The sequence below is a fragment of the Oceaniglobus indicus genome, from assembly GCF_002751875.1.
Classification (GTDB): domain Bacteria; phylum Pseudomonadota; class Alphaproteobacteria; order Rhodobacterales; family Rhodobacteraceae; genus Oceaniglobus; species Oceaniglobus indicus.
Genome location: NZ_NMZM01000008.1, coordinates 1 through 56,006 on the forward strand (window position 1 = coordinate 1; position 56,006 = coordinate 56,006).

General features: G+C 63.5%; 54 protein-coding genes, 2 tRNA genes, 1 pseudogene and 2 riboswitches. Of the genes and pseudogenes, 21 read left to right on the forward strand and 36 right to left on the reverse strand.

The genetic code is table 11. The annotated features are described in order from the left end of the window. Positions 1–220: 220 nt before the first annotated feature. The 6 genes from CFP68_RS12925 to CFP68_RS12950 are packed head-to-tail and all read right to left on the reverse strand — an operon-like array spanning position 221 to position 5,713. Positions 221–850 (reverse strand): TenA family protein, encoded by a 630-nt coding sequence (locus CFP68_RS12925; RefSeq protein WP_158234171.1) that lies wholly within the window; start codon positions 848–850, stop codon positions 221–223. Then, positions 850–1,755 (reverse strand): PfkB family carbohydrate kinase, encoded by a 906-nt coding sequence (locus tag CFP68_RS12930; protein ID WP_099827366.1) that lies wholly within the window; start codon positions 1,753–1,755, stop codon positions 850–852. The genes CFP68_RS12925 and CFP68_RS12930 overlap by 1 nt, the downstream gene beginning before the upstream one ends. Beyond that, positions 1,752–2,942 (reverse strand): PfkB family carbohydrate kinase, encoded by a 1,191-nt coding sequence (locus tag CFP68_RS12935; protein WP_099827367.1) that lies wholly within the window; start codon positions 2,940–2,942, stop codon positions 1,752–1,754. The genes CFP68_RS12930 and CFP68_RS12935 overlap by 4 nt, the downstream gene beginning before the upstream one ends. Next, the gene (locus CFP68_RS12940; protein WP_099827368.1) at positions 2,939–3,709 is read right to left on the reverse strand and encodes an ATP-binding cassette domain-containing protein; all 771 of its coding nucleotides are present in this window, start codon (positions 3,707–3,709) and stop codon (positions 2,939–2,941) included. Before CFP68_RS12940 ends, CFP68_RS12935 begins: the two co-directional genes overlap by 4 nt. Further along, positions 3,706–4,722: an ABC transporter permease gene (locus CFP68_RS12945; RefSeq protein WP_158234172.1), complete on the reverse strand. Its 1,017-nt coding sequence runs from the start codon at positions 4,720–4,722 to the stop codon at positions 3,706–3,708. The genes CFP68_RS12940 and CFP68_RS12945 overlap by 4 nt, the downstream gene beginning before the upstream one ends. 58 nt (positions 4,723–4,780) lie before the next feature. Beyond that, positions 4,781–5,713, reverse strand: coding sequence for an ABC transporter substrate-binding protein (locus CFP68_RS12950; RefSeq protein ID WP_099827370.1), 933 nt, complete (start codon positions 5,711–5,713; stop codon positions 4,781–4,783). A 132-nt stretch (positions 5,714–5,845) separates the two neighbouring features. Here CFP68_RS12950 and CFP68_RS12955 point away from each other — a divergent pair, with 132 nt between their 5' ends. Together CFP68_RS12955 and CFP68_RS12960 are read left to right on the forward strand one after the other, a co-directional pair. Continuing rightward, a complete protein-coding gene (locus tag CFP68_RS12955) occupies positions 5,846–6,709 on the forward strand; it encodes a BtpA family protein (RefSeq protein WP_241524080.1) in 864 nt (287 codons plus the stop codon). Beyond that, positions 6,706–6,996, forward strand: a complete 291-nt coding sequence (locus CFP68_RS12960) for a hypothetical protein (RefSeq protein ID WP_099827372.1) — start codon at positions 6,706–6,708, stop codon at positions 6,994–6,996. Before CFP68_RS12955 ends, CFP68_RS12960 begins: the two co-directional genes overlap by 4 nt. 128 nt (positions 6,997–7,124) lie before the next feature. On the opposite strand, the gene CFP68_RS18645 is transcribed toward CFP68_RS12960, so the two are convergent. From CFP68_RS18645 to CFP68_RS13000, 8 genes are all read right to left on the reverse strand, one after another. Further along, complete coding sequence (locus tag CFP68_RS18645; RefSeq protein ID WP_420915826.1) at positions 7,125–8,006, reverse strand: DUF6538 domain-containing protein; 882 nt, start codon at positions 8,004–8,006, stop codon at positions 7,125–7,127. Next, positions 7,964–8,038, reverse strand: a tRNA-Gln gene (locus CFP68_RS12970). Before CFP68_RS12970 ends, CFP68_RS18645 begins: the two co-directional genes overlap by 43 nt. Before the next feature lie 75 nt (positions 8,039–8,113). Continuing rightward, complete coding sequence (locus tag CFP68_RS12975; RefSeq protein WP_099827374.1) at positions 8,114–9,505, reverse strand: mechanosensitive ion channel family protein; 1,392 nt, start codon at positions 9,503–9,505, stop codon at positions 8,114–8,116. A 77-nt stretch (positions 9,506–9,582) separates the two neighbouring features. Then, positions 9,583–11,397 carry a KpsE/RkpR family capsule polysaccharide export protein gene (locus CFP68_RS12980; protein ID WP_099827375.1) on the reverse strand — a complete coding sequence of 605 codons (1,815 nt, stop codon included), beginning with the start codon at positions 11,395–11,397 and terminating at the stop codon, positions 9,583–9,585. After that, positions 11,375–12,034 carry an ABC transporter ATP-binding protein gene (locus CFP68_RS12985; RefSeq protein WP_099827376.1) on the reverse strand — a complete coding sequence of 220 codons (660 nt, stop codon included), beginning with the start codon at positions 12,032–12,034 and terminating at the stop codon, positions 11,375–11,377. The genes CFP68_RS12980 and CFP68_RS12985 overlap by 23 nt, the downstream gene beginning before the upstream one ends. Before the next feature lie 169 nt (positions 12,035–12,203). Then, positions 12,204–13,499: a Na+/H+ antiporter NhaA gene (locus tag CFP68_RS12990; RefSeq protein WP_099827377.1), complete on the reverse strand. Its 1,296-nt coding sequence runs from the start codon at positions 13,497–13,499 to the stop codon at positions 12,204–12,206. Positions 13,500–13,599: 100 nt separating this feature from the next. Then, entirely contained in the window at positions 13,600–14,631 is a 1,032-nt protein-coding gene (locus tag CFP68_RS12995) for a permease (protein WP_099827378.1), read from the reverse strand. After that, positions 14,624–14,971 carry an ArsR/SmtB family transcription factor gene (locus CFP68_RS13000; RefSeq protein ID WP_099827379.1) on the reverse strand — a complete coding sequence of 116 codons (348 nt, stop codon included), beginning with the start codon at positions 14,969–14,971 and terminating at the stop codon, positions 14,624–14,626. Before CFP68_RS13000 ends, CFP68_RS12995 begins: the two co-directional genes overlap by 8 nt. Before the next feature lie 97 nt (positions 14,972–15,068). Here CFP68_RS13000 and CFP68_RS13005 point away from each other — a divergent pair, with 97 nt between their 5' ends. Together CFP68_RS13005 and CFP68_RS13010 are read left to right on the forward strand one after the other, a co-directional pair. After that, positions 15,069–15,647, forward strand: coding sequence for a uracil-DNA glycosylase family protein (locus tag CFP68_RS13005; protein ID WP_099827380.1), 579 nt, complete (start codon positions 15,069–15,071; stop codon positions 15,645–15,647). Further along, a complete protein-coding gene (locus CFP68_RS13010; RefSeq protein WP_099827381.1) occupies positions 15,644–16,417 on the forward strand; it encodes an SseB family protein in 774 nt (257 codons plus the stop codon). Before CFP68_RS13005 ends, CFP68_RS13010 begins: the two co-directional genes overlap by 4 nt. A 61-nt stretch (positions 16,418–16,478) precedes the next feature. On the opposite strand, the gene CFP68_RS13015 is transcribed toward CFP68_RS13010, so the two are convergent. From CFP68_RS13015 to CFP68_RS13045, 7 genes are all read right to left on the reverse strand, one after another. Further along, a complete protein-coding gene (locus tag CFP68_RS13015; RefSeq protein WP_099827382.1) occupies positions 16,479–17,408 on the reverse strand; it encodes a 2-hydroxyacid dehydrogenase in 930 nt (309 codons plus the stop codon). Then, positions 17,405–18,550, reverse strand: a complete 1,146-nt coding sequence (rodA, locus tag CFP68_RS13020) for a rod shape-determining protein RodA (protein WP_099827383.1) — start codon at positions 18,548–18,550, stop codon at positions 17,405–17,407. The genes CFP68_RS13015 and rodA overlap by 4 nt, the downstream gene beginning before the upstream one ends. 15 nt (positions 18,551–18,565) lie before the next feature. Then, complete coding sequence (mrdA, locus tag CFP68_RS13025; protein WP_099827384.1) at positions 18,566–20,509, reverse strand: penicillin-binding protein 2; 1,944 nt, start codon at positions 20,507–20,509, stop codon at positions 18,566–18,568. Beyond that, a complete protein-coding gene (locus CFP68_RS13030; protein ID WP_099827385.1) occupies positions 20,506–21,045 on the reverse strand; it encodes a rod shape-determining protein MreD in 540 nt (179 codons plus the stop codon). Before CFP68_RS13030 ends, mrdA begins: the two co-directional genes overlap by 4 nt. Then, positions 21,038–21,946, reverse strand: coding sequence for a rod shape-determining protein MreC (gene mreC, locus CFP68_RS13035; protein WP_099827386.1), 909 nt, complete (start codon positions 21,944–21,946; stop codon positions 21,038–21,040). The genes CFP68_RS13030 and mreC overlap by 8 nt, the downstream gene beginning before the upstream one ends. A 34-nt stretch (positions 21,947–21,980) precedes the next feature. After that, the gene (locus CFP68_RS13040; protein ID WP_099827387.1) at positions 21,981–23,018 is read right to left on the reverse strand and encodes a rod shape-determining protein; all 1,038 of its coding nucleotides are present in this window, start codon (positions 23,016–23,018) and stop codon (positions 21,981–21,983) included. A gap of 347 nt (positions 23,019–23,365) precedes the next feature. Next, on the reverse strand, positions 23,366–24,934 hold the full coding sequence (locus tag CFP68_RS13045; protein ID WP_099827388.1) for a 2-isopropylmalate synthase: 1,569 nt from the start codon (positions 24,932–24,934) through the stop codon (positions 23,366–23,368). Positions 24,935–25,364: 430 nt separating this feature from the next. On the opposite strand from CFP68_RS13045, the gene CFP68_RS13050 reads away from it, so the two are divergent. Both CFP68_RS13050 and CFP68_RS13055 read left to right on the forward strand, forming a co-directional pair. Beyond that, complete coding sequence (locus tag CFP68_RS13050) at positions 25,365–26,024, forward strand: SDR family oxidoreductase (protein ID WP_099827389.1); 660 nt, start codon at positions 25,365–25,367, stop codon at positions 26,022–26,024. Continuing rightward, positions 26,018–27,544: a cryptochrome/photolyase family protein gene (locus CFP68_RS13055; protein ID WP_099827390.1), complete on the forward strand. Its 1,527-nt coding sequence runs from the start codon at positions 26,018–26,020 to the stop codon at positions 27,542–27,544. The genes CFP68_RS13050 and CFP68_RS13055 overlap by 7 nt, the downstream gene beginning before the upstream one ends. An 80-nt stretch (positions 27,545–27,624) precedes the next feature. On the opposite strand, the gene CFP68_RS13060 is transcribed toward CFP68_RS13055, so the two are convergent. After that, positions 27,625–29,013: an MORN repeat-containing protein gene (locus CFP68_RS13060; protein WP_241524096.1), complete on the reverse strand. Its 1,389-nt coding sequence runs from the start codon at positions 29,011–29,013 to the stop codon at positions 27,625–27,627. Positions 29,014–29,224: 211 nt separating this feature from the next. Between CFP68_RS13060 and CFP68_RS13065 the strand changes: the two genes are divergently transcribed. Next, a complete protein-coding gene (locus tag CFP68_RS13065; protein WP_099827525.1) occupies positions 29,225–30,889 on the forward strand; it encodes an NAD+ synthase in 1,665 nt (554 codons plus the stop codon). A 183-nt stretch (positions 30,890–31,072) separates the two neighbouring features. On the opposite strand, the gene CFP68_RS13070 is transcribed toward CFP68_RS13065, so the two are convergent. Together CFP68_RS13070 and CFP68_RS13075 are read right to left on the reverse strand one after the other, a co-directional pair. After that, a complete protein-coding gene (locus tag CFP68_RS13070) occupies positions 31,073–32,014 on the reverse strand; it encodes an MBL fold metallo-hydrolase (protein WP_099827392.1) in 942 nt (313 codons plus the stop codon). Between the two features lie 83 nt (positions 32,015–32,097). Then, on the reverse strand, positions 32,098–32,502 hold the full coding sequence (locus CFP68_RS13075; RefSeq protein WP_099827393.1) for a metallopeptidase family protein: 405 nt from the start codon (positions 32,500–32,502) through the stop codon (positions 32,098–32,100). A 153-nt stretch (positions 32,503–32,655) separates the two neighbouring features. On the opposite strand from CFP68_RS13075, the gene gltX reads away from it, so the two are divergent. Continuing rightward, the gene (gene gltX / locus CFP68_RS13080) at positions 32,656–33,975 is read left to right on the forward strand and encodes a glutamate--tRNA ligase (RefSeq protein WP_099827526.1); all 1,320 of its coding nucleotides are present in this window, start codon (positions 32,656–32,658) and stop codon (positions 33,973–33,975) included. 54 nt (positions 33,976–34,029) lie between these two features. Here gltX and CFP68_RS13085 read toward each other — a convergent pair whose 3' ends face one another. Then, positions 34,030–34,593, reverse strand: a complete 564-nt coding sequence (locus CFP68_RS13085; protein WP_099827527.1) for a gamma-glutamylcyclotransferase family protein — start codon at positions 34,591–34,593, stop codon at positions 34,030–34,032. Positions 34,594–34,676: 83 nt separating this feature from the next. Beyond that, positions 34,677–34,774: riboswitch (glycine riboswitch) on the forward strand. A gap of 1 nt (position 34,775) precedes the next feature. After that, positions 34,776–34,841: riboswitch (glycine riboswitch) on the forward strand. An 83-nt stretch (positions 34,842–34,924) separates the two neighbouring features. Between CFP68_RS13085 and gcvT the strand changes: the two genes are divergently transcribed. From gcvT to gcvP, 3 genes are all read left to right on the forward strand, one after another. Continuing rightward, positions 34,925–36,055: a glycine cleavage system aminomethyltransferase GcvT gene (gcvT, locus tag CFP68_RS13090; RefSeq protein ID WP_099827394.1), complete on the forward strand. Its 1,131-nt coding sequence runs from the start codon at positions 34,925–34,927 to the stop codon at positions 36,053–36,055. A 21-nt stretch (positions 36,056–36,076) separates the two neighbouring features. After that, complete coding sequence (gene gcvH / locus CFP68_RS13095; RefSeq protein WP_099827395.1) at positions 36,077–36,436, forward strand: glycine cleavage system protein GcvH; 360 nt, start codon at positions 36,077–36,079, stop codon at positions 36,434–36,436. 154 nt (positions 36,437–36,590) lie between these two features. Next, the gene (gene gcvP, locus CFP68_RS13100; protein ID WP_099827396.1) at positions 36,591–39,437 is read left to right on the forward strand and encodes an aminomethyl-transferring glycine dehydrogenase; all 2,847 of its coding nucleotides are present in this window, start codon (positions 36,591–36,593) and stop codon (positions 39,435–39,437) included. Here the strand turns inward: gcvP and CFP68_RS13105 are convergent. Next, positions 39,416–40,702 (reverse strand): DUF2254 domain-containing protein, encoded by a 1,287-nt coding sequence (locus tag CFP68_RS13105; RefSeq protein WP_158234173.1) that lies wholly within the window; start codon positions 40,700–40,702, stop codon positions 39,416–39,418. The two genes, gcvP and CFP68_RS13105, sit on opposite strands and share 22 nt — an antisense overlap. Positions 40,703–40,808: 106 nt before the next feature. On the opposite strand from CFP68_RS13105, the gene CFP68_RS13110 reads away from it, so the two are divergent. Continuing rightward, positions 40,809–40,884: transfer RNA gene (locus CFP68_RS13110), tRNA-Ala, on the forward strand. Positions 40,885–40,949: 65 nt separating this feature from the next. Here CFP68_RS13110 and CFP68_RS13115 read toward each other — a convergent pair. Genes CFP68_RS13115 through CFP68_RS13135 form a run of 5 tightly spaced genes read right to left on the reverse strand, consistent with a single transcriptional unit; the run spans position 40,950 to position 44,809 of the window. After that, a complete protein-coding gene (locus tag CFP68_RS13115) occupies positions 40,950–42,068 on the reverse strand; it encodes a tyrosine-type recombinase/integrase (RefSeq protein WP_145953452.1) in 1,119 nt (372 codons plus the stop codon). Next, positions 42,049–42,330 (reverse strand): helix-turn-helix transcriptional regulator, encoded by a 282-nt coding sequence (locus CFP68_RS18270; protein ID WP_158234174.1) that lies wholly within the window; start codon positions 42,328–42,330, stop codon positions 42,049–42,051. Before CFP68_RS18270 ends, CFP68_RS13115 begins: the two co-directional genes overlap by 20 nt. A gap of 3 nt (positions 42,331–42,333) precedes the next feature. Next, positions 42,334–42,756, reverse strand: a complete 423-nt coding sequence (locus CFP68_RS13125) for a DUF4326 domain-containing protein (protein WP_241524082.1) — start codon at positions 42,754–42,756, stop codon at positions 42,334–42,336. Continuing rightward, complete coding sequence (locus CFP68_RS13130) at positions 42,753–43,067, reverse strand: hypothetical protein (RefSeq protein WP_145953453.1); 315 nt, start codon at positions 43,065–43,067, stop codon at positions 42,753–42,755. The genes CFP68_RS13125 and CFP68_RS13130 overlap by 4 nt, the downstream gene beginning before the upstream one ends. Then, positions 43,067–44,809, reverse strand: coding sequence for a DNA cytosine methyltransferase (locus CFP68_RS13135; protein WP_241524083.1), 1,743 nt, complete (start codon positions 44,807–44,809; stop codon positions 43,067–43,069). Before CFP68_RS13135 ends, CFP68_RS13130 begins: the two co-directional genes overlap by 1 nt. A 120-nt stretch (positions 44,810–44,929) precedes the next feature. Between CFP68_RS13135 and CFP68_RS13140 the strand changes: the two genes are divergently transcribed. From CFP68_RS13140 to CFP68_RS17950, 7 genes are all read left to right on the forward strand, one after another. Then, entirely contained in the window at positions 44,930–45,529 is a 600-nt protein-coding gene (locus tag CFP68_RS13140) for a hypothetical protein (RefSeq protein ID WP_099827402.1), read from the forward strand. Beyond that, positions 45,526–46,560: a hypothetical protein gene (locus tag CFP68_RS17940; protein ID WP_145953454.1), complete on the forward strand. Its 1,035-nt coding sequence runs from the start codon at positions 45,526–45,528 to the stop codon at positions 46,558–46,560. The genes CFP68_RS13140 and CFP68_RS17940 overlap by 4 nt, the downstream gene beginning before the upstream one ends. Before the next feature lie 61 nt (positions 46,561–46,621). Next, positions 46,622–47,332: a peptidoglycan-binding protein gene (locus CFP68_RS13155; RefSeq protein WP_206601913.1), complete on the forward strand. Its 711-nt coding sequence runs from the start codon at positions 46,622–46,624 to the stop codon at positions 47,330–47,332. Between the two features lie 26 nt (positions 47,333–47,358). Continuing rightward, positions 47,359–47,634: a ubiquitination-like system serine protease family protein gene (locus CFP68_RS18470; protein ID WP_241524097.1), complete on the forward strand. Its 276-nt coding sequence runs from the start codon at positions 47,359–47,361 to the stop codon at positions 47,632–47,634. 3 nt (positions 47,635–47,637) lie between these two features. Then, positions 47,638–47,976, forward strand: a complete 339-nt coding sequence (locus CFP68_RS13165) for a hypothetical protein (RefSeq protein WP_099827407.1) — start codon at positions 47,638–47,640, stop codon at positions 47,974–47,976. A gap of 123 nt (positions 47,977–48,099) precedes the next feature. Further along, positions 48,100–48,318 (forward strand): hypothetical protein, encoded by a 219-nt coding sequence (locus CFP68_RS17945; RefSeq protein ID WP_145953455.1) that lies wholly within the window; start codon positions 48,100–48,102, stop codon positions 48,316–48,318. Positions 48,319–48,669: 351 nt separating this feature from the next. Continuing rightward, positions 48,670–49,884, forward strand: a complete 1,215-nt coding sequence (locus tag CFP68_RS17950; RefSeq protein WP_145953456.1) for a hypothetical protein — start codon at positions 48,670–48,672, stop codon at positions 49,882–49,884. Positions 49,885–50,262: 378 nt separating this feature from the next. Here CFP68_RS17950 and CFP68_RS13170 read toward each other — a convergent pair whose 3' ends face one another. Continuing rightward, on the reverse strand, positions 50,263–51,195 hold the full coding sequence (locus CFP68_RS13170; protein WP_099827408.1) for a hypothetical protein: 933 nt from the start codon (positions 51,193–51,195) through the stop codon (positions 50,263–50,265). A 436-nt stretch (positions 51,196–51,631) separates the two neighbouring features. Then, positions 51,632–52,410 (reverse strand): annotated as a pseudogene (locus CFP68_RS13175) (ion channel). A gap of 450 nt (positions 52,411–52,860) precedes the next feature. Between CFP68_RS13175 and CFP68_RS13180 the strand changes: the two are divergent. Together CFP68_RS13180 and parA are read left to right on the forward strand one after the other, a co-directional pair. Beyond that, positions 52,861–53,505, forward strand: a complete 645-nt coding sequence (locus CFP68_RS13180) for an exopolysaccharide biosynthesis protein (protein ID WP_099827529.1) — start codon at positions 52,861–52,863, stop codon at positions 53,503–53,505. A 97-nt stretch (positions 53,506–53,602) separates the two neighbouring features. Next, positions 53,603–54,229: a ParA family partition ATPase gene (gene parA / locus CFP68_RS13185; RefSeq protein ID WP_099827409.1), complete on the forward strand. Its 627-nt coding sequence runs from the start codon at positions 53,603–53,605 to the stop codon at positions 54,227–54,229. Between the two features lie 78 nt (positions 54,230–54,307). Here parA and CFP68_RS13190 read toward each other — a convergent pair whose 3' ends face one another. The 3 genes from CFP68_RS13190 to CFP68_RS13200 form a co-directional block, all read right to left on the reverse strand. Beyond that, a complete protein-coding gene (locus tag CFP68_RS13190) occupies positions 54,308–54,514 on the reverse strand; it encodes a cold-shock protein (RefSeq protein ID WP_099827410.1) in 207 nt (68 codons plus the stop codon). 267 nt (positions 54,515–54,781) lie between these two features. After that, on the reverse strand, positions 54,782–54,988 hold the full coding sequence (locus CFP68_RS13195) for a cold-shock protein (protein ID WP_099827411.1): 207 nt from the start codon (positions 54,986–54,988) through the stop codon (positions 54,782–54,784). A gap of 233 nt (positions 54,989–55,221) precedes the next feature. After that, positions 55,222–55,674, reverse strand: a complete 453-nt coding sequence (locus CFP68_RS13200; RefSeq protein WP_099827412.1) for a CreA family protein — start codon at positions 55,672–55,674, stop codon at positions 55,222–55,224. Between the last annotated feature and the right edge of the window lie 332 nt (positions 55,675–56,006).

Below are 56,006 nucleotides of genomic sequence, written 5' to 3' on the forward strand. Positions count from 1 at the left end.
GCCCTGGAACTGGGTGCCGCGGCCCACCGAGACAGCCAGTCAAGCCGCATAGGCCGCGGTATCAATGGCGTGGTTACCGGATACCATGGAGAACCTCCCTGACAATTGACTGTCAGGCTTGGATCCCGGATCTGGTGCCCGCATGGGATGTTACAGACTCACCTTGGCGCGTGGATCGCCGGGGAAGGGCGCGTTCATGTCATCGACACCTTCAAAGTCGTCACGCCTTGATCGGGTCGTCATGAAATGCGATTTCCAGGGTTATGGCGTCGAGAAACGCCTGATCAACCAAAGCGGCGTTTTCCGTCGAGATGACCCTCTCGAGTTCATTTTCGAGCCAGGAAACCCCGTTGAGATACCGACTTTCGGCATGAAGCTGGAACCAGTCGCGCATGGTCTGATCCGTGGCGGCGTTCCAGTCATGAGTGGTTGCAACCGTCCCATAGGTCCACTCTGCCGCCAGCATTGCGGCAATACCTTCGGCATAGGACCGTTCCTGTGCGACCTGCGTCATTCCCCGGGAAAGAGCCACTGCGGCAGGTCGCGGTGCCGACGCGGTGCTGAGCGACAACGACGCGAAAATACGGTCGAACAATGGCTCCTGTTCGTTGACCAGCGCTTCGAGTATTCCGATCAGATGGCGCGCAGAGGGCAGATCCGGTGCCTTGATCAGAAGGTGGGCAAAGATTCCCCGCGCCGCGCCAACGAAATGACGCTCGTTGAGGAAGTAGCGGTCGCGCGCGGCCGGTGACAGTGAACCATCGGCCGCCGCGACGAAGAACGGATGTTCGATGAAACCGCGCAGCGCTTCAGCGTGGCGCTGCCGCAGGCCTTCGGCAGCCCGGCTCATCATGGTTCTCCGGCATCTCTCAGGCAGGTTTCAATTTCGCCGCGGGTCGGGAACGCGGACAGCGTGCCGGGACGTGACACGGTAAGCGCGGCGGCATGCGCCGCAGCTTTCAGCGCCCGATCGGGGGGCAATCCGCTGAGCCCGGCGCCAAGGTAGACACCGCAGAACGTGTCACCTGCACCGGCCGTATCGACAATGCGGGTGCGGGCGGCCGGAACCGTCAGCGGCGCATCGGCCACGGTGAACAATTGTGCCCCATCAGCGCCGAGTGTCACGAGAACATCGGTCAGCCCCGCCGCGCGCAAGGCCGCGACCGCAGGTTCGATCGATGAGTGATTGCCGAGCGAGGCCAGTTCCTGGGTATTGACGATTGCGAGGTCGATCAGCGGATAGAGCGATTCCCAATTCCAGCGGATCGGCGATGGATTGGCGACTGTTCCGGCGCCTGCAGTCCGGGCCATTTGAAGCGCCGTGCATGTGGCCTCCAGACCGAGGTTGCCCTGAACAAGGACCGTATCACCGGCCGCAAGCCCAACAAGCGCGCTGGTTATCTTGTCCGGGGTCAGGGCGTCCGCCGCAGATGCCGTGGACACGATATGGTTTTCGCCGCTCGCAGCGACGTAGATGATCGACTGGTCTGTCGGTGCATCGACGACTATCAGATCCGCATTGCTTATTTCCGTCTTGGCAAGCATGCGCGCCGTTGCCCCGGCACCATCCTCTCCGATTGCCGCGACAAGCTTCACATCGCATCCCGCACGCGCAAGGATCAACGCCTGATTCAGGCCTTTGCCACCCATCTCGGAAAGGCGGGACGTCGCGATCAACGTTTCGCCTTCCTGTGGCAAGCGGGGCAACGTGAAAACGAGGTCTTCGGTGACGTTTCCGACCACATAAACAGTCATGAACCGGCCGCTCCTTGCACAGCCGCGACGGTTTCTGCGTTTTCCATGATCTCGCCGGCCCGCACGATGCGGCCCTGGGCGCCCGCCGCGGTAATGGACAGGCCTGCCGCGATTGCGGCGCGCATGGCTGCTTCCTTGACGGGGGTGTCATGCAGACGTTGGGCGAGATAAGTGCCGACAAAGCAATCACCGGCCCCCGTTCCGTCCACAAGACGCGCCGAGGGTGCCGGGATTCGGATCGGGTTGGCAGTATCGGCCGGAAAAGCGGCCGCGCCGTCGGCACCAAGCGTGAGGATAACGTCACAGCGCCCCCTTAACTTCTTCAGCAACGTTCCCATTCCGGTGATCAGATGGTTCGCAGCAAGGCCACTGTCGAGGATGCGGGCGGCGGTGCGCCGGCTGATGAACACCGTATCGAGACACATCACCAGTCTTTCAAAACCTTCTGGCGTGAGGAAACGATCCGGCAGCCCTGTGTCATGGGTGCTGATCTGCCAGCCAATGGCATGCAACTGCTCAACGAGAGGCAAGAGGGCCTCAATATGATAGCCGTCGGCGTGAAGCTGGCTGGGGCGGCGCGCGGGCAGGGTGGGTAACTGCGGCAGCAGGCCCTGTTCGTTGCTGGTCAGCGGTTCGTTTATCTTGGTGCGGCTGCCGTCACCCTCAAGAAGTACGATGCAACGCGACAGACGATCCCGAAACGGGTTGCGCACGGCGCGGGCCCGGACGCCGCTGTTGGCCAGTCGCTCCAGGGCCCACATGCTGTCGGGATCCTTGCCGATCGCGGTCGCAAGTTCGACGTCCAGCGCAAAAGGCGGACCAAGCCCTGCGGCGGCAACCGCCACGTTCGCGGCGGGACCACCCAGGTGTTTCGAAATGCTCTGGGCGGTGATCCGATCGTTGCGATGGGGCATCACGTCGATGCTGGCAAGCAGATCGACCGAGATGTATCCAACCGTCATCAGGAACGGTCGGTCCGGGTCCTCATCCGGCTCGGAGGCATAGGGCTCGGGATTGGCCGGATAGACAAATCCCTTGGGACCATAGCCCAGCTCGCGCATGGCGGCATAGACCTGATCGCGGGTTTGGGGGCGAACCCGTTCGGGCGCGTTCATCACATTGGATGCGGTGCCAAGAGATACGCCGGCAAGGCGTGCCACATCGGCAAGAGCCGGCCGTTTCGTCATGCCACAGCCTTGCCTGCACGTCGCGGATCCTGTCCGGTCACGATCATCTCCACGATCTCGGCGTTGTCGGTGTCGTGAACGTCACGACGGCCGACCACACGCCCCTGCTTCATCACCATCATGTAATCGCCGATCGCGAAAATGTCTTCAAGACGATGACTGATGATGATCACCGATACGCCCGCCTCTTTCAGGCCCGTGATCGTGTCGCGAACCTTTTCGATTGCCGGCGCACCGAGATTTGCCGTCGGCTCGTCCATGATGACCAGCCGGGCATCGAAACCGGTGGCGCGGGCAATGGCGACGGCCTGCTGCTGACCGCCGGAAAGGGCCTGGACCGATAGCGTGACCGAAGGCACCCGCAGCCCGAGCGATGAGAACAATTTGCGCGCGCGTTCGTTCATTTTCTTGCGGTCCAGAACCCGGATGCCGCCAAAGCTGCGCGTGATCTCGCGTCCCAGGAAGATATTCTGCGCAACCGTCAGTTCAGGAACCAGCGCGAAGTCCTGATAAATCATCTCGATCCCTGACTCACGTGCACCGATCGGACTGGAATAGGTAGCGGGTTTGCCGTCGATCAGGATCTCGCCCCGGCTGGGCGGTATCGCTCCGGCCAGGATTTTCATCAGGGTGGATTTTCCCGCCGCATTGTCACCGACAAGCCCCAGAACCTTGCCCGCCTGCAGTTCAAGACTGACATCATGCAGCGCCGTTACAGCACCGAAGGACTTGTAGATATTCCGCATCTCGATGTGGTTGACGCTCATTCCTCATCCTCCTCGGTGGTGGCTCGTGCCCAGCTTTCGACCCTGCGGTTCAGCACCGTATTCATCAGAACGGCCACGACCAGGATAATTCCCGTCACCACCTGCACCCAATACGGGTTCACGCCCATCAGGTTCAGACCGTTGCGCACGAAATTGATCAAGAGCGCCCCGACGACAGTGCCCGCAATGGTCGCACGCCCCCCGAACAGGCTGGTGCCGCCCAGCACGGTTGCCGCGATGACCTCAAGTTCCAGCATGACACCGGCATTGGGGGATCCGTTGGACAGGCGGGCAGAGATCACGATGCCACCCAACGCCGCAAGCCCGCCGGTCAGCGCGTAGACCATGATCTTGATGCGATCGATCCCGAGGCCCATGACGCGCGCGGCTTCTTCGCGACCGCCCGTCGCCAGCGTGTGAAGGCCGAACCGTGTGCGGTTGAGAACGAACCATCCGATGACCGCGACGACCATCGCGATCAGAAACGGCGCGTTTATGCCGAACAGGTCACCCCGACCGATCCAGATCATCACGGGGTCGTTGATGGGGGTTGCGTAGCCATCGGAATAAACAAAGGCGACGCCCCGGATCGAGGTCAGGCCCGCCAATGTCACGACGAAGGCGGGAACGCCCAATGTCACGATATAACCGGTCAGCGCGCCAATGAGGATGCCGACCAGCAGAACCAGTGGCAACACCACAAGAACGGGCAACCCGAAAGACAGCCAGCTTGCGGCCAGAACCGAGATCAGCGCCACGGTGGCACCGACGGACAGGTCGATCCCCGCGGTGGCCATCACGAACGTCATTCCGGTGCCGATGATGATAAGCGGTGCGGCCTGTCGCAGCACATTGAGGAAGTTCGTAAGCGTCAGGAAGTATTCGGACGACAAGCTCATCGCGATCAACCAGATCGCCAGCGCGATGAACATGCCGTATCTGACCAGGGCGACAATCACCTGCCGCTGGGTGCGCGACGCCGTGCCGGAACGTGCGAGGGATGTGTCAGTCACAGGATACCTTTTTTCGTTTGAGATGCGGCCGGAGATCTCCGGCCGCATGCCGCCCGTCTCAGCGGAACTCGTCGATGTTGTGGGGGGTCACGATCGACGGGATATAGGATGCCCGGTTCGGGATATCCTCGCCGTTCAGGTGCTGAACCAGAAGACGCACCCCCTGTTCGCCGTTGAAGCTGGAATCCTGCAGCAGGAACCCCTGCAAACGCCCTTCGTCGATCGGCTGGATGAAATAGTCGGGAATGTCATCCCAGCCGAAGAATGCAATATCACGCCCCTGGCTGAGACCGGCAGACAGCGCGCCCTGAAGCTGTGGATCACCGGTGGCATAGACCACGTTGATATCTGGATTGGCCGTCAGCATGTTCTCGGCCTCCGACGTGGCCCGTTCCAGAATGTTGCGCCCATCGCCTTCGGCCGCGATCTTGACGTTCGGCAGCACTGCCTTCACGGCTTCCACAAAGCCGTCACGCCGCGCGATCTGCACTTCCGACGAGGCGATCATCAACCCGATCGAAGCCTCGCCATCCAGCTTGCCCGCGATATAGCCCGCGACATAGCGGCCGAACGCGGCCGAGGTATCGTATTGCTCGACCCCGATCAGCGCCAAGACGTTGGGGTGGTCGATACGGGTGTCGAGGGTCACCATCGGAATCCCCGCCGCCCCGGCCTCTTCGATCGGTCCCATCAGGGAATTGCTTTCGATCGGGTCCAGGATGATGGCGTCGACCTGGCGCGCGATGCAGTCCTCGACCAGCGTGACCTGCTTGGTGGCGTCCGCTTGCGGGTCGAACACCAGAAGCTCGACACCCAGTTCTTCGGCCGCCTTCTCGGCGCCGGTGACTGTCTTCTGGAAGTACTGAACCTGCAATGAAAACGTGACCATGCAGATCGTATAGTCCTTGTCCTGTGCGGCAGCGCCTTGCGGCATCACGGCCGCCAGCGTAAGCGCGGCCCCGCTTGCGGCAGATCTCAAAACTCTCTTCATGATGTCTCTCCCTGTTCATTTTTTGAATATTTACAATTTCTGACGGGTTTACCTTGCCAGATCAAACCTTTTCTTGAATATTTTTCAGACGTAAGAGATAAGCCGACAACCTTTAACCAATCAAATACGCAGTTGGAGCAACAGATCGTGACAATTTCTTCGAAGTCTGCCGGTGGTGATCAAATTTTGAAAATGTTCAAGACAAGACATGCCGTGATCGGGGTCATTCACTGTCCGGCATTCCCGGGAAGCCCCCGTTATGACGGTCGAAGCATGGATGCGCTCATCGAAACGGCGCTGAAGGATGCCCGTGCTTATGCCGAAGGTGGCGTTGATGGTCTGATCGTCGAGAATCACGGTGACGTGCCGTTCCTTCGGCCTGCCGACATCGGTCATGAAACCACGGCCTTCATCACCGCGACCACCCGCGCCGTGATCGCCGAAACCGGATTGCCCACCGGGATCAACATCCTTGCCAACGCTCCCATACCGGCCCTGGCCGCTGCATCGGCCAGCGGTGCATTGTTCATTCGGGTCAACCAGTGGGCCAATGCCTATGTCTCGAACGAAGGGTTGCTTGATGGCGAAGCAGCCCTCGCCATGCGCTATCGTCGACAGATCGCAGCGGATAATGTCGCGATTTTTGCTGACAGCCACGTCAAGCACGGAGCCCACGCCATCACCGCAGACCGTACGATAGAGGAACTGACCCGGGATCTGGAATTCTTCGACGCGGATGTCGTCATCGCAACGGGCCAGCGCACAGGCGATGCGGTTACCGACACCGAACTTGCGACGGTTACCGGCGCGACAGGACTGCCCGTCGTGGTTGGGTCCGGCGTGACAAGGGACAATCTGGACCGCATTCTGATGCAGTGCCGTGGCGTTATCGTGGGGTCGTCGCTCAAGGCGGGCAGTGTCTGGTGGAACGAGGTCGAAACCGATCGTGTCTCTGCATTCATGGACCGCGCGCGCGAGCTGAGGGATGGCGCATGATGCCCCTGCGCCATTTTGCGGCGGCTCTCATCGTGCTCTGTTTGTCCTCGGTGTCGCATGCCGATGATCACGAAGTCCTGGATTGCCAGGAACGGATGGCGCGTTCGCTTGCCGTCATGGAAGCCGCCCCGCTCATGAAGGAAGAGAAGGCGACGGGTCTTATGTGGCTTCGTCTCGACGCTGCGAACGCACTTGCACGGGGTGATGTCGAAGTATGTCACGAGAAGCTGGATGCAGTCGATACCATCCTGCTGATACGCGACCGAACAGAACGTGCAGGAAGGTAACGCAGCTGCGCGATCAAGGCTCGCTGGCGGTCTTTTTCGATCTCGACATGGTCTGGAACGCGAAAAGGTCCGGAAAACGCGGACGCCTGGGTCGCTCTTTGAGGCTGGGGTTCAGGCGTGTCTGACGCTCACCGAAGAAGGCAAGCGCAGGTTTCCCGACGACCCGGATCTTGTTTTCCACATCGCGCGGCGCCTCCTGACAGGCTTTCTCGATCGCGCCCCGACAGCGGCATCGGCGGTTTCAGGGCTTCGCGGGTCGGGCTGATGTCATGGTCGCGAAGAATATCCCGTCCGGCATCGAGTGGATCATCGAAATCCCGCTCGATTCGGACGCACAAATCGTTCAGCCGCCGCAACAGCGAGAGCACCTGTCGGCCGACGGCGGGCGCCTCGACGGCCTCGGGGTTCAGCCCGTGTTCCCGCGCGATCTCTCGGGCAAAGGCCGAGGCGACCGACCAGTCGCGGGCGCGCTGGGCGTCGCGGATCCGGTCGGTCTGGGCATCGATCCGCCTGAGGTCGGCATCAGAGGTAACGGGCGGGGCCTTGCGTTCCTGGCGTGCGATCATGTCCGCAACCGCCCGCCGCACGATCTCCTGCAGCGTTGCCCGGACACGGTCTGCATTTGCCGTCGTATCCGGAAGTTCCGTCGGCACGTTTCTCTCTCCCGCTTCCAGCGCGGACAGCAGGTCGGCCGACCGCTTTACCGCGCTGGAGAAGACATGGGTGCGTAGAGAAACAGACAGAAATTCCGGGGCGCCCCGACGTCGAAGTTTTTCGGGCCACCGGCGGCGGAAATGGAAGATGCTGTTTCTGCGGACGAGATGAAGGCCCCATCTTCGGCCCGGGTTCGAGGACCGCGTTCGGCGTCCATGTGAACCAGTTTGTGAACCACCACGACGTGGAGACGGGAGGCTGGCCGCTTGATCAACGGCTATCCCATTGGGAAGTATGCGTTTTTTCTGGTCAATGGCTGGGGTGGTAGGATTCGAACCTACGATACACGGTACCAAAAACCGATGCCTTACCGCTTGGCTACACCCCAACTCGAGCGGGTTCTACTGTTGGGGCGGGCGTGGTGCAAGGGCAAAAAACCCGGTTCCGGTCAGATTTCTGGCGTCTATTCGATTGGCGCGTCACGCCGCAGCAGATCGGGGTTGGATGTGTCATCGCGTTCGGTTGCGATCATCTCTTCCAGGGCTTCGTCATCCTGTGCGTCGATGCCGACAACCTCGACCTCGCCGGGGGTTGGGGCGCGGGGCGAAGGTGATTGCGGCGGGGTGGGGGCGGGGGCCGTTTCGTCCGAGGTTTCGGTGAGGGTCGCGAACGGGGGCGTGTCCATCCGGATACGATAGGTGGTGTCGGGGATCGCGAAGCCGCCATCCTCGATCGCCTGTTTCACCAAGCGCAGGGTTTCGCCGCGGGCGCGCAACAGCGACGTCGTGCGCTGATCGATCCAGCCGGTGACGGTGAAGATCACGCCGCTGTCGGTGATATCCTGAATCCAGACCGTCGTGCCCGGCGCGTCCAGCGTGAACGGCATTGCGGTCACCGTATCCTCGATCAACTGACGCACGGCTTTCAGATCGCTCTCGGCCTCGACCCCGATGTCAAAGCTGAAGCGGCGTTCGGGGTTGCGGGTGAAGTTGATGATGCGGCTCTTGAACACGGTCGAGTTGGGGATCCGGATGTGGTTGCCATCGAACGACAGCAGGATCGTCGCGCGGCTGGTCAGGCGGATCACCTTGCCCTGGTCGCCATCGATCTCGACGGTATCGTTGGGCTGGAACGGCTGGCGCACGGACAGCATGACCGAGGCGATGAAATTCTCGACCGTGTCGCGCACGGCAAAACCGATGGCCAGGCCGATGATGCCGGCGGCGCCCAGGATGGTGCCAAGCAGCGCGGTGGCGTTCAGGATGTCGAGCGCGATGACGATCCCGGCGATGCCGAAGACGATGCGCACCATCTGGCGATAGATGTCGGCGATGAAGGCGTTCGGCGCCAGCCGTTCCCAGGGCTGCGTCATGCGGGCCAGGCGCAGACCGACGAACAGCACCACCAGCGCGACGGTCAGCGCGATGGCGACCAGCGGCAGGGCGGCCGCCAGTTGCCGCGCGCGCACCACCATCCGTTCGACCGCGGGGTTCAGCCGTTTTGCCAGATCGGTGGTTTCGACCACTTCGTTCTGGATCGTCACGACCTCGTCCATCCTGCCGATCAACTCTTCGAGGCGCGCCGACGATGCAAGGTCCAGCACTTCGCCGGTCAGGGTCACGATGCCCGCGCGCACGGTGACGTTGACGTCTTCATAGCCTTCCAACTCGATCAGGATGGCGCGGATCCGGTCGCGGAGGCGGGCGTCGGTTGCGACCTGTTCGGCCAGATCGCTGGCTTCGATGGTGGTGTCGTTCTGCGGCGGTATCTCGTCCGGCCCGCCCTGTGCGAACACGGGCGCGGTGAACAGCGCAAAGGCCAGCAGTCGCAGAAACGGACCGAGGATCGAAAACATGGGCGGCGTCCTTCGCGGCGGAACTGCGCGAAGGGTAACCTGCGCAGTTTACCGTGAAAAGGGCCGGGCGTGGGGCGTCAGGCCGAAACCTGTTCGCGCAGGATCGACGCGGTCAGAGAACACATCAGGTAGATCCCGGAAAAGATCAGCGCAGCCAGCAGCGTGTTTTCGAACGCGCGGGGATATGTCGCCTCGTCCGGGGGCACCGGGCTGACGCCGACGGACAGATAACGAACCTGGCGGTTGGCTTCGATACGGGCGGTTTCAAGCTGTTGCAGCGCCTGCTGCATCATCAGGGTGCGCGTCTGAAGATCGACTTCGGCCATCCGCAACTCGCCGCTGACACGGGCCAGCGAACTGCCGTCACCGGTGCCGTCGGTCAGTTGGCCGCGCAGCCGGCTTACCAGGTTTTCCAGGCGTTCGATGTCGCCCCGCACGCCGTCGACGCGCGCCTGGTTCGGGCGGCGGTTGTCCAGAAGCTGTTGCAGTTGCAGCCGCTTTTCCTGAAGCTGAACCTCGAAGGTGGTGATCTGGCTCATCACGCCGCCGCTTTCGGCGGTGGGGTCGAAAACGCCCAGCTTTTCCTGCAATTCCAGCACCCGCGCCTGTGCCGCCTGCATCTTTGCCTCGGCGTCGGCGAAACTGTCCAAGGCGCCTTCCATCTGGTCGCCGCGCAGGCGCAGGGTCAGGTTGTCGATCTGTTCCTCGGCGTATTCGATCATCTTGCGCGACCATTCGGCGCTGATGGCGGGGTCGGGGGCGACGACCTCCATCTTGATGATGCCTTCCGAGGGATCATAGCCGATCTCGACGTTCTTCTTGAACAGCTTGTAGGCGTCTTCGTTGCTGGCGTCGTCTGGAAGGCGCTGAATCGCGTCGATGGACGGGTCGGAAAAGACGGTCTTGAAGCCCAAATCGCCGTCCAGCCGCAGCATCACGTCGCGCGATTGCAGATAGCTTTGCACCGTGATCGAATCCTGGCTGGTGGCAAAGCCGGTTCCCGAGAACAATCCGCCCAGGGCGCCGCCGCTGGCGGCGCCGCCCTCGCTCTGCTGGATCACGAATTCGGACTTCGTCGCATACATCGGGGTGGCGATGACATAGTAGTAATAGCCGGCCAGCATCGTCGGCAGTCCGACGAAGAACAAGAGCCGCGTGAACAGCAACAGCGACTTGCGCCGTCTGCGCCGGGCGATGTCGCGCTGGATATCCGAAATCTCGCGGATGCGGTTGGCCACGGGGTCGGGACGTGCGGCGGGCTGTGGAACGGTCGTCGACGGCACCTGCCGCGGGTCCATCGTCTGGGGCAACTGCACCCGGCTTTCGCCCAGCGATGTTCCGGTCTGGCCCTCATTCTGCGGCACGACCAGTTCCAGCATGCTGGAACGTTCGAAGGGATCGATCCCCCTGGCGCGCAACTGGCGCACCGCGTCGAAGTCGGAGGTGGCGGTCAGCCCATGCTTCTGGGCCAGCCGCCGCGCCATGCGCAACTGGCGGCCGGTCAACCCTTCCTTGCGCAGGGCGTTTATATCGTCTTCCGAGCGCACATCGTCGGCGTCCGAGATGCTGGCGTCCTGGGCTGGGGTCGGGGTTGGCGGTTCGCCCGCGGCCCGGTCGGCCTGCCTGCCGCTTGCCATGGCGGCATCGGCGCGCACCGCCTGCGCCGCGCGCCCACGGTCGGCGGCGTCGGCGGTGTCGGCGTCGCGCGGGGGCGGCGCGTCAGTCGGTGTCGGCGTCGGATCCACGACCTTCGCGATGGACGACTCGGCGCGCGGTGTTGCGGGCGCCTGTGCCGCGTCGGCGGCGGCGGGCTTGTCCGTTTCCGCCACGATCGTCGCCAGGGGGCTGGAGCGGCGGATGCGGAACTTCTTAACCTTGGGTTTCGTAGTCATACAGCGCCTTCGCCTCTTCCAGTGTGTCGAACATGAACAACTGTCCTTCCATCAGGACCGCTGCCGAACGACAGAATTTCTCCAGCGTTTCCGCCTGGTGTGACACCACGATGATGGTCGATGATTCCAACCGCTCGCGCAGCAGCGCGCCGGCCTTGCGGTTGAATTCCACATCGGTGGTCGATGGCATCCCCTCGTCGATCAGATAGATGTCGAACTCGAGCGCGAGCAGCAACGCAAAGCTGAGCCGCGATCGCATCCCCGCCGAATAGGTGCCCACCGGCATGTCGAAATATTCACCCAGACCGCACAGCCAGCGGCAGAACGCCTCGAGGTAGTCGGGATCGATGCCATAGAGCTTGGCGATGAACCGGGCGTTTTCGGTGCCCGACAGCCGGTTGATCACACCGCCCATGAACCCCAGCGGGAACGAGATTCGCGAGGTGCGGGTGATCTGCCCCTCGTCGGGCTTTTCCAACCCGGCCATCATGTTGATCAGCGTCGTCTTGCCGGTGCCGTTGGGTGCCAGAATCCCCAGGGAATTGCCCAGCTCGACGCGAAACGACGCTTGGTCCAGGATCACCTTGTGGTGGGATCCGGTCCAGAAGGATTTGCTGACGTTTTCGAATTCGATCATCTGCGCCCCGGCGCCTGTTCAGGTTCCCCGACAACTTACATGGCTGTGGTTAACGCCACACTATAAAGGTATTTGGACCATATTATGTCAGATCGCGCGATGAACTTGGCGTCATCCGCCGCAATCTGACCGGATTTGTCACGCCGCCCCCGCACGCGCCGAAGCGGGGTCAGTTGCGTTTCTGCACCCGCGCCAGTTTGCCGGCGATCACCGCCAGGATCGCGGCGCCAAAGCTGAACAGGGCGCCCATCTTCGCCGCATCCTGCAGGGGCCCCGTGGCGAACGCGACCGAGGCCACGAACAGCGAGACGGTAAAGCCGATGGCAGCGACGACACCGACCACCGCCAGATCCGCGTGGCGCATCCCCCGCGGCAGCCCCAGCCCCAGGGGCCGGGCGGCGATCCAGCCGAACGCGAAGACTCCCAGCGGCTTGCCCACGATCAGACCGGCCAGAACCAGCCATGTCGCGGCGCCGATGGCGTTGAATTCGATCCCCGCGTTCAGCAATCCGAAAAAGAACAGCACCACCTCGACCGGGTGTTTCAGCGCCTGTTGCGCATGGTTCAGAAGGTCGGTCAGATATTGCTCGGCCTCTGAAAAGATGCCGAACGCCCGGTCGGCATGGGGCAGGGTGGCCACGATGGGCAGCAGGCCCAGCGCAGGATGCAGGCCGCTTTGCTGAAAGGCCCACCAACTGATCGCACCGGCCAGCAGGTAAGGCCAGAACGACATTCTTTCGCGCATCCATGTGGAATTGGGCCGCAATTCCTTGTGCCGGTCCAGGCGACGCGGGAGCCAGTTGCACATGCCGAAAACCCCGACGGCGGCTGCCAGCGACACCAGCAGCATTTCCGGCGCCAGGTCGCCCGAAGGATAAAAGACGGCAAGGATAATCATCCCGGCGGCGTCGTCGGCGATGGCCAGCAACAGCAGGAACCGCACTGCCGGATGGCCAGCCCCGAACACCATCCGCCCGACCAGATAGGAAAACGCGATGTCGGTGGCGGTGGGCACGGCCCAGCCACGCTGGACCGCGTCGTAAACGTCCGAGCCGAGAAACAGCGCAAGGCCCAGGTAGGCGGTGATCGGCCCCAGCATGCCGCCGACGGTCGCAATCAGCGGTGTCGCGGCCTTTCTGCCGCGCAGCGCTCCGTTCTCAAGGATCACGGCCTCCCAGACTTCCTTGGCCGCGACGGCGAAAAAGAACGCCATCAGGATATCGTTCACCAGGAAATGGAAGGTCAGCACCCGCCTGACGTCGCCGATGCCGTCGATCCCGAAGTCGGAGCCGTGGGCGATCAGCCATCGTGACGCGTCGACGCCGACCACGTCATTGAACATGAGCGGATATTCGACGACGTGGCGATAACCCTGCGGGTCCGTGTTCGCCCAGACCAGGGCGATCAGCGCCCCGAGTATCAGCAGCAGGGAATAGTTCGTCACATAGTTCCAGACGCGATACATGCCACTGTGCCTTCTGCCTGTCGTCGCGACCGGGGTAAGGCATCCCGGCGTATCGGACAACCATGATCGCGCGGGTCGCGGCCCGGCGATGCGCGAGGGATCAGGCCAGCGCCCCCCAGGCAAGACCCGCCAGAACCGCGCCGGTCATGGCGATTCCGATATAGGCCGCGAAGATGCGCGGTTTGACCAGGGCCCAGACCGCGATGGCGGCGGGAATGCAACTGACGCCGCCCGCGATCATGAACGACATCGCCGCCCCCGGTGCCATGCCCTGCGTCAACAGTCCGTCGACCAATGGCACGGCGGCATAGCCGTTCAGATAGGCCGGGCCGCCCACCAGCGCCCCCATCAACACGGGGACGATCCCCGTGCCGCCCAGCAGACCACCGACCATTTCAGCCGGGACATAGCGGATCATCAGCGCCTCGAACACATAGGCCAGAAGCAGCCACTTGCCCAGAAACAACGCGTTTTCGGTGGCGGTGGCGCGAAAGGTCGCGCGGCGGGTGTCGTCGTGCCAGAAACGCCAGACCGGTCTGCCCGCGAACGGTTTCGGCGCGCCGCAGCACCCGTTGGGCGCCGCCCGTGGCTTCAGCGGATCGGCAAAGACCGCGCTGGACCGGAACGCCATGACGGTCGCGCCGCCGCCCAGACCGATCGCCACCGCCCCAAGGGTCTTGGCCAGCGCGAAATCCCAACCCAACGTGGCCGAGGTGATGAGAAACATCGCCGGGTCCATCAGCGGTGACGCCAGCCAGAACGCCATGACCGCCGACAGCGGCGCGCCGACTGCCAGAAGTGCCGCGATGAACGGGATCACCTCGCACGAGCAGAACGGAGAAATCCCGCCCAGCATCGCGGCAAGCACGATCATCCGCACCTCGCGCCCCTCGAACGCGCGGGCCAGCAGGGTTTCGGCGCCGCTGGCCTTGAGATAGGCAACCGCAAGGACGGCAAAGGCGATGAACGGCAGGGTTCCGACAAGGGATCCGGCGGCATCGCGCAGGATATCGGCCAGCGCGGTCGGATCGAACAGCGCAACCAGCGCGACCACGACGGCCGACGCGCCCCACGCCGACAGGATGATCTTCGGCAGGTGGCGGCGCGGCGGGGTCTGGACGGTATCAGTCATGGGCGTGATCGTCGCGGCTGTCGCTGGTGGTATCGGCGCAGCATTCGGTCAGCAAATAACGCGAAAGCGTCTCTACATGGGCATAATCGGCGGCGGCGCAGATGGTCGAGCGGCCCTGCCGGGTCTGGCGGATCAGTTCGGCCTGCGTCAGGATCCGCAGATGGTGGGTCAGGGTCGATCCGGTAACACCGGATGCCTCGCCCAATGCGCCGATGCTCAGCCCCTCGGGACCGGCGCGCACCAGCGTGCGCAGCACGCCCAGCCGCTGTTCCGATCCGAGAGCGGCAAAGGTCGATGCCGCCTGTTCGACGCTGAGGGTGTGGTCGGTGGGATGTTTCATCGCAATGCCTCGCTTTCTATATTTCTAGGTAATTAGAAATATAGAACGATGGCAAGCAGGATTTGCCAGTGCCCGCCGATCGGCTAGCTTGCCAGTCATGGATCTTCCCGAACGCCTGTCCGCCTGCACGCTCTGTGCCGAACGCTTTGCCGCCACGGCGACCGCGCACCGTCCACGCCCCGTGGTGTGGTTTCGGCCGGGCGCGCGGATCCTGGTCGTGGGACAGGCACCGGGCGCGCGGGTCCATGCATCGGGGCGTCCGTTCACCGATCCGTCGGGCGACCGGTTGCGCGACTGGACCGGGCTGGACGAGACGACGTTCTACGATCGTGACCGGGTTGCCATTGCCCCCATGGCGTTCTGTTTCCCGGGTTACGATTCCAAGGGATCCGACTTGCCGCCGCCGCCGGTCTGTGCGCGGACGTGGCGCGCCGAGGTGATGTCATATATCGGCGCGGTTCCCCTGACGCTTCTGATCGGGGGATACGCGCAGAAATGGCACCTGGGGCCGGGACGTGTGGCCGATCACGTGGCCGGGTGGCGCGCCCATGCGCCGACGATCTTTCCCTTGCCCCACCCGTCGTGGCGCAATACCGCTTGGATCAGGAAAAACCCCTATTTCGAGGCCGACCTGCTGCCGGCCCTTCGTGCCCGTATCGCCGAGGTTCTGTCATGACACCGCTTGATCGCGCCCACGCCGCCATGGATGCCGCCCCCGACGACGATGCCGCGCGGCTGCGGTTTTTCGAGCGGCTGGCCGACAACGAACTGTTCCTGCTGCTGACGCGGGAACCCGAGGCCGCGGCGCTGGATCCGCAGGTCTTTGAAACGGGCGAAGGCACCTTCGTGCTGGTGTTCGACCGCGAGGACCGGCTGGCCACCTTCACCGGTGGCCCCGCGCCCTATGCCGCGCTGTCGGGGCGCACGGTGATCGCCATGCTGGCCGGGCAGAACACCGGCCTGGCGTTGAACCCCGATGTCGCGCCATCGTCGATCCTGTTGGGCGCCGAAGCAGTCACGTGGCTGAACACCACGCTGGCGCAGGTGCCCGACCGGCTGGTGGGGCGGCCCGAGTCGTTCAGCGCGCCCCGCGGCTTGCCCGAGGCGCTGTTGCATGCGCTGGACGCCAAGCTGGCGACGGCCGGCGGGATGGCCGATCACGCCTGGCTGGCGGGCGTGACCTATGCCGGCGGCGGACAGGGGCATCTTCTGGCCTTCATCGACGCTCAACCGGGGGCCGAGGACGCCATTGCCCGCGCCACGGGCGAGGCGCTGACGTTTTCGGGCGTCGAGGCCGGAACCTTGGACGTCGCGTTCTTTGCCGCATCCGACCCGCTGGCGGCGCGGCTGGCCAGGGTCGGCTTGCGGTTCGATCTGCCCCGGCATGAGGCGTCGGCGCCCGGCGCACCGGGCATGGATCCCGCGCGTCCGCCCAGATTGCGATGACGCGATCGGGGCGGGCGCGGGATTCGAGTATTTACGGCAAGAAAAAGCCGGGATCGTTCGCTCAATAACCGGCGTCGCGATCCACGAGGTGCAGCATCGGTTTGCCGCTTTCGCTGCGGGCGATATTTTCGGCAATGGTGCGCGCCGCGGTGTCGGGGCGCGTGGTGCTGGCGATGTGGGGGGTGACCGTGACGTTCGGATGGGCCCAGAACGGGTGATCCGACGGCAGAGGTTCTGTGCGGAACACGTCGAGGGTAGCGTGGGCGATATGGCCGCGGTCGAGTGCGTCGAGCAGTGCGTCGTCGTCGATCAGCGGGCCGCGGCCGGGATTGATGATCATCGCGCCGGCGGGAAGCCTGGCCAGCGTTGCGGCGTTCAGCGTGTTTTCGGTGGCAGGCGTCTGGGGCAGCAGCAGCACCAGGATTTCGGAACGCGCGAGACTGTCGGACAGGCCGGCGTCGCCATGGAAGGTGCGCACGCCGTCGATCGTCTTGGGGCTGCGGCTCCAGCCGGCGACGTCGAAGCCGAGGTCGGCCAGCGCCCTTGCACAGGTCGCCCCCAATGCGCCCAGCCCCAGGATGCCCACGCGGCGATCCCGCGCCAGCGGCACGGAACGCGGACGCCATTCACCGGTCTGGCCGTGGATGTCGGTGTCGATACCGAGATGATGGCGCAGAACGTGGCCCGTCACCCAGTCGCGCATGCCCTCGCTGAGGCCGGTATCCACCATCCGCGCCAGGGGCTGTGTCAGCGTGGCGTTGTCGACGATCGTCTCCACCCCGGCCCACAGGCCCAGCACGCCCTTGCACGCGGTATAGGGGGTGAAGTCGGTGACCGGGCCATCGGGCGCGAAGACGATGTAATCGACATCGGCGGGGGCGTGATCGGTCGCCAGATCGACGTCGAGACCGCATTCGCCGAACGACGATGTCAACGGCGCGCGATATTCGGCCCAGCGGTCGGGCGTGGCGGAAAACAGGACGCGGATCATCGGCTGCGCGGCCTGTGGACATGGGCGGATTGGGTCAGGCCGAAGGCGACCATCAGAACCAGCATTGCGGATCCTCCATAGCTGACAAGGGGAAGGGGCACGCCCACCACGGGCGCCAGCCCCATGACCATCGACATGTTGATGGCGAAGAACAGGAAGAATGTCACACCGATCCCGAGGGTCAGGATCGATCCGAACCGGTCCTTGTTCGACAGGGCCGAATAGAAGCAGAACAGGATGATCAGCGCATAGAGCACCAGCAGCGAGAACGCACCCAGAAACCCGAATTCCTCGGCCAGGGTGGTGAAGATGAAGTCGGTGTGCTTTTCAGGCAGGAAGTTCAGCCGCGATTGCGTGCCCTGCATGAAGCCGCGGCCGGTCCAGCCGCCGGACCCAAGGGCGATCTTGGATTGGGTGATGTGATAGCCGGCGCCGAGCGGATCGCTGGACGGGTCGAGAAAGGTGTCGATGCGCCGATACTGATAGTCTTTCAGCAGCTGCCACGACGTGCCGCGCGACGAGAAGACCGCCGACACGAGGCCGACGCCGCCCGCGATGACGATGCCGAAATACCACCAGCTGACCCCGGCGATGAACATCACCGCACCGCCCCCCATGACCAGCAGCAACGCCGTTCCCAGATCGGGCTGGCGCAGCACCAGATAGGTCGGCACCAGGATCAGCAGCAGCGGGATCGCCACCCACAGCGGGCGCGACGTTTTCCCGATGTCCAGCCAGTCGTAATAGGCCGCAAGGATCATCACCAGCGTGATCTTGGTCAGCTCGGAGGGTTGCAGCCGGATGAACCCCAGATCGATCCAGCGCTGCGCCCCCATGCCGGTCGAGCCGAAGAATTCGACCCCCAGCAACAGCAGGAGCGATGCGCCATAGGCCAGCCCGGCCATGTTGCGCCAGAACCAGATCGGCACCATCGCGATGGCGATCATCAGCACCATCCCGAGGGCAAAGCGTTTCATCTGCGGTTCGACCCAGGGCGTCATCGAGCCGCCGGCGACGGAATAGAGCATCAGGAAGCCGACGCAGGCCACCGCCGTCAGCAGGATCGCCAGCGGCCAGTTCAGGTGCAGGATCTTGGAAGGTCCGGTGGGAACACGTTTGACGTAGTATTCAAGATAGGACATCGGCGCGGCTTTCCCTCAGGCCCGGTCGCGACCGGGTTGCGCGGCGCTTTCGCGCAGCTCCAGCTTGGCGAATTGCGCGCGGATCCGGGCGCGCTGTGACGACGGATAGGCGTCGAGCGGGGGGATGCCGCCATGCATGGCATAGAGCAGGATGTCGCGCGCCAGCGGTCCCGCCACCGACGATCCGCCGCCGCCGTGTTCGACGACCACGGCCGCCGCATGGGTCGGGTTCTCGTAGGGGGCGTAGGCGACGAACAAGGCGTGGTCGCGCCGCTCCCACGGCAGGTCGGCGTTGCTGGTCACGCCGCGCGCGCGCTCGGCCACCGTGATGTTGCGGACCTGGCTGGTGCCGGACTTGCCCGCGATGCGCTGGTTGTCGGCGTCGATGCGCACCGAATATCCGGTGCCGCGCCGGGTGTTCGTCACGGCATACATGCCCCGGCGCACCATGCGCAGGTGGTTTTCGTTGAAGCCCAGCGGCGTGTCGCCCTCGATCGGCGTCTCGACCCCGTCGACCGACTTGATCAGCCGCGGCATGACCGAGGTGCCCGAGGCCAAGCGCGCCGTCATCACGGCCAGTTGCAGAGGCGAGGCCAGCACATAGCCCTGGCCGATCGAGGCGTTCAGCGAATCGCCGATCCGCCATTCGGCGTCATAGCGTTCGCGTTTCCACGCCTTGTCGGGCATGATGCCGGAGGTGACCGCCGACATCGGGATATCGAACCGTTCGCCAAAGCCGAACCGGCGCGCGGTTTCGGCGATCTTGTCGATCCCCACCTTCTGGGCCAGCTCGTAATAGTAGACGTCGCAGGATTGCTGCAGGCTTTTCTCAAGGTTCACATAGCCATGGCCGCCGCGTTTCCAGCAGTGGAACCGCCGGTCGCCGACCTTGCTGAAGCCGGGACAGTATTCGGTATCTTCCGGCCCCATGACGCCCGCATCCAATGCCGCCAGCGTCACCATCATCTTGAAGGTCGATCCGGGCGGATAGGCGCCCTGGACCGACTTGTTGGCCAGCGGGCGATAGATGTTTTCGGTCAACGCCTTGTAATCGGGCACGGAAATGCCGCGCACGAACTTGTTGGGATCGAACGTGGGGGCCGAACCGATGGCCAGCAGATCGCCGCTCTGCGGGCTCATGATGACGGCGGCGGCGCTTTCCTCGAGGCTCAGCCGGGCCTCGACGAAGTTCTGCAGGTTCGTGTCGACGGTCAGTTGCAGATTGGCGCCCGGCACACCGTTGTCACGGCTCAGCTCGCGCATGACGCGCCCGGCGGCGTTGACCTCGATCCGCTTGTTGCCGGCCTTGCCGCGCAGCTCGCGTTCATACTTGTTCTCGACGCCGGTCTTGCCGATCTGGAACTTGGGAATCTGAAGCAGGGGGTCCTTGTCCTCGATCCGCGACAGGTCGTAATCGCTGACCGGGCCGACATACCCGACGATATGCGAAAAATCCGGACCCAGCGGATAATGACGTGTCAGACCGACATCGGGGATGATGCCGGGCAGGGCGGGGGCGTTGACGGCGACGGTCGCGATATCTTCCCACGACCTCTGGTCGGTCAGGGTGACCGGCACGAAGGCGCTGCGCCGGTTCATCTCGCGCAGCGAGCGTTCCAGCTCGTCTGGATCGAGATAGATCAGCTGGCGCAGCCGGTCGATCACGGCGTCGACGTCGCCGGCATCCTCGCGCACGATGACGATGCGATAGTTCTGGGTATTCTCGGCCACGGGAATGCCGCCGCGATCGAAGATCAGACCGCGCGCCGGGGCGATCAGACGCATGTTGATGCGGTTCTCTTCGGCCAGCAGGCGGAATTCGTCGGCCTGTTCGACCTGCATCTGGCGCATCCGCCAACCCAGAACGCCCATCATTCCAAGCTGGAGCGATCCCAGCACCATGCCGCGCCGGGTGATCCGGCGCACCGAGGTTTCGGTATCCTTCGGTGAACGTTTCATGCCCGATACCTCATCGCTTCGATCGCGCCGGGGGCCGGTCGCTGCACGCCCAGCGCATAGCGCGACACCAGGGCGACCACGGGATAGAACGCCACCGAAATGACCATCTGAAGCGCAGCCATCGCGAAGGGAGGCTGCGGCACCAGAAAGACGGCAAGGATCGCGGCGTTGGCCATGGTCATGAAACTCAATGTGGCGCCGACCATGAACCATTCAACCAGGAACGGCTGCTCCTGGGCCAGAACGGCGCGGTTGCGCAGAAATTCGAACCCGATCAGCACCAGCGCGGTCCACAGGCCCAGCGGGCGCAGGAACACGATATCACAAAACAGCGTCACCAGCGCCACCAGGAACGCCGGGATGTAATCAGGCCGACGCAGCACCCAGGCAAAGGCCAGAAGGGTCAGGATGTCGGGGCCGGGCACATGGGTGTCGCCCAGGCCGAACGGCAACAGATGCACGAAGACGACGGCCACCATCATCAGGACGTAAAGACCGCGGTAGAGTGCGCGCTTGCGCGACTGGGGGTCAACCATCGCCGCCCCCGGTGGTGATCTGGGTTATCGGGGCAACCGGGCGATCGGGCACCACCAGGGTGCCGGGGTCGTCGACCTGTTCGCCCGCGTGGCTGCGCAGCACCCGCAGAAACTCCAGACGCTCGGTGTCGGCCGCAAGACGCACCCGCAACAGCCGGTCGGCCCCCTGGACGACCTGACCCACCAGAAGACCGGCAGGGAACACCCCGCCGTCGCCTGAACTGATGACACGGTCACCGGGGCGGACGGTTTCCGGCGCTTCGAGGAAATCCAAGAGGGGCAGGGCGGTGTTGTCGCCCGCCAGGATCGATCGCTGGCCCGAGGGCTGGATCGTCACCGGAATGCGGCTGTTGTTGTCCGACAGCAGGATCACCCGCGACGAGCTTTCGCCGACGCCGGAAATCCGCCCCACAAGGCCCAAGCCGTCGGTGGTGGCCCAGCCGTTGCGGATGCCGTCGCGCGCGCCCACGTTCAGCAGCACCGACTGGCGGAAGGGCGAGCCCGAATCGGCCAGCACAACGCCGGTGATGAAGGTCAGCGACGGATCCAGCCGCACCTTGTTCAGATCCAGCAGCTTGGCGTTCTGCTGCTCAAGCTGAAGCGCCGCTTCCTTCCAGGCCTTCATCTGTCGCAGCTCGCGGCGCAACTCCTGATTCTGTTCATAGATCCGCGTATAGCTCTGAAAGTCGGCGGCCATGCCCGCGATCTTGGTCACCGGAACCAGCGCCCATTCGAACGACGGCACGACGCGATCGACGATCTGCGCGCGCAGGCGTTCGGCGCGCGGGCTGTCGATCCGCCAGAACAGGAAGATCGCGAGGCACAGGAAGATCAGACCGCTGACCAGAATCCGGCGGATCGGGCGAACGTATTCGTCGCTGGTGCCTCTGTCGCGTGCCATGGTTCGGTTCCGTTGCGTGGCGGATGGCCGCCACTCAGCTGTCGTAGTCTATCACATGCGCCAGCTGTTTTTCGTATTCCAGCGCCTTGCCCGTGCCCAGTGCCACGCAGTTCAGGGATTCGTCGGCCACGGAAACGGCCAGCCCGGTCTGCTCGCGCAGCGCCAGATCCAGATCGCCAAGAAGCGCGCCGCCCCCGGTCAGCATCACGCCCCGGTCGACGATATCGGCCGCCAGATCCGGCGGCGTCGCCTCGAGCGCGCTCATCACCGCCTCGCAGATCGCCTGAACCGGTTCGGCCAGCGCCTCGGCCACCTGGGCCTGGTTGATCTCGGTTTCCTTCGGGACACCGTTCAACAGATCGCGCCCCCGGATCATCAGGGCCGCCCCGCGTCCGTCGTCGGGCATCCGCGAGGTGCCGATGGTGGTCTTGATCCGTTCGGCGGTGGATTCGCCGATCAGCAGGTTATGCTGGCGCCGCAGATAGCTGATGATCGCCTCGTCCATCCGGTCGCCGCCGACCCGCACGCTGCGCGCATAGACGATATCGCCCAGCGACAGCACGGCGACTTCGGTCGTGCCGCCACCGATGTCCACGACCATGTTGCCGGTTGGATCGGTGATCGGCATCCCGGCGCCGATCGCCGCCGCGATCGGTTCAGCAATCAGCCCGGCCCGCCGCGCGCCGGCCGACAGGACCGACTGACGGATCGCGCGCTTTTCCACTGGCGTCGCGCCGTGGGGAACGCAGACGATGATCTTGGGCTTGGAAAAGGTCGTGCGCTTGTGAACCTTGCGGATGAAATGCTTGATCATTTCCTCGGCCACGTCGAAATCGGCAATGACGCCCTCGCGCATCGGCCGGATCGCCATGATCGAACCGGGCGTGCGCCCCAGCATCAGCTTGGCGTCCTCGCCGACGGCCAGGACCTGCTTGCGCCCGTCCTTGATATGGTAGGCGACGACCGAAGGTTCGTTCAGCACGATCCCCTTGCCCTTGATATAGACCAGCGTGTTCGCGGTCCCGAGGTCGATCGCCATGTCGGACGAAAACAGACCGGTTAGACTTCCCATCGCGTCACCCTTTGCGTGGTGGTGTTATTCCCTGCGACTCCACCCCGGCGCAGGTCCGACCGCCTTATAGGGACAGGGGCGGGAACGCGAAAGGCTTCGGCCGGTAAATTCGGCACGATCCCGCGCGGCGTCGGCGACATGGCGCGGATCGCGCGGGGGGCGTGATGAACGGAATGTCCGAATATGAATGTCCTTGGCGCGAACATACAGTTCGATTTCCGTCAGATTGCGGCGCCTGTGAAATTCTGCTGTTGGCCCCGCCTTGACGCAATCGTGAAAGAATTAATTCTGTTCCGCCCCCAGGCATGGTCAGGGCGGCCCGCAAACCGGACCGCCCCAGGCAAGGGTCAGCCGACATCCTTATAGCTGACGCCCTTCACATCCGCGTCTGGCCCGGACATGGCGCGGCGCACCATCAGCCGGTTCAATGCGGCGACATAGGCCCGCGCGGACGCCACGACGGTATCGGTGTCGGCGGATTCGCCGGTCACGATGCGCCCGTCTTCCTCAAGGCGGACGGTGACGGTGGCCTGGGCGTCGGTGCCTTCGGTGACGGCATGGACCTGATACAGTTGCAGGTGCGCGTCATGACTCACCAACTCCTTGATCGCCTTGAACGCGGCGTCCACGGGTCCGTCGCCGGTGGCGGTGACCTGATGATCCTCGCCATCGATGGTCAGGATCAGATCGGCCGACTGCGGCGCCTCGGTGCCACAGATGACGCGCAGGAACTTGACCGAGATGGTGTTGTCCACGGCCCCGGCCTGCACCCGCATCAACGCCTCGAGATCCTCGTCATAGACCTCCTTCTTGCGATCGGCCAAGGCCTTGAACCGCACGAACACGTCGTTAAGCTGGTTGTCGGCCAACTCGAATCCCAACTCTTTCAGCTTCGAGCGCAAGGCCGCGCGGCCCGAATGCTTGCCCATGACGATGTTCGTCTCTTTCAGGCCGACATCCGCCGGGCGCATGATCTCGAACGTCTCGGCGTTCTTCAGCATCCCGTCCTGGTGGATGCCCGATTCGTGCGCGAAGGCGTTCTTGCCGACGATGGCCTTGTTGAACTGCACCGGAAAGCCCGACACGGTCGCCACGCGGCGCGAGATGTGCATGATCTTGGTGCTGTCCACGCCGGTCTGCCACGGCATGATGTCGCTGCGCACCTTCAGGGCCATCACGACCTCTTCCAGTGCGGTGTTGCCCGCACGTTCGCCCAACCCGTTGATCGTGCATTCGATCTGGCGCGCGCCGCCGGCCACGGCGGCCAGCGAGTTGGCCGTCGCCATGCCCAGGTCGTTGTGGCAATGGGTGGCAAAGATCACCCCGTCGGCGCCCGGCACCTCGGCGATCAGGCGACGGATCAGGTCGGCGGATTCCACCGGTGCGGTATAGCCCACGGTATCGGGGATGTTGATCGTGCTCGCCCCGGCCTTGATGGCGATTTCGACCGTGCGCAACAGGTATTCCCATTCGGTGCGCGTCGCATCCATGGGCGACCATTGCACGTTGTCGCACAGGTTGCGCGCGTGGGTGACGGTCTGTTCGATCCGCTCGGCCATCTCGTCCATGGTCAGGTTCGGGATCGCGCGGTGCAGGGGCGAAGTGCCGATGAACGTATGGATGCGCGGCGAGCGGGCGTGTTTCACCGCCTCCCAGCACCGGTCGATGTCTTTCAGGTTCGCCCGCGCCAGACCGCAGATCGTGGCGTCCTTTGCCCGGCGCGCGATCTCGCTGACCGCTTCGAAGTCGCCTTCGGACGCGATGGGAAACCCGGCTTCGATGATGTCCACGCCCATCTCGTCCAGCAGCTCGGCGATTTCCAGCTTCTCGGCATGGCTCATGGTGGCGCCGGGGGATTGTTCGCCGTCGCGCAACGTGGTGTCGAAGATGAATACGCGGTTGTCGTCATGGCTCATCGTGAAGCCTCCTTCGAAAATGGTTTCCCTGCGCTGTCGGCGCGCCGGGGTGCGGGGGCGTTGCCCGCCTGTCTGATGATGTGGCCGGACCGATCAGGGATGCGCAAGCTGCCCGGAGGCGGCTGTGCGGTCCTGCTGATGCGTATGTCCATGGAATGTCCTGTGGCCGATCTGCGGGTCCGGCGCTGTCCACACTGAGCGGCCGCGCCGGAGGGCACGCTCAGGGCAGGCTAAGCAGCAGCAGACCGCGCAGGCCGAAGTCGCCGAAACAGGCGAAATCACGACCGGTCGCCGGACGGGCGCAAGAAGGCGTGATCTGGGCGCGGTGTTCCATGGGGCGACTATACGCGGGCCGCGACAAAAGAAAACCCCCGATTGACGTGGCGTGCCGCCCCCCTAGCTGACCTTTGAACCATTTGGGAGTGGATGCATGAGAGCCTTGGTCATCGGAGCGTCGGGCGGCATCGGTCGCGCCATTGTCGAGACGTTGAAATCGCGCGATGCCGACGTCACCGCCCTGTCGCGGCGCGACGACGGACTCGACGTCACCGACGAGGCCAGCGTGAAACACCACGTCGACGCCCTCGACGGCACGTTCGATCTGATCTTCGTGGCCACCGGGGCGTTGGTGGTGGAGGGCTACCAGCCCGAAAAGTCGCTCAAATCGGTAAGCGCGGAAGGTCTGGCCGGGCAATTCGCGGTCAATGCCATCGGTCCCGCGCTGATCCTGAAACACGCGGTGCCGCTGATCCCGCGCGACCGGCGCGCGGTTTTTGCTGCGCTGTCGGCGCGGGTCGGCTCCATCGGCGACAACGCCATGGGCGGTTGGTATGGCTACCGCGCGGCCAAGGCCGCGCTGAACCAGCTGATCCACGGGGGCGCCATCGAGTTGTCGCGCTCGCACCGTCACGCCATCGCCGTCTGTCTGCACCCCGGCACCGTGGCGACCGATTTCACCGCCGATTACCCCGGTCACGACAAGGTCACGCCGGCCGAAGCCGCACGGAACCTGCTGGATGTCTGTGATGGCCTGACCACCGAAAACACCGGCGGCTTTTACGATTACGCCGCGCGCGAGATCCCGTGGTGAGCCGCCTGATCCTGATCCTGGGCGATCAGCTCTCGCCCGACATCGCGGCACTGAAAGCGGCCGAACCGGACGACGTGATCGTCATGGCCGAAGTGTCGGCCGAAGCGACGTATGTGGCGCACCACCCCAAGAAGATCGCCTTCCTGTTCGCCGCCATGCGCAAGTTCGCGGCGAAGTTGCGCGAAGATGGCTGGACGGTTGCCTATACCATGCTCGACGATACCGAAAACTCCGGCTCGATCGGCGGCGAAGTCTTGCGCCGCGCGGACCAGTATGGCGCGGGCGAGGTCATCATCACCGAACCCGGCGAATGGCGGCTGATCGAGGCGCTGAACGATCTGCCGCTGACGGTCCAGATGCTGGGCGACGACCGGTTTCTTGCCTCGCACGCCGATTTCGAAGAATGGGCCGACGGGCGCAAGGAGTTGCGGATGGAGTATTTCTATCGCGACATGCGCCGGCGCACGGGCCTGTTGATGGACGGCGACGACCCGGCCGGCGGCAAGTGGAATTTCGATCACGACAACCGCAAACCGGCCCCCGGCACGGTGGATTTCGGCGGCCCGATGCAGTTCACCCCCGATGAGACGGTCACCGAGGTGCTTGACCTCGTGCAGGCCCGCTTCGCCGACAACTTCGGCGATCTGCATCCGTTCTGGTTCGCCACCGACCGCACCCAGGCCCGCCGCGCCCTGACCCATTTCGTCAACAATGCCCTGCCGAAGTTCGGCGATTATCAGGATGCCATGCTCAGCGATGAACGGTTCCTTTATCACGCCGTCATCTCGATGTATCTGAACGCCGGCCTGCTGCACTGGCGCGAGATCTGCGAGGCGGCTGAACAGGCATGGAAAGACGGCGCCGCCCCGATCAATGCCGTCGAAGGCTTCATCCGCCAGATCATCGGCTGGCGCGAATACATGCGCGGCATCTATTTCCGCGAGGGGCCCGGGTATACCCGCCGCAACGCGCTCAACCATCAACGCAAGCTGCCGGCGATGTTCTGGGGCGGCGAGACAAGGATGCATTGTGTCGCGCGCACCGTCGCGCAGACCCGGGCCGAGGCCTACGCGCACCACATCCAGCGCCTGATGATCACCGGCAACTTCGCCCTGCTGGCCGGGATCGACCCGCACGAGGTGCATGAATGGTATCTGGCGGTCTATGCCGACGCCTATGAATGGGTCGAGGCGCCCAACGTCATCGGGATGAGCCAGTTTGCCGATGGCGGCATCGTCGGCTCGAAACCCTACGTGTCTTCGGGCAATTACATCGCGAAGATGTCGGACTACTGCAAATCCTGCGCCTACAAGGTCAAGGACAAGACCGGCGAGAACGCCTGTCCCTTCAATTTGCTCTATTGGGCGTTCCTGGATCGCCACCGCGATCGCTTTGTGAAAAATCCCCGCATGTCACAGATGTATGCGACCTGGGACCGGATGGACCAGGACAAGCGCGACACCGTTCTGGCCGAAGCCGACGCCTGGCTTGGCCGCCTGTCTGCCGGTGACCCGGTCTGAGCAGGGCAGGGCGCGCGGTTTTTTCTTGCCCGAAATACTCGCGCCGCAGGCGCCGCGCGTCAGCGCGGCACGGCGTTGCCCTATTCTGCGGTGGCTTCCGATGTGATCTGGTCGCTCAGCACACCTGATTCCCATTCGCCGCTGGCCTCTTCGCCGGTGGCATAGCGGATCGTGCCTTCGCCCTGACGCTTGCCGGCGACGAAGCTTCCTTCATAGACGTCGCCGTTGGCATAGGTCGCGACGCCCGTGCCGGAAATCTCGCCGTCCTGCCATTCGCCGACATAGCTGAAGCCGTCGGGCATGGTGATCTTGCCCTGGCCGCTGCGTTCGCCCTCGACGAAGCCGCCTTCATAGACGGTGCCATCGGGATAGGTGGCGATGCCTTCGCCGTGGCGCTGGCCATCCTTCCAGCCGCCGACATAGGTATAGCCGTCCGGATAGGTCATGGTGCCCTGGCCGTCGTTCTTCGCGTCCTTGAACCCGCCCTCGTAGACCGGGCCATTGGCATAGGTGGCGATGCCTTCGCCCTCGATCACGCCCTGCACCCAGCCGCCTTCATAGGTGCTGCCGTCGGGATAGGTGATCTTGCCGGTGCCGTCGGCCAGATCGCCGCGGAACTGGCCCTCGTAGACCGAGCCGTCGGGATAGGTGACGGTGCCTTGCCCCTCGATCCGCCCGGCGACCCAATCGCCGGTATAGGTATATCCGTCGGTGCCGGTGAAGGTGCCCTTGCCCTCGCGCCGGTCGCCGCTGAAGGCACCGACATAGGTGTCGCCGTTGGCATAGGTGACCTTGCCTTCGCCCTCGCGCTCTCCGGCGACCAGGGTGCCTTCGTAGACGTCGCCGTTGGGCTGGGTCAGCACGCCGGTGCCGCTGATCTCTCCGTTCTGCCAGCCGCCGACATAGGTCAGGCCGTCGGGCATGGTCAGCGTGCCCTCGCCGTGGCGCTTGCCGTCCGCCAGGGCGCCTTCGTAGATCGCGCCGTCGGGATAGATGATCGTGCCGCGGCCTTCCTTTTCGCCGTCGACCCAGGCGCCGTCATAGACGTATCCGTTCGGGCTGGTCATGCGGCCGATGCCGTGGTGCTGGGCGTTGCGGAAGCCGCCCTCGTAGGTGACGCCGTTGGCATAGGTGGCGATGCCTTCGCCCTCGATCTTGCCGTCGACCCAATCGCCCTCGTAGGTGCCGCCGTCGGCAAAGGTGATCTTGCCGACGCCTTCGGGTTTGCCCTTGGCGAAGGCGCCCTCATAGATCGATCCGTTCGGAAACCGGGCGGTGCCCTGGCCGCGGATCTCGCCGTCGACCCAGTCGCCGGTGTATTCATAGCCGTTGGGCAGGCGGTAAGTGCCGGTGCCGTTCTGACGGCCGTCCGTGAACGTGCCTTCATAGACGCCGCCGTCGTCGTATTGCTTGGTCTGCACCTCGCCCGGATCCTGCGCGACCGCCGGGTGGGCGGCGATCAGTGCCAAAGCGGCCGCTGCGCCGAAAAGCGCGGCCCGCGCGCTGGGTCTGCCGGTTGCCTTGATCTTCACGTCTGCCCCCATTCCGATATAACGCCGGATACCGCGAACCTACCCGTGGCCCCGTTCCGTCGCAACGCTTTTTGGCTTTCGGGGGTGCCTTGGGCGCTTTCCATTCCCGGCGTCTCTGCTAGATCGGGCACCAATGAAAGGATCCCGCATGTCCGATACCTTCCGCCTGACCCTGGCACAGATGAATCCCACGGTGGGCGATATCGCCGGAAATGCCGCCCTGGCGCGCCGCGCCTGGGAGGCGGGGCGCGACGCGGGCGCCGATCTGGTCGCGCTGCCCGAGATGTTCATCACCGGCTACAATGCGCAGGACCTGGTGATGAAACCCGCGTTCCACCAGCACGCCATTGCCGAGATCGAACGCCTGGCGGCCGAGTGCGCCGACGGCCCCGCCCTGGCCATCGGCGGGCCGTGGATCGAGGGCGCGTCGCTGTTCAACGCCTATTTCATCTGCAAGGGCGGCAAGATCGCGTCGCGCGTCCTGAAGCATGAACTGCCCAACGAGACGGTGTTCGACGAGGTGCGGGTGTTCGACGCCGGCCCCCTCGGCGGGCCGTATTCCGTCGGTGACGTGCGGATCGGCTCGCCGATCTGCGAGGATGCGTGGCATCCCGACGTGGCCGAAACCCTGGCCGAGACGGGGGCCGAATTTCTTCTGGTGCCGAACGGATCGCCCTATTACCGCGGCAAGCTGGAAACCCGGCTGAACCACATGGTGGCGCGGGTGGTCGAGACGGGCCTGCCGCTGATCTATCTGAACATGGTGGGCGGTCAGGACGACCAGGTGTTCGACGGCGGATCCTTCGGGCTGAACCCCGGCGGCGAGCTGGCGTTCCGCCTGCCTCTGTTCGACGAGGAGATCGCCCATGTCGATCTGGAACGCGGCGCCGACGGCTGGCGCATCGCCCCCGGCCCCGAGGCGCCGGTGCCGGACGAATGGGAACAGGATTACCGCGTCATGGTCACGGCCCTGCGCGATTACATGGCCAAGAGCGGGTTCAAAAAGGTGTTGCTGGGTCTGTCGGGGGGCATCGATTCCGCCATCGTCGCGGTGATCGCCGCCGATGCGCTTGGCCCCGAGAACGTGCGCTGCGTGATGCTGCCTTCGGAATACACCTCGCAGGGGTCGCTGGACGACGCGAAGGCGGTGGCCGAGGCGCTGGGCTGTCGATACGACTTCGTGCCGATTACCGACGGGCGCGCCGCGATCACCGAGACGCTGGCGCCGCTGTTCGAGGGGCTTGAGCCGGGGCTGACCGAGGAGAACATCCAGTCACGCCTGCGTGGTCTGCTGCTGATGGCGATGTCCAACAAGTTCGGCGAGATGTTGCTGACCACCGGCAACAAGTCCGAGGTCGCGGTGGGATACGCCACGATCTATGGCGACATGGCCGGGGGGTACAACCCGATCAAGGATCTCTACAAGACCCGCGTGTTCGAGACCTGCCGCTGGCGCAACGTCAACCACCGGCCGTGGATGATGGGGCCGGCCGGCGAGGTCATGCCGCCCCGTCTCATCGACAAGCCGCCCTCGGCCGAATTGCGCGCCGATCAGAAGGACGAGGATTCGCTGCCGGCCTATCCGGTGCTGGATGCGATCCTCGAGCAATTGATCGACCGGGATGGCAGCGTCGAGGACCTTGTCGTCGCAGGGTTCGAGCGGGACGTGGTAAAGAAGGTCGAACAGCTGATCTATACGTCGGAATACAAGCGGTTCCAGTCCGCGCCGGGTGCGCGACTGACCAAGGGGTCGTTCTGGCTGGATCGGCGCTATCCCATCGTCAACCACTGGCGTGATCCGGGCGGGGTCTGATCCGGCGGAGCGCCTGCGGCGCATTCCATGTGCCCTGCGGGCGGATTGGCGCGCGCGGCCGCGATTGTGCCAGGCGGTGAACAATGTGCGGGGTGCAGCCGTTGATGCCTCCGGCGGGAGTATTTCGGTCAATGAGAAGGGGGCGCTTGGCCTGGGGCATTGCCCGGCCAAGCGGTTTCGGATTCAGGCGTTTTTCAACCGCATCTGGTAGGTTTCGGGCACGTAGTGGAAGCCATCGCCGCGGGTTTCGACGAATCCGAGGCCCGGAAACGGCATATGGTAGCCCACAAGAGGAATGCGGTCGGCGGCCACCATATCCAGCACCTTGCGACGGGTTTCGGCGGCTTTTGCCTTGTCCATGTCGAAGGTGACCTCCCAATCGGGATGGGCCAGGGACCAGACGTAGTGGTTTGCCGTATCCGCCATCAGCAGCAGGCGGTCGCCATCGGATTCGAGGTGATAGACCATGTGGCCTGGCGTGTGGCCGAACGCGGCCATCGCGGTGATGCCGGACACCGGGCTGTCGCCGTCGCCGATGAAGCTGAACCGGTCGGCCAGCGGTGCGACCTTGGTCTTGAACGTGTCGTTGTCCGTCTTTGACCAATGGTCGAATTCGGTCTGGCCGGTCACGTAGGTGGCATCGGGGAATGTCGGTGTGCCGTCTTTCATCAACCCGCCGATGTGGTCGCCGTGCATGTGGGTGATGACCACGGTGGTGATGTCGCCGGGGGCATAACCCGCTGCGGCCAAGGCGGCCGTCATGCCGTCGGAATCGGCGCCGGTGTCGAACAGGACGACCTGATCGCCGGTCTTCACGACCGTGGGGGTGAAGAAGAACTGGGCGATGTCGTCGGGGATGAACGCCTGTTTCGAGGCGGCGGCGAAATCTTCGTCCGAGACGTTCAGGCCGAAGATCTTGTGCGGATCGGGCACGGCGCGGGTGCCGGCCAGCAGGGTCGAAACGGCCATGTCACCGATGGCAAAGCCGTTGTGAAGCGGCGCCGGCGTGGCGGTCTGCGTGTCGGTCGCCGCCCTGGCCGTGCCGGCAAGCGCGGCGGTAAGGGGCAGCGCGGCCCCTGCCATCAGGGCCGTGCGACGGGTGAGGGTCGAGGTGAGTGCGGTCATTGGAATCTCCCTTTCGCGTGTGCTTTCGAACTAGTGCGCTTTGCGGAGGCATCCAGTGGCGGGCGGGGGGCGTCGCTTCGGGGTCATTCCCACCAGCGGTCGATGCTTGCGATATCGTCGTCGGACCAGCCGAGGTGATGGGCCAGTTCGTGAACGTAGATGTGGGTCACGAGGTCGGAAAGCTCGATATCGCCACGGTCGCACCATTCGTCCAGGATCGGCCGGCGGAACAGCCAGATCGTGTCGGGCGCGCCCGGTTGATCGAAGGACGATTTCTCGGTCAGGGGGATGCCGTCGTACAGGCCGGTCAGGGCGAAGGGATCCGTATCCTCGAATTCGCGCAGCACATGGTCGGGGGCGAAATCCACCACCTGTATCGCCACGTCGCGGGCGGCCTGCGCGAACGGTGCGGGCAGGGAGGCGCGGGCCGTCTCGGCCAGTCGTTCGATCGCGGCAAGGTCGGGGGGAAGCCTGTGGTCCTGGGTCATGGGCCGAGTATCCGTTCGCGCCGCGCCCGGCACAAGGGGGATCCGGGGGAGGCGCCCCTCCGCCGGCGGCGCATGACGGCGCGACCCCGCCGCGCGGCTTTTCTGGACAACGCCGCCGGCATGTGGAAAGCAAACGGCCAACAGGAGAACGCCATGACCGTCACACGTTTCGCCCCATCGCCCACCGGGTTCATCCATATCGGCAACCTGCGCACCGCGCTGTTCAACTGGATGATCGCGAGGAAGGCCGGCGGCACCTTCATCCTGCGGCTGGACGACACCGACCGCGAGCGCAGCAAGCAGGAATATGCCGACGGCATCCAGGAAGACCTGGAATGGCTGGGCCTGACCTGGGACCGGATCGAGCGGCAGTCCGAGCGGTTGGACCGATACCATGCGGCGGCGGACGAGCTGCGCGCCAAGGGGCGGTTCTATGAGGCGTTCGAGACCCCGACCGAACTGGACCTGAAGCGCAAGAAGCAGCTGAACATGGGCCGCCCGCCCGTCTATGACCGCGCCGCGCTGGCGCTGTCGGACGACGACAAGGCCGGATTGCGTGCCGAACGCGACCCGCATTGGCGGTTCCTGCTGAACCAGGAGCGGATCGAATGGGCCGACGGTATCCTTGGTGACATTTCCATCGATGCGGCCAGTGTCAGCGACCCGGTGCTGATCCGCGGCGATGGTCAGGTGCTGTATACGCTGGCGTCGGTGGTGGACGATACAGAAATGGGCGTCACGCACATCGTGCGCGGATCGGATCACGTCACCAACACGGCGACGCAGATCCAGATCATCGAGGCGCTGGGCGGCCAGCAGCCCGCCTTTGCGCACCATTCGCTGTTGACCGGCCCCCAGGGCGAGGCGCTGTCGAAACGGCTGGGTACGCTGTCGTTGCGTGATTTCCGCGCCGCCGGGATCGAGCCCATGGCGCTGCTGTCGCTGATGGCGCGGCTGGGATCATCGCAGCCGATCGAGTTGCGGTCGAACCATGACGAATTGATCGAAGGTTTCGACATCTCGCAGTTCGGGTCGGCCCCCACCAAGTTCGACGCCGAGGATCTGAAGCCGCTGACGGCGCGCACCGTGGCCGCGATGCCGTTCGAGCGGGTGAAGGGCGAAATCGCCGCGCTGGGCGTGCCGGATGCCATCGCGCCGCAGTTCTGGGATGTGGTCCACGACAACATTGCCACCCGCGCCGACATGGCCGAATGGTGGACGCTGTTTCGTGATGGCGGCGTGGCGGTGGTGGCGGACGAGGACCGCGACTTCGTGGCGCAGGCGTTCGGGATGCTGCCGCCCTGGCCTTATGACCGGAACACCTGGGGCGCCTGGACCGGCGCGGTCAAGGACGCGACCGGGCGCAAGGGCAAGGGATTGTTCATGCCGCTGCGCCTGGCCGTGACAGGCCGTGCGCGAGGGCCGGAAATGGCTGACGTGATGGCGTTGCTGCAACGCGCGCCGCACCTGTAACGCGGCCGCGACGCGGGCGGGGGCCGCCTCAGGCGACAGGATCGTGGCGCCGCATCAGGCGGCGACGATCTGAACCCCGGTTTGCGCAAGGTGGCCATCGACCAGCGCGGTTTCATCGGCGCTCAGCGTCTGATGACGCGGATAGATGGGGCGCGTGCGGTCGTTCAGGATCGGCGCGTGCCAACCATCGGTGGTGGCAAAGAACCGCGCGACGCCGTCGGGGCCGTATTCGCGGTAGAACCCCTGAACCACCACGTCGACATAGCTGAGCAGGATCGGTCGCGGCTCGGTCGGTGCGGCGTGGCGTTCGGGCGGCATGGAATAGACGGCGACCTCGGGCAGGCGCGATGCCAGCACATCCACCGCATCGCTGGACACCCGGTCGTATCCCCGTTCGCGCAGATCCAGCGCCTGCCAGTTCGCGCCCGGCACCTCGGCGACAAGGCCGTCGATCGTGTCGCCGGCGCTGGGGACTGCGGTCAGGAACGCGCTCTGCGAAAATTGCGTGTGACGCCATTCGCGGCGCCATCCGGTCAGGCGCGCGGGGCGCCCGTTGAGATAGCCATGGGTGGCACGATTGACGAGCGAGCCATAGCCGAAGAACAGCGGATCATTCATGGCCCAACCGATGCCGCGTGCGCGATCGGAAATCAAGTGGTCGCCGTGCCACTTGCCAAGGGCGCCGGCGATGCAGTAACGATTTCATGACAGCGGGAGAAGCCGGCGTGCCCCAGGGTGGCCGGTGCCGAAGGAGCAGCCGCCCCGGCAAACTCTCAGGCAAAAGGACCGCTGTCGCACGACACTCTGGAGAGTGGCGCCGCAGCGCCCGCCGACGGGATAATGATCTCAGGCACACGGACAGAGGGGGCATGACGGTTTCGCCACGCGGGCGGGACGAAATGCTGGTGCGTGATGCTTTGCCGCATGGCGGCGACGGGGAGAGATCGGAATGACGGAACTTCGCAAGACGGCCCTGCACGGGAAGCACGTGGAGCTGGGGGCGCGGATGGTGCCCTTTGCGGGATACGAGATGCCGGTGCAATATCCCATGGGTGTGATGAAGGAACATCTGCACTGTCGCGCCGCGGCGGGGTTGTTCGATGTGTCGCACATGGGGCAGGTGACGCTGCGCCCCCGTTCGGGCGACGTGGCGGACGCCGCCCGCGCGCTGGAACGGCTGGTGCCGGTGGATGTGCTGGGCCTGAAGGAGGGGCGCCAGCGCTATGCGATGTTCACCGACGACGGCGGCGGGATCCTTGACGACCTGATGGTGGCGAACCGGGGCGATCACCTGCTGCTGGTGGTCAATGCCGGATGCAAGGAGGCCGATATCGCCCACCTACGCGCCCATCTGACCGACGATTGCGAGATCGAGGAATTGACCGACCGCGCGCTGATCGCCCTGCAGGGACCGGCGGCCGAGGATGCGCTGGCCGGGCTGGTGCCGCAGGTGCGCGCGATGCGCTTCATGGACGTGATCACCGCCGATACGTTGTTCGGCCCGCTGTGGATTTCACGCTCGGGCTATACCGGCGAGGACGGCTTCGAGGTGTCGGTGCCCAACGCGGGTGCGGTGGGGCTGACCGAATCGCTTCTGGCGATGGACGGGGTGGAACCTATCGGGCTGGGTGCGCGCGACAGCCTGCGGCTGGAGGCCGGGTTGTGTCTCTATGGCAGCGACATCGACCGCACAACCACGCCGATCGAGGCCGGTCTGGGCTGGGCCATCCAGAAGGTCCGGCGCACGGATGGCGACCGGGCCGGGGGGTTTCCGGGGGCCGATACGATCCTGGAACAGATGCAGACAGGCGCGCCGCGCACCCGGGTCGGGCTGTCGCCCGACGGCCGCGCGCCGATGCGCGCCGGCACGCCGCTGTTCAGGGACGAGGATCAGGCAGATCCGATCGGCACGATCACCTCGGGCGCGTTCGGCCCCTCGATCGAGCGGCCGATGTCGATGGGCTATGTCACCCCCGATCTTGCCGAACCGGGCACCACCCTGTTCGCCGAGGTGCGCGGCAAGCGTTTGCCGCTGAAGGTGGTTGACCTGCCGTTCCGATCCGCCACATTCAAACGCTGAAACAAGAGTCGGAGATCCAGTATGAAATTTACCGAAGAACATGAATGGTTGCGCGTCGAAGACGATCTGGTCGTCGTCGGCATCACCGAACACGCCGCCGAGCAGTTGGGCGATCTGGTGTTCGTCGAACTGCCCGAGGAAGGCCGTGTGGTGGTCAAGGACGAAGAGGTCGTGGTGATCGAAAGCGTCAAGGCCGCGTCGGACATCATGGCGCCTGTCGACGGCGAGATCGTGGAAACCAACGACGCCCTGATCGACAACCCCTCGCTGGTCAACGAAGACGCCACCGGCAACGGCTGGTTCTTCAAGATGAAGCTGGAGGATCTGTCGGTGATGGACGACATGATGGACGAGGATGCCTATCTGAAGTTCATCTCGTAAACACCTGTTGCGAAAAGATGACCCAATGCCTCCGGCGGGAGTATTCGGATCAGTGAGAAGCCGGTATCGCACCGTTTTTTCTTGCTGAAAATACTCTTGCCGAAGGCCGAGGCGGGCGCCGCCCGTCGTTCCCTTGCTCTCGCGGAGATGCGCCATGTCGTTCGAACCCACCGACTATCGCCCCTATGACTTTGCCAATCGCCGTCACATCGGCCCGTCGCCGTCCGAGATGGACGCGATGCTGGATGTGATCGGTGCCGCGTCGCTGGACGACCTGATCGACCAGACGGTTCCCGCTTCGATCCGGCAGGCGGAGCCGCTGGAGTTCGGCAAGGCGAAATCGGAACGCGAGTTGCTGTGGCACATGAGCCAGGTGGCCAAGAAGAACCAGGTGTTCAGCTCGATGATCGGGCAGGGGTATCATGGCACCGTCACGCCGCCCGCGATCCAGCGCAACATCCTGGAAAACCCGGCATGGTACACCGCCTACACGCCCTATCAGCCCGAGATCAGCCAGGGCCGGCTCGAGGCGCTGTTGAACTATCAGACCATGGTCTGCGATCTGACCGGGCTGGACGTGGCCAACGCGTCGTTGCTGGACGAGGCGACGGCGGCCGCCGAGGCGATGACCATGGCATTGCGGTCGTCGAAATCCAAATCGCGCCGGTTCTTCGTCGATCAGGAATGTCATCCCCAGAACATCGACGTGATCCGGACGCGGGCCGAACCGCTGGAGATCGAGATCGTCGTCGGCGATCCCGTCGATCTGGACCCGGCCACGGTGTTCGGCGCGGTGTTCCAGTATCCAGGCACCCGTGGCCACGTCATGGATTTCACCAGGATCATCGCTGCGCTGCATGAAAACGGCGCCTTGGGCATCGTGATCGCCGACCCTCTCGCACTGACGCTTCTGAAGGAGCCGGGCGCCATGGGGGCCGACATCGCCGTCGGCTCGACCCAGCGATTCGGTGTGCCCATGGGATACGGCGGACCCCACGCGGCCTATATGGCGTGCAAGGATGCGCTGAAGCGGTCGATGCCGGGGCGCATTGTCGGTGTGTCGATCGATTCGCGGGGCAACAAGGCCTATCGCCTGGCGCTGCAAACCCGCGAGCAGCATATCCGCCGCGAAAAAGCGACCAGCAACGTCTGCACCGCGCAGGCGCTTCTGGCCGTGATCGCATCGTTTTATGCCGTCTTCCATGGTCCCGTCGGGCTGAAGGCCATTGCCCAGCGCATTCACCTCAAGGCCGTGCGCGTCGCCCGCGTTCTGGAGGCGCAGGGATACGAGGTGACGCCGCGCCGGTTCTTCGACACGTTCACGGTCGAGGTCGGCGCGTTGCAGGGCGCCATCCTGGACGAGGCACGCCGCCAGAAGATCAACCTGCGCCGCGTCGGCGCCACGCAGATCGGCATCACGCTGGACGAAACGACCCGCGCGGAAACGATTGAGCGGTTGTGGGATGCCTTCGGGATCCAGGGGAGGCGCGACGGCCAGAACGACGAATACCGCATTCCCGACAATCTGTTGCGCACCAGCGACTACCTGACCCATCCGGTGTTCCACATGAACCGGGCCGAGACCGAGATGATGCGCTATATGCGGCGTCTGTCGGACCGCGATCTGGCGCTGGATCGGGCGATGATTCCGCTGGGATCTTGCACGATGAAGCTGAACGCCGCCGTCGAGATGATGCCGATCACATGGCCGGAATTTTCGCAGATCCATCCCTTCGCGCCCGCCGAACAGGCCCAGGGTTACGCCGAGATGCTGGATGATCTGTCGGCCAAGCTGTGCCAGATCACGGGTTATGATGCGATGTCGTTGCAGCCCAATTCCGGCGCGCAGGGCGAATACGCGGGCCTGCTGACCATCGCGGCCTTTCACCGCGCCAATGGCGACGACAATCGCCGTGTCTGCCTGATCCCGATGAACGCCCACGGCACGAACCCCGCCTCGGCCCAGATGTGCGGCATGAAGGTCGTGGTCGTGAAATGCACGGCGCGCGGCGATATCGACGTCGAGGATTTCCGCGCCAAAGCCGAAGCCGCGGGCGATACCCTGGCCGCCTGCATGATCACGTATCCGTCGACCCACGGCGTGTTCGAGGAGACGGTCAAGGAAGTCTGCGACATCACCCACCAGCATGGCGGACAGGTCTATCTGGACGGCGCCAACCTGAACGCCATGGTCGGTCTGTCGAAACCCGGCGAGATCGGCAGCGACGTGTCGCACCTGAACCTGCACAAGACGTTCTGCATCCCCCATGGCGGGGGCGGCCCCGGCATGGGCCCCATCGGCGTCAAGGCGCACCTGGCGCCGCATCTGCCGGGTCATACCGAACAGGGCACGGCGAACGCGGTCAGCGGCGCGCCCTATGGGTCGGCGTCGATCCTGCCGATTTCGTGGGCCTATTGCCTGTTGATGGGCGGCGCGGGCCTGACGCAGGCGACGAAGGTGGCGATCCTGAACGCCAACTATATCGCCAAGCGGCTCGAGGGCGCGTTCGACGTTCTTTACAAGGGCACACAGGGGCGCGTGGCGCACGAATGCATCCTCGACACCCGTCCGTTCGAGAAATCGGCCGGCGTCACCGTGGATGACATCGCCAAGCGCCTGATCGACAACGGATTTCACGCCCCGACGATGTCGTGGCCCGTAGCCGGCACCCTGATGGTCGAGCCGACGGAAAGCGAAACCAAGGCCGAACTGGACCGGTTCTGCGATGCCATGCTGGCGATCCGCGACGAGATCAGGCAGATCGAGGACGGCAAGATCGACGGCGCCAACAACCCGCTGAAGAACGCGCCCCACACGGTCGAGGACCTGGTGGGCGACTGGGACCGTCCCTATACCCGTGAACAGGGATGTTATCCGAAGGGGGCGTTCCGGGTCGACAAGTACTGGCCGCCGGTGAACCGGGTCGACAACGTGTTCGGCGACCGCAACCTGGTCTGCACCTGTCCGCCGCTCGAGGATTACGCCGAAGCGGCGGAATAGAGGGCGTCCTTGGCGAACAACTGATCGACCCGGTTTTTCAATCGGGTCTTGTCATGGTCCAGTTCGATGGCAAGCATCGCGCGCTCCAGCGACCTTTTGCTGGTGGCGCGCGCCGCGCGACTGAGATCGTCATCGGCGCCGTCACGCGTCAGGCTGGCCAGCACATGTTGCAGGCGGATCTGCACCTCGACCATTCCGGCGCCGTCGCGTGCGATGGGATCGAAAGCGTCGCGAAACAGCGACGCGATCTTCAGCGGCGGCACGAAGATCATCGGATGAATCGGCTCGACCTCCTCGCCGTCGACGCCGTCGCGATAGCTTTCCATCAGGCGCTGATGGCGGGTCAGAACGTCGATGGCGGTGCCCGGATCGTTGATGCCGGGCGACAGCGCGCGCTGGGCGATCTCGCTCAGGACGATCAGGCCAAAGCGCGGATCCTGATCGAACCGCCGCGCGTCGTCGATGGTAAAGGCGTCGTGCACCGCGTCCTCGTCCATGTCGGCGGTGCGATGGGCGATGGGCTGACCGACGCTGACGAAACTGCCCGGTCTGGCCACCAGATACAGCGCGCCGCCCGAAGGTGTCACCAGATCGTCCAGCTTGCTCATGTCCACGTGCTGAACGTACCCCGTGCGTCGTGCCGCGATGGGCGTGCCGCGCGGCGCATGGTTCAGCGGGCTGCCCCCCATGCAGGGGTTGTTCAGCCAGGATTGCATCCCCGAAACGGCGGCCTCTTCGACCTTGCGGGTGGTTTCCACAACGCTGCCCAGGTCGGCCAGATGCGAGATCCAGCGCAGGATCGCGACGATCATTAGCGTGATCACGATCAGCGTGAAGAACAGGGTGATGGCGGCGGCGTCCCCGGCATAGACCTGGGTGCGCAGGGTGATGACCCCCACCAGCGAAAACAGGAAGGCGCCCAGGAAGGTCGCCAGCACGTTCTGCGTCGTCGTATCCTCGTTGATCAGCTGGTGCGACCGGGGCGTGACCTGTGAGCTGGCCGACTGACGTGCCGAAACCATGACCGACAGCGAGAAGATGACGACCGCCAACATCCCCGAGGCCAGGATTTCCAGCAGTTTTTCAACGGCTTCCGGTTCTATGGCCTTGGCGATCTTCTCTGGCACAAGGGGCGACAGAACACCGGATCCCGCCGCCGCGATCACGCCCAGAAGCGCGATCAGCGACGAGCGCACCCAGATCAGGCGCGACAACCGCCGCAGACGATAAAGTGTTTTCGAAAGGGCGACACGGGGCGCGGACATTGCGACAAGCCTGTTCTGGAATCTGTCCGGAAAACCATAGTGCGCCGCGAAGGTTTTGCCCATGGATCTTGACATGACGTCCGCCTTGCGCCACCTAAACGCCTGTGGGGTCGTAGCTCAGTTGGGAGAGCGCGTCGTTCGCAACGACGAGGTCGTCGGTTCGATCCCGATCGACTCCACCAAAAGACATTTGAAATCAAGCGGTTGCTATGTCTTGCGGCGGGCTGTTTGCCTGCCTGTTCCCAATTTATGCGCCGGTGTTCCCAATCTGGGGAAACAGCAGCATGGTCTCGGTGTTCATATGTTCCGCTTCTGCGCGCCTTGCGTAATGCGCGGCCATCGACTCTGATAGGTGGCCAAGCATCGATTTCACGCGGCCGATCCCGCCAAAAAGATCCGGGTTTCGCGCGACGGTCGTGGCGATCAGGGTGGCGCTGGTGCGGCGCAGTCCGTGGAAAGTGGGTTGGAAATCGTCAGGGCCGTAATCTTCGTTCCGGTGGGGACGCAGCTTCAGCCGGATCAGCTCTTTGCGCCAAGATGCCGCGAAGCCGGATGATGTCCATGGCTCGCCCAGCGAGTTCACCAGCAGCGGGCGGCGCGGATCAACCACGCCCGCCGCGCGGCGCGTTGCGCGTTCGGTGTCGGCGATAGCAAGAACCACGGGGTGCAGTGGGATCGGGACATGGCTGCCCGTCTTGCCCTGCACCACGTACCAGACGCCGCCCCGGATCACGCTGTCGCTGAAGCCGTGCAGAAGATCTCCGCGCCGCTGTCCGGTGTAGGCCGCGACTAGGGCCGGGCGAACAATATGGGGCTGACCCTGATCCATGAGGGTGGCTAGGGCATCATCAGGCCACGGCTCGCGTGGGGTGCTTTCCGTGATCTTCTCGACACCGATGCACGGGTTGGCGTCGACGAACCCGCGCGGGCGCCCCCAGCCGAACACCGCGCTGATCTCGGCCAGTCGGCGGTTGGCGGTGGCGGGGCGGTCCGACAGGCTGTCGTAGACGGCCTGTACATGGACCGGGCGGATAGCCGTCGTATCGAACTGCCCCCAGCGTTCCAGCATGAGGGCAAGGCCGTAGTCGCGGTGCCGGCGGGAATCCGGTTTGAGACGGCGGTATCGCTCGCTGTCCTTGTGCTGCCGGATCAGGGCCGTGATCGCGGTGGGGCTTTCGAATTCGTTGGGCGATATTCCGAACACGGCAATATGGGCGGCGTCATAGGCTGCGCGATACCCGGGGTCGAAGGGATGGGGCAGCGGCAACCGGGTTTCCTTGCCCTCCTTCACAACGCGAAAATAGAAATACTCTCGCGCGCCGCGCCGTTTGCGCTGGACGTATTGTTCAAGGTCCACTGCTGCCACCGCGCGACGCCTCTAGAATCGGATCGACCGGTTCACTAGGCCCGTAATTCAGCTTCTGTTCAACCTCAGACCACTTCCAGCGGTTGGACCCGCCGACGCGACGTGGCCGGGGCAGGTGCCCCTGTTTGACCCACTCGGCAACCGTGCTGGTGCTGATGTCCAGGAGTTGCGCCAAGGTGCCCGAGCTGACATAGCCAATGACGCGCGGCGTTTCGCTGACCTGGGCGGGGATGGCCATATGGACGTGGCGGGGAGTTCCCATGGGTCAGTCCTCCACCGTGCGGATCGGCGCGTTTGCGATTTCCAGAAGGACGTCGGCGTGACAGGGCTGATCCAGCGGACACCAGCAAGCCAGATCCCTGCCGCGAAGCTCCGTGCGCGCCATAGCCTGCAATTCCCAACCATTCCCGCTGCTCATGAGCCATTCCCTGAAGTGCGAAACAGCGCCACGCCGCCCTTCTGTTTCCACTAAGCTGAACCGGTTTCCCCACTTCGTCGGACGTGCGACGATAACCGCGTTTGGGTGGTCGTTGCGCCAGCCACCTTTCTTGCGGGTCATTTGGATGCGCTTCGGCATTGATCTGCTATCCCCGTTTCTTTCCAGGCTGATGCTCATCATCGCCATCATCGGATTGTCCTCAGATTCGATCCGCGACCGTGCCCGGGCCTCGCTTTCGTCGGGGCTCATGCCTCGCCCTCCGCTTCCATCGCCTGTTGAAGCCCCGCGCGCACCAATCGGGCCTCGCGGGTGATCTGTGCCGATCGACCGATCTTCAGCGCGCGGACCTGTGAGGCCAATTCGGCGCGTTCCGCCGCGCCGCGCTCCCACGGCTCCAGCGTGATGGCGCTGACGGCGGCGTCAATCTCGGTGTTCCAGCGGTATTCCAGCGCGTGAATCGCTGCGGCCACCGTCGCGGCCTTCTTGTGCGCGCCCCTGCGGCTCAGGTGCCGCTCGATCCGCGCTAGATCCTTGATCAGGATGTGTGGGGTATCAGCCATCATGCGGCTCCTTTCATCTGTTGCAGGGCAAGGTCGGCGCAATTGGCGCGCACCAGCGCCTCGGCCAAGGGCGGGCAGACGCTGTTTCCACAGCAGCTGACCTGGACGTTCTTCGGGAACGGGTGCCATGCCCATTCACCGTTGGCTTCGCTCCAATAGCCTTCGATCACGTAGTCGGGCGGGAATCCTTGGGCGCGGAACAACTCGCGCGGGGTCAGCATCCGCATCCCGATGTCGACGATGACGTAAGTCGCCCCGTCGATGTCGAGGGTAACGAATTCGCGGGCGTCCCAGGCATCGTGGGCGCGCAGGAACGCGGCGACCTCGCGGGCCCGGGCGGCGTGGGCTTCGGTAAATGGTGGAGCCCCCAGTTCGGCCTGCATGTGGCCCATGCGATCCTTGACCGTGACGGTGTGCATCGGTTCATCGGTCCGCGCGCCATCGCCGGTGCCGTAGTATTTTGCGAACCATGCGGCGATCGGCGTCTGGTGGCTGCCGGTCGCGGCCACGGTGGACATCGGTTCGCGCGCGTCGTGTCCGGTGACGCCGGTGTTGTGCTGGGCGAGGAAGGCCGCGGCGGTTGCATGCTTGACGCCCCCCGCGACCACCGTTCCAAGGGGCAGGCCGATGTCCAGCGCGCGCGGCGCCTGGCCGGGCGCTTCGCCATAGCCGGTCTGCACAAGCGTCGGTGCGACCAGAGCGTGCGCGATGCCGCCGGACGTCACCACGCCCATGGTTTCGCTCAGCGGGTATTCGCGTCGCCCGCCGCTGTCGCCGTGGGCGATGGAAATCAGCGATGGGCTGATCAAGGCCGAATGCCCGCCACCGGCCAGAACGGTGGGGTGCGGCGCATCCGCCGTGCTGTCGCGGCGTGCAGTGCCCTTCAGGCTCATCAGGCTGGGGGCGATGACCGCGTTCTGATCCTTGTTGCTGGCGCATATGGTGTGGTGCGGATCGGTGACGTTGCGGTTGTTTCCGCCCTGCTGGGCATATGTGAGAACCGGCGCGATGATCCCGTAGGGCGCACAACCGCCGGGGCGCTGGATGTAGCTGTTAGCGGTGACGGTTGCCATGGGGGCGCGCAGATCCTGCCCCGTCGCCCCGCCGTTGAAACGGGTGATCGATGGGGCGACGATGCAGCTGTCGGCCTTGGCGGTGATCGTCTGGAAGGTTCCGGATACGGGTCGCTCGTTGCTTTGCCCCATGCGTCCGCCGACACCCACGATGAAGGGATCGGCGCTGTCCAGCACATACCGCTTCATGCCGCGCGCGACGCGGGCCAGTGTGTTCTTCGCCAGCGGACGGATCGCGCGCAAACCATGCCGTTCCTTGATCGTGGCGGCGTCGTCGAAGATCGAGGGGCAGGGCAGCGACCAGTCGATGCACTCTGCGGCCGTGCGCCATGGCGCCAGCTTGCCGCGCTTCACGGCGCTGGATCTCGGATCGCCGTGGGTCGGTTTGGGCCAGGTGATCGGCAGGCCATCACGTCGCGCGACCATGAAGAACCGCTTGCGGATCGTCGGCGCGCCATAGTCGCACGCGCGCAGCTCGCGCCATTGCACCCGGTATCCGGCGCGGCGCAGGCGCTTGACCCATGCGTCGAAGGTCATGCCCGCGAACTCTTTCATCGGCTGACCGTCTTCGCCCAGCGGCCCCCAGGTCAGGAACTCTTCGACGTTCTCCATCAGGATCACGTCCGGCTTCACCTGTTCCGCCCAGATACACAGACATACGGCAGACATTTGCGCCTTATCTGTCCGCCACCACAGGAAAGGACATGACATGAAAGGACAGAAGGGACGGACCGGGCGGATGGGACGATGAAACACGGAAACCGGGCAAGCTGAGAAAGAGGGGCAGGAATGGACGACAGGGAACAAAGAGAAGGCGAGGCGCGGGTTCGGGCGTTGCTGGTCGAGCAATTGCAGAGGCTGGGCCTGATGCGTCCCGGTGGCATGACGGTTGTCGCCTTCGACGCCATGCTGCGCGAGGTATGTCAGCGTCTGGCCTACATGAGCGAGGCCGGTCTGATGGCGCTGGCCGAGGTCATGGCGGAACGACCGGGCGGCAGGGGGGGCGATCGCTTTCCGCTGGCCGTCACGATCCTGAAAGAGGCCATGGTCATCGAGCCGCCGGCCGAGGATGCGTCGCCGCTGATCCGCAAGGTGTTCGCCTCGCCGGTCGGGCTGGGCGCGCTTGACGAGGGATACGCGCCGGAACTGATGGGATGGCTGCGCGCGAACCGGCGCTGGCCGCAACCCTTCGTTCTGAACCAGCGGCGGGATGAGGCGCGCGACGCCGTGCGGCGGCTGGAACATCTCGAGACGCGTCTGGCGCGGGGCGAGGCTCTGACCTCCGACGAAGCCGCGTGGCGCGACCGGCGCCGGGGCGTTCTGGCGCGGTGCGAGCGGGCGCGCGATCTGGGGATGGCAGGCGCCGAACGGCGTCAGGGGGGTGCATGATGGACGGCACGGGGATGCGGATCGGTGACGTGGTGTCGGTGGCGGATCGTCCCGCCTTGTTCGAGGCCGGCGCGCCGGGGTGGTATGCGCTGCGTTGTCTGCCCCAGTTCCGGTCCGTCGCTGCAACTTCATCGCCCCACAACCGGAACGGTGGCCGAATTCCGTCGCGCTGGAGTGGAAGTCGGCGGGATCGAAGTTCTCAGCACCGGTATTCGGATCAGGCTCACGTCGGGCGGATTTTACCTGATGGCAATCGCAGGCACCCCCGAGGGCAGCTATGCGGCGGCAGGCGGCGGGATCTGTTTCCGAACCGACGGGCCGTCCGGGGAGCGGATCTATTACAAGCCGCCGGGGGCAGGAACGACCGGCTGGGTTGCGATCGCTTAGGAGAGTTCATGTCCGACGAACAGAAGCCGCTGCGCCAGATGATATGGGAGCGGTTCATTTCAAAAAGCGTGGATTGGCTGGTGGTCGCGGCGATTGGTGGCCTGGTGATCATGATCTTCGACCCGGTGAAGGAACGGGCGATGGCGATCTGGAACACCCCGGATTCGCTGCACCAGCTGGTGGTGCGCGTCGAAAACCTGCTGCGGCAGGTGGCCGACGTGCGCGACGACATCGAATCCCTGCGCCGGCCCAGCGAAGTGTTCGAAGTATCGACCACGAACACGCGTGCGATCGATGGCTACTGCGTCGAGCGTCAGCCGTGTGATGTGCAGATCAAGCTGCGGCGTCGCCCCGAGGGCGTCCAGTGCCGCATCGTCGCAGGATCGGTCCAGTGGGGGTTCGTCAATCCTCGATCGGATATGTTCGCGCCGGCACAACGGCTCAATCCCGGGTTCGCGCGCAACATCGGCATGACCTGGACCACCATCGACGTGCGCGTAATGACACCGGTCGGGCTGGAGCCGACGGCCGATTTCATCTTCGAGGCATCCTATTCGGGGTGCCCAGGCATGGCGAAGGGGGATGATCCCTTGTCTTTCCAGTCGCCACGCATCCCGTTCGAGATCCGCGACAGCCCGCGCTGAACCCCACCACATCGCAACCTTCACGCCCCGCTCGCGGGGTTTCGAGCATTGGAGAAATGCCATGACCTTCGCCAAATGGCTGCAATCGCGCCTGACCGCCCACGGCTTCCCTTGCGGCCTGATCGACGGGATCGTCGGCCCTATCACCGCCGCCGCGACGAAGGCGTTCCAGCGGGCAAATGGCTTGCGTGTGACCGGCACCGCGACAGCGGAAACGGTCACCGCCCTGCGCACCAGCTCGACCACGGGGGTCACGCCGATCCCGGAGCGCAACCAGGACAGCGCCGCCGATCAGCGCGACCCCGTGCCGGTCTGGCCGCGGCAGCGTGATGTGGCTGCGTTCTTCGGCGACGTGGGCGAGCGGCAGACCCGCGTGGAGGTGCCATGGACCATGCGTCTCGCTTGGGACAAGAACGTTCGGATTTCAGGCGTCACACTGCACGAACGGGTCGCCGACAGCGCGGCGCGGGCCATGCAGGATATCGCCGACACATACTCCGAGAAAGAAATTACCGGCCTCGGGCTGGATCTGTTCGGCGGGTCGCTGAACGTGCGCCGGATGCGCGGCGGCACCAGGTTCTCCATGCACTCCTTGGGGATCGCGATCGACTTCGATCCGGAGCGCAACCAACTGCGGTGGAATCGCCCGAAGGCGCGCCTGTCCCACCCGGACGCCGTGCCGTTCTGGCAGGCGTGGGAGGCCGAAGGGTGGGTCAGTCTCGGCCGCGCCCGAAACTTCGACTGGATGCACGTCCAAGCGGCGCGCCTCTGATGGCGCGTGTCACGATCCGGGGCGATATGGTCGAATTCAAATGCCCTGGCTGCGGGTGGACGCACATCCTGAATACCGACACCGGCCATCGCCCGGCCTGGGCGTTCAATGGCGACGTTGATCGCCCGACTCTGACACCCTCGATCAATGCGTGGCGCGAGTACGGCGGAAAGCGGAAAACGGATCGCTGCCACAGCTTCGTTACCGATGGCCGTATCCGCTTTCTAGACGACTGCACTCACGCACTGGCCGGTCAGTCCGTTGACCTTCCCAGCCTTCCCCAAACTTCACAAGGAACCTGACCCATGTTCGAACAATTTCTAGACGCCGCTGAGCCGGTCTTGGTGACCGTGATTGGCGGTATTCTGTCCGCGCTGTTCGGTGCAGTGTTGCTGGCCGCCCGCCGGTATCTTGGAGACCGCGCCACGGACATTCTGCGCAAATCTCTGACCGAAGCGATGGAGCGGGGGATTGCGCAAGGGTATGCCAGCGGATCGAACGCACCGGAGCTTGACGCCGTGTCCTACGTCGAGCGGACCATGGGCGACACGATCAAACGCCTTGGGGCTAGCACCGGCGGACTGCTTGACCGTGCGCGAGCGGAAATTGCGCAGCGGCAAGGACGCGAGCCAAACCGGCCGTAACACGCCGTTCCCACGCAAAATTCAGGCGGGCTGCCGCGCAAGTTTCGAGCCTATAAACAGATGACACAATTCTGCCCGATTCGCCTGTTTGTTTCAATTTGTAGCGTTATCGGGAGAGTCACCATGGGCATGCCAAGCAACAAGGTTGCCGTCGACGAAGCCGCATACTGGGCGCTGGAAGAGGCGTTGCTGGACTATGTACGACTCTACGGCATGACTGACAATGCGCGCAAAGCACTGACGGGGTCACGGCCCGAGCGACTGTCGGGAGACGGCAGTTCTGCGCGTGCCAGCCTGCGCTTGGTTGAAGGCGTTGGGGCTTGGCGCAATCGCCTGTGCTAGGCGAACAAAGGCGGCCCGTTTAGAACCGGTTTGGCGGAAGCATTGGGCCGCTGCTGAGCGCCATCTACTTGGTGGAGGACATGCAAATCGGGCGGAATGCGGAAGTTCGCTGCGTCTGCGACGAAGTATGTCTAGGAAGCAAGAAGCGGACATTGCTGCAAGCCCCGCAGCCCGCTGTGAGGGGTTGGGAGGAGCCCTGTTTGAAATTCTCTCGGTGGCTGAGGGTAGGCCATTTGCTGGTTTTTTCATACTCAAATTGCAACCAGATACTCTGGTAAAGCTCTATTTGCATTGGACAACAACCCAACTCGCGGAGTAATTGAAAAGCCGGTTCATTTTGGGTGGAGTAAGATGTTCAACAACGTCACTTTTCGGCGAAGCGAGGCAAGCCCTCAAAGCTTCATAGACCTTGGAGCCCTCGCCGAAGCTCTACTCTTTTATCAACAAGCAAATCTCCTACTGGATACCTCTAACCTAAGTCATCTGCTCAAGACGATAGGGCCCTCGACCACACAACGGTTAATCTCCTCGCCTAGCGTACGCCCGCTCCTTGTTTGGGAAACCCTCGGAGTCAAAACTGATCACGGCGCACTTCCAGTTCATGACTTTGTGCAATTCCAGTTAGCCGGTTCCAAAGAGAAAGGTTTCATCAATTCAAAGGAGGTTCGTGTTAAAAAGATCTTCGAAAGATCATTAGGAAGGTCAGGGGCAACGAACAGGGCCGCTATTGAGTTCTCAAAAATAGCTAAAGTGCAAAAAATTTCAGAGGGAATCGCAGATAAAAGTGGGCTTCCTGCGCTGGCGAGAGCCGACTTGGACAATCCAGACTTCGTGCATCAAGCTATTGCGCTGTCTCTAAAAGAAAAAGCTCCCAATATGCCCCTAGGTGACAATTGGCGCTTTATACCTCACCGAGTGAAAGACGGGTTTCTCATCGAAACGAACCTCGATTTTGACCGGCTAAACGAAGAGTACCGGAAAAGTTGGCCGGTCGAACACAGCACTCTAACGCCTCAGTTCCTTCTCACAGATCTTCTCGAAGCGCATGCAGGGCTGCATTTTGCGTCGCTGTATGGATCGGACGTAATCACCACCCCATTGTCATCAAGAATAATGCAACTAAAGCTCCAGAGGGTGGTTGAAAGTCGTTTAGGAAACGTGGCTGAAATCGAGCTTTTTCAAAATGCAACTATTGGCAAAGGAAATACAATCCGAGAGGCGATAAACAGTGGCGAGCGGAGCTTTGAAGAATTTCTAGACCTTTTGGAACACGCCGCTCAATTCAAAGACTGGCTTGCCGAACAAGAGCCAGATCAGTCTCTTGTTCAGGACTACTATTCAGAAGTAATCGCCGGAACTTGGGCTGAGAAGCTACCCGGGAAATCTTTTCGTTGGGTTTTCTTTACCGGTGCAGGCCTCCTACTGGATTTGGCCATCCCTACCGGTTTTGGAACTGCGACTGGCGTCGTTCTCAGTGCTGGGGACGCATTCTTGCTAGATAAAGTTGCAAAGGGGTGGAAGCCCAATCAATTTGTAGAAGGACCGTTAAGGCAATTCACATCGTAGTCTTTCGTCCGCGATGACCCCGTTTCAAGCGAGATAAATGCTGCGATGCCTCGCAAACGTCAGCTTTTGGGAGCTCGATCTCCGCGATGAACGACGGGATGAATGTCCGGTAAGGGCCGATCGCGCCATGAGGCCCCGCCAGGCTGAGCCCGCGGCGCGGTGCAGCGCCGCATGACCGCTCCGGAGCCTTTTTTACTCATGCCGCCTCGGCATTAATATACAAGTACGGAAATGCAGCGATCGCACGCCGCCCAAAGTGGGATGCTGAATCGACCATATCGGCCTCCGCATAAGCGGACTGTGGAATTGCGGCGCCAACCAAGGGCTTTAAAACCGGGTTGGATGAAACTCAACAGCATGACCGCCCTTGCTCCAAGATTAAAGGCCGTCAATAGAGGTTAGAAGCCGTGTGCTAAAAGTCGTGCCTAAACCGGCTTGACGGGCCAGATTGATAAATGCTTTCTCGCCGATGACAATGTCAGCAAGCGGCAACGTTATTGCGAACGCTGACATGTCTCGTAGATCGTTTTCTACGATTGGCCTCTCTTGATCCTCGAGTCGTATCGCCAGTTCCCTCTCTGTAGCAAAAATGGGAACGTCAACGGGTATACTACGGACCAATGAAGAACCGATATCTCTAACATTTTTCCAGCCCAAGCCAAGTCGCTGGCCAGTTGCAAGGATGAAATCAAGCTCGTCAATCATCAGGCGCGCGCCATAGGCGCGTTTGCGAAACGCCAAGCCTTCGGCAGCGACTATAGCCCTTCTCGCTTCAATTTCTGCGATAAGATCGAACGAGGCAGCGCTAAAGCATCTGACGCCTTCGAGCCTCACTTCCTCGTCGCCAGCAGTTAAATAGTCAAATAGCATCCCCGCAGGATTGGAAAACATCTGGTCTAAAAATGCGCTTGATAGCGCGAGGCCGAACGTATCAGGCGAATAGTCAGCGACTGCTTCGAACCACAGGTCAGACAAGAACCAATGATCATCCAGCGGTTCATGCGCGATCCTAAATTTGTCTGCCAAATATGCCCCGAGAAGGTCACTCAATATTCGACGCCTGCTTCGGAAGACCTGCCCTTGGCTGATTGTGACTTGGGTTCGAGCCATGTTGGCTCGACGGATCGGATCGTTGATCTTCAAGGTTTCGTAGATATTGGCGAAGCTCAGCGGGACAATGTAGCGTTTATTCTGAAGTGCTTCGACAACCTTGACCAGCCGAGTATAGTCCTGCGGATAGCGTTCCTTGTCCCAAGCGCCCCGCGCCAGTGACACCCATGCATTCTGATCGAGATATAAAATTTCCGCCACAGTTTTATTTAGCCTTAGCCGGTGACTGAGTATAGATGGTTGGTTGCGCTATTAGATCCGAGCCCCCCAATGTTAACTTCTGCGCAGCTACCATGTTAGCGCGCCTCTTGAGGCAATGTCCATTTCCCGCCCTTCTAGTAGGCCTTCTCGCAATCGCGACATGCATCACGCCGTTGCGTCGATTGGCCGGAAGCGTCTGCCTTGCGGACCCCCGCCTGCGAGGCCGTGCTGCACGATGTCTCGAACGGCCGATATGGGGAATCTGCGCCGTAGCGAAAGGCGAGTCTTCCAATGGCCGCAGAGGGCCGGAACCGCCTAATCTCTTGGGGGGGGGGCCTATTCCATGTAATAGCGAGCCTAGGATGCAACGTTTGCTGCGCGTCAACTTTAACACTCAGCCAAAATGACGGGCATTGACCGGAAAACGCTGGTCCGTTCAGGTCCTGGTGTCGCCCTCTGTCTCGATCTTCAACGGCTCGCCGCAATGTTTGCAGTGGATCGCATCAGGTTCGTGCCGGTTCAGGCCGCATTCCGGGCATCTGTACTTGATCTTTGATGGCTGGAAGATGGCGCGCGCCAATTGCACAAACAGCGCTACGCCGACGACCATGATGAATACCGTCAACAGCTTTCCGCCGGGTGTCGTCATGGTGATGTCGCCAAAACCCGTCGTGGTGAGCGTCGCCACCGTGAAATAAAGCGCGTCAACATAGCCAGCGAGGCAAGCTTCTTCATCGAACGCCAGCAGGAAGACGAACGACGTGGTCACAAATATGAAGACGAATAAGTTGACCGCAGCGAGGATCGCGTCTTCGTGGCGGCGAAAGTACAAGCTTTCGCGCCGAAGGTCACGCAGCAGGTGATGGCGTGGATCAGCCGCAAGCCCCGCAGCACACGGAGGAATGCGAAGTTCTCGGTGACAAGCGGTGCCAGCAGCAAGGATGCCACGACGACCAGATCCGCAAGGGTGTAGATGCGAGTCAGTTCCCGGCGCAGGTTATCGGAGATCCAGAACCGGGCCGCGAGGTCCAGAACTATGAGCAGGCCGAGTCCAGTGTTCAGCGCTGCCGTAACTGGCGTCGTGGGCAGCGGCGCGGTCGCAATGAAATACACGATGGTAAACGCATCGAAAACGATCAGCCCATAGCGAAACCGCCGGGCGCGCTGGCTTTGACCGATGTAGAGCACTCTGATCGTTCGCTGCAGTTCTTCCATTTGCGCAACATGCCACAGGATTTCGCCCGGGACCATGAGCCGAGCCCACGTCCAACCTCGCCCCGTCGGTTTTCAGCATAAGAGCGTGGCCGATGTCGTGAAATCCGCGTTCCCAAATTCATGTTTTGTTCCGGTGGCCGTCACCACAAAACGGGCGGGCGTTGGGAACAAGAGATAAGTATCTATCAAGCGGATAGGATGCATATACCTTCGTTCGCAACGACGAGGTCGTCGGTTCGATCCCGATCGACTCCACCAGATCATCAGACAACAGAACGTCCGCCCCGGCGGCGCGCTATTTCGGGCCTTGATGTCGCATATCCCGACGCAAGCGGGGATGTCCGCGCGGCACGGGTTGACGAAGCGATGCCGCACGCCGATGTGCCTCTGGCGGGTGGGACGCAGTGATGCAACCTTTGACCCCCGCGTGTGTTGGAGCGTATGAGCGACATGACATCTTTCCAACGCGGCGGTGCCACCCGGACCCGTCGCGCCGCCCCCGAACCGCGCCACCGCGCCGTCGGCGAGATCGTTGATCGGCTGGAGTGCCTGGCGGGCGAACGCGATGTTTCGGTCGAACGGATCGTGTCGTCGTTCGGCCCGTCGTCGGTTCTGGCCATGCTTCTGGTGCCCGCCCTGCTGGTGGTGTCACCGCTTAGCGGGGTGCCCCTGTTCTCAAGCATTTGCGGCATTTCCATCGTCGCCATTGCATCGCAGATCCTGTTGGGCCGCGATCACGTGTGGTTGCCGCAGCGCATCATGCGCCTGCATTTGTCGGGTGCGCGGATGAAGCGGGCCAACGGCATCTTGCGCCGTATCGCCGGCTGGCTCGACCGGCTGTCCAGGCCGCGGCTGCAACCCCTGGTGCATCCTCCGATGTCTGCGCTGGCGCTTGCCCTGTGCATCTTGGCCGGGCTGACGATGCCGGTTCTGGAATTCGTCCCGTTCTCGTCCTCGTTGCTGGGGGCGATGGTTTCGCTGATCGCGGTGGGCCTGCTGGTCGGCGACGGGATCTTCGTGGTGGCCGGGCTGGTGTTCGGCGCGGTGGCGGGGGCTGTCCCGTTCTTCGTGATCACCGCGGTCGTTTCACCCTGACGTCCGGACGCAAGCGCCGGCATCCACCCTTCGGCCTTGCCGCGGGGGCGGGCCGCGCCTACGCTGACGTGCGGACCCCGTTGGAAGGAGCCAGCCCATGGGCGGAAAAGTGATTACCGTCGCACAGCAGAAAGGCGGCTCGGGGAAGACCACGATTGCCGTCAATCTAGCCGTCGCCTTCGTGCGCGCCGGCAAGTCGGTCGCGCTGCTGGATACCGATCCGCAGGGGTCGCTGGGTCGGTGGTTCATGGCCCGGCACGCCGACGGGATCGATGACATGGAATTTTCCACGGCCAGCGCCTGGGGCGTCGGGTATGAATGTGAAAAGCTGAAGAAGACCTGTGATGTCGTCATTCTCGATACACCGCCCAAGGTCGATGCCGACCTGCGCCCCGCGCTGAAGGTGTCGGACCTGGTGATCGTGCCGGTCGCATCGTCTCAGGTCGACGTCTGGGCGGTGGAATCGGTGCTGGACCTGGTGGCACGCGAACGCAAGCCGGCGATGGTGGTGCTGAACCGCTTCAAACCCGGCACACGTGTCGGCGCCGACGTCAGCGCGGCCATCGGCGCGATGGATGTGCCCGTGGCCGAGACGAAACTGGGCAACCGGGTTGTCTATGCCGAAACGCTGGGGCTGGGGCGCGGCGTGCAGGATCGCGGGCGCAGTGCAGCCACGGATGAGGTCGTCGCCCTGCTGGGCGAGGTCGAAAACGCGCTGGGCTGATCGCGTGACGGGGCAGGGGCGATCACCGGAATGACCGATCCGGGAACCGGTCATTCGCCTGTTTCTCTGGCTTGAAGATCAGAGCGGTTTCAGGTTGACCGCGCTTTCACGTCCGTCACGACCGGCTTCGACATCGAATTCGATCTTCTGATCATCGCGCAACCCGGTCAGGCCGGACCGTTCGACGGCCGAGATGTGAACGAAGATATCCTTGCCGCCCGTATCGGGCGCGATGAAGCCGTAACCTTTGGTGGTGTTGAACCATTTAACGGTGCCACTGGCCATGCCGTTTCTCCTTGCTGTGGCTGTTCGCGAAAGTGCAACAGCGCGGCGCTGTCAGAACTTGATCGAATTCCGTAGCCTTGGAAAGCAAGCAGGGTCGATGTATGTGACGTCGCGGTTATGGATTTTGACAGGACAAGATGCACCCGTAAAGAAAAATCCGGTTTGCGCGCCCGCACATGCCGCAAGATACGGATCGGACACAAAAAAACCGGCCCCCAAGGGCCGGTTTTCCGATCGCTCACCATCGAGATCGACGGCGCCGGTAAATCAGGCCAGGGCCAGGTTTACGGCGCTCTCGCGGCCGTCACGGCCGGATTCGATGTCGAAGGTGACTTTCTGGTTGTCGGCAAGGCCGGTCAGACCCGAACGCTCAACCGCTGAAATGTGGACGAAAACGTCCTTGCTTCCGCCTTCGGGCTCGATAAATCCGAAACCTTTGGTGGCGTTGAACCATTTCACGGTGCCATTGGCCATCGTGTAAACTCCTGTCTTATGCCACCCACGAAATGCGGTGGCTCGGCTCGGTCAGTGCAAAATCGAAAGACTGTGGCCGGTATGTCGGAGAACAGTTGGTCGAAAGAGGTAACGTTCGCACCCCCGACATGGGGCCAAACTCTGACGATTGCAAGTTTTTTTATGCAGCCCCTGCCGGTTTGGCGGCCATTCGCCAAAGGGCCCAGCCGAACCCTTGCGTCCGGGTGGCGGAATCAGCCCGGAACATACAGCGGCACGGTCGAGATCGCCATTTTCGCCGATCCGTTCTGAACGTCGCGGGCGTGCGAGATGTAGATCAGCGTCTGGTTCGCCTCGTCGAAGATGCGTTTCACCTGGACCGACTTCCAGATGATCGAGCGGCGTTCGGAGAACACCGATTCGCCCTCGTCCGAGCGGTCGATGTCGCCCAAGGTGATCGGCCCGGTCTGGCGGCAGGCGATGGATGAATTCGAAGGATCCTCGAACCAGTTGCCCTTTTGCAGCCGGTCGATCAGGCCGCGATCGAAATAGGCAACATGACAGGTCACGCCTTCGACCTTCGGGTCACCGAAAGCTTCGATGACGATGTCATTGCCCAGCCAGTCGACGTCGACGCTTCCGACCTCTTCGGCGGCAGCGGGCGTCATGAACGTGGCGAACAGGGCGGCGGCGATGATCGGGCGCATGGATTTCCTTTCGGCTGAAACAGAGTGGGATGAACCCCGGCCGCGACGCCGGGTTCCCCAAGGCGGTCATTCGCCCGTTGGGCCGGCGTCGCAAAAGCGCCGTGGCCACGGATCAGGCAGGGCAGGGATGATATGGCGAAACGCCCGGACGGTTGAAACATCTGGTGTTTCTCCAAAGCCAAGACCGCCGCGGGTTGGGCGACGGTCCGGGAAGCTCTCACATGCGCACGCGTTGAGGATATACCTGAGTTTGAGGTGCTGTGGTCCGGCTTCTGATTCTTGATACCACAACTTGACCGAGTCGCCTAGCCTGTTCAGCGCCCGGCGTCAAA

Coding starts and splice junctions, on each gene's coding strand:
- CFP68_RS13000 (WP_099827379.1), bottom strand. CDS start 14,971: ATGAAACATCCCACCGACCACACCCTCAGCGTCGAACAGGCGGCATCG.
- rodA (WP_099827383.1), bottom strand. CDS start 18,550: ATGTCCTATCTTGAATACTACGTCAAACGTGTTCCCACCGGACCTTCC.
- CFP68_RS12975 (WP_099827374.1), bottom strand. CDS start 9,505: ATGTTTTCGATCCTCGGTCCGTTTCTGCGACTGCTGGCCTTTGCGCTG.
- CFP68_RS13070 (WP_099827392.1), bottom strand. CDS start 32,014: ATGACCGCACTCACCTCGACCCTCACCCGTCGCACGGCCCTGATGGCA.
- CFP68_RS13040 (WP_099827387.1), bottom strand. CDS start 23,018: ATGGGAAGTCTAACCGGTCTGTTTTCGTCCGACATGGCGATCGACCTC.
- CFP68_RS13030 (WP_099827385.1), bottom strand. CDS start 21,045: ATGGTTGACCCCCAGTCGCGCAAGCGCGCACTCTACCGCGGTCTTTAC.
- CFP68_RS13165 (WP_099827407.1), top strand. CDS start 47,638: ATGTTCGAACAATTTCTAGACGCCGCTGAGCCGGTCTTGGTGACCGTG.
- CFP68_RS13045 (WP_099827388.1), bottom strand. CDS start 24,934: ATGAGCCATGACGACAACCGCGTATTCATCTTCGACACCACGTTGCGC.
- CFP68_RS13075 (WP_099827393.1), bottom strand. CDS start 32,502: ATGACCCAGGACCACAGGCTTCCCCCCGACCTTGCCGCGATCGAACGA.
- CFP68_RS13065 (WP_099827525.1), top strand. CDS start 29,225: ATGTCCGATACCTTCCGCCTGACCCTGGCACAGATGAATCCCACGGTG.
- CFP68_RS12990 (WP_099827377.1), bottom strand. CDS start 13,499: ATGTATCGCGTCTGGAACTATGTGACGAACTATTCCCTGCTGCTGATA.
- mreC (WP_099827386.1), bottom strand. CDS start 21,946: ATGGCACGCGACAGAGGCACCAGCGACGAATACGTTCGCCCGATCCGC.
- CFP68_RS13140 (WP_099827402.1), top strand. CDS start 44,930: ATGGACGACAGGGAACAAAGAGAAGGCGAGGCGCGGGTTCGGGCGTTG.
- CFP68_RS13105 (WP_158234173.1), bottom strand. CDS start 40,702: ATGTCCGCGCCCCGTGTCGCCCTTTCGAAAACACTTTATCGTCTGCGG.
- CFP68_RS13015 (WP_099827382.1), bottom strand. CDS start 17,408: ATGATCCGCGTCCTGTTTTCCGCCACGCCCGACCGCTGGGCCGAATAT.
- CFP68_RS12925 (WP_158234171.1), bottom strand. CDS start 850: ATGAGCCGGGCTGCCGAAGGCCTGCGGCAGCGCCACGCTGAAGCGCTG.
- CFP68_RS12930 (WP_099827366.1), bottom strand. CDS start 1,755: ATGACTGTTTATGTGGTCGGAAACGTCACCGAAGACCTCGTTTTCACG.
- CFP68_RS13010 (WP_099827381.1), top strand. CDS start 15,644: ATGACACCGCTTGATCGCGCCCACGCCGCCATGGATGCCGCCCCCGAC.
- CFP68_RS13135 (WP_241524083.1), bottom strand. CDS start 44,809: ATGTCTGCCGTATGTCTGTGTATCTGGGCGGAACAGGTGAAGCCGGAC.
- parA (WP_099827409.1), top strand. CDS start 53,603: ATGGGCGGAAAAGTGATTACCGTCGCACAGCAGAAAGGCGGCTCGGGG.
- CFP68_RS17940 (WP_145953454.1), top strand. CDS start 45,526: ATGATGGACGGCACGGGGATGCGGATCGGTGACGTGGTGTCGGTGGCG.
- CFP68_RS12995 (WP_099827378.1), bottom strand. CDS start 14,631: ATGACTGATACCGTCCAGACCCCGCCGCGCCGCCACCTGCCGAAGATC.
- CFP68_RS13180 (WP_099827529.1), top strand. CDS start 52,861: ATGACATCTTTCCAACGCGGCGGTGCCACCCGGACCCGTCGCGCCGCC.
- CFP68_RS13195 (WP_099827411.1), bottom strand. CDS start 54,988: ATGGCCAATGGCACCGTGAAATGGTTCAACGCCACCAAAGGTTTCGGA.
- CFP68_RS13155 (WP_206601913.1), top strand. CDS start 46,622: ATGACCTTCGCCAAATGGCTGCAATCGCGCCTGACCGCCCACGGCTTC.
- gltX (WP_099827526.1), top strand. CDS start 32,656: ATGACCGTCACACGTTTCGCCCCATCGCCCACCGGGTTCATCCATATC.
- gcvP (WP_099827396.1), top strand. CDS start 36,591: ATGTCGTTCGAACCCACCGACTATCGCCCCTATGACTTTGCCAATCGC.
- CFP68_RS13005 (WP_099827380.1), top strand. CDS start 15,069: ATGGATCTTCCCGAACGCCTGTCCGCCTGCACGCTCTGTGCCGAACGC.
- CFP68_RS12950 (WP_099827370.1), bottom strand. CDS start 5,713: ATGAAGAGAGTTTTGAGATCTGCCGCAAGCGGGGCCGCGCTTACGCTG.
- mrdA (WP_099827384.1), bottom strand. CDS start 20,509: ATGAAACGTTCACCGAAGGATACCGAAACCTCGGTGCGCCGGATCACC.
- CFP68_RS13085 (WP_099827527.1), bottom strand. CDS start 34,593: ATGAATGATCCGCTGTTCTTCGGCTATGGCTCGCTCGTCAATCGTGCC.
- CFP68_RS18470 (WP_241524097.1), top strand. CDS start 47,359: ATGGTCGAATTCAAATGCCCTGGCTGCGGGTGGACGCACATCCTGAAT.
- CFP68_RS12960 (WP_099827372.1), top strand. CDS start 6,706: ATGATGCCCCTGCGCCATTTTGCGGCGGCTCTCATCGTGCTCTGTTTG.
- CFP68_RS12980 (WP_099827375.1), bottom strand. CDS start 11,397: ATGACTACGAAACCCAAGGTTAAGAAGTTCCGCATCCGCCGCTCCAGC.
- CFP68_RS17945 (WP_145953455.1), top strand. CDS start 48,100: ATGGGCATGCCAAGCAACAAGGTTGCCGTCGACGAAGCCGCATACTGG.
- CFP68_RS13125 (WP_241524082.1), bottom strand. CDS start 42,756: ATGAGCCCCGACGAAAGCGAGGCCCGGGCACGGTCGCGGATCGAATCT.
- CFP68_RS12940 (WP_099827368.1), bottom strand. CDS start 3,709: ATGAGCGTCAACCACATCGAGATGCGGAATATCTACAAGTCCTTCGGT.
- CFP68_RS13050 (WP_099827389.1), top strand. CDS start 25,365: ATGAGAGCCTTGGTCATCGGAGCGTCGGGCGGCATCGGTCGCGCCATT.
- CFP68_RS12935 (WP_099827367.1), bottom strand. CDS start 2,942: ATGACGAAACGGCCGGCTCTTGCCGATGTGGCACGCCTTGCCGGCGTA.
- CFP68_RS13200 (WP_099827412.1), bottom strand. CDS start 55,674: ATGCGCCCGATCATCGCCGCCGCCCTGTTCGCCACGTTCATGACGCCC.
- CFP68_RS12985 (WP_099827376.1), bottom strand. CDS start 12,034: ATGATCGAATTCGAAAACGTCAGCAAATCCTTCTGGACCGGATCCCAC.
- CFP68_RS13190 (WP_099827410.1), bottom strand. CDS start 54,514: ATGGCCAGTGGCACCGTTAAATGGTTCAACACCACCAAAGGTTACGGC.
- CFP68_RS13130 (WP_145953453.1), bottom strand. CDS start 43,067: ATGGCTGATACCCCACACATCCTGATCAAGGATCTAGCGCGGATCGAG.
- gcvT (WP_099827394.1), top strand. CDS start 34,925: ATGACGGAACTTCGCAAGACGGCCCTGCACGGGAAGCACGTGGAGCTG.
- CFP68_RS17950 (WP_145953456.1), top strand. CDS start 48,670: ATGTTCAACAACGTCACTTTTCGGCGAAGCGAGGCAAGCCCTCAAAGC.
- gcvH (WP_099827395.1), top strand. CDS start 36,077: ATGAAATTTACCGAAGAACATGAATGGTTGCGCGTCGAAGACGATCTG.
- CFP68_RS18270 (WP_158234174.1), bottom strand. CDS start 42,330: ATGGGAACTCCCCGCCACGTCCATATGGCCATCCCCGCCCAGGTCAGC.